A 57,671-nucleotide genomic window follows, 5' to 3' on the forward strand; every position below is an offset into this window, starting at 1 on the left:
CTTTGGTCGTTCCAGCCGGGTCAACAGCGACAAAGTGCGTCCCTTCGCGTTTACACTTGTACTCGAGCATCCGAAGGAGCGTTCCCCGCGCCGCTCCGGCACGGTTCCAGGAGTTTCCGTCAAGTTCGACCAGCCCTTTCGCGTCGAGATCTTCGACTGCGACAAGGTCGTACTCTCGAGCGTAGTAGTTCGAGAGTTTGTGGAAGAAGTCTCGCCGCTTTCGCTTCAGGTCGGCGTGATACTCGGCCACGCGACGGCGCTGTTTCTCGTAGTTGTTTGAGCCGTGCTCTTTGCGCGAGAGTTTTCGTTGCTCACGCTCGAGGCGATCGCATTCGTCCGAGAGGTCGACCGACCCGATTGCGTGGCCGTCGATATCGTGTGACTACTTTAGGATACCCACGTCGATGCCGACGACGTCCTTCGGGTTCCCGGGTTTCTCTGGCGGGTCGTCGGGCGTTTCGACACCGAGAACAGCGACCCACTCGACCGTTGGTTCCTTTTTCACCGTTACCTGTTTGATCGTGGCGTCGTCGGGTAGCTCTCGGGGGAAGTGAACGGGTATTTCTCCGATCTTTGAAAGCCGTAGGACGGTCTGACCACTCGTGTTCTTGAGCTCGAAGTCAGACTGTCGGTACGTGAACGATCGGTACTCGTCCGGCGCTTTCAACTTGAGCAGGCCAACCGCACGACCATTATCCTTTGCGTCTTTGAGTCATGAGAGGTTGTTGTACAACCGTTCGACGACGTTCTGTAGCGTTCGGGAATACAGGTCGGTGAGGTCGCTCCGTATTCCCTCCCTGCTCGCGCCTTCGGCGCTCGCTGAGGAAGGGGTCTTAGCGCCTCAATTCAGGAAAATAAATTACCGTGGCTGAGTTGTATTGGGCCTCGGAGCCAACGTTCACGGGAACACTGCGTATTCGGATGTGAGTGATTCTATACGAGAACCAGAAGGGGTATTCATGCCGCAACGATAGTAGTAAACATGGAGCGACGGGATATGATTCGGTCGGGGATCGGTTTAGCCGGTGGTACTTTGCTTAGTGGCTGTTTACGATCACTCGGTTTCGAGAAGGAGTCCGCGTGGCGGGACCCACCGCTCGTATCAGACCGCCCGAATGCAGTCTATTATCCGGCGGTCATCGAAGAGATGGATATGTACGGAAAATCTACGGCCGACGGTCTTACCGTTACTTTGATGTACTCTTTCCCACATCGATTCTGGACGGTAACTGGACAGGACAAGAACAAGGTCGTCGTGGGTGAGGATGATTCCCTTCATCTGATGGTCTCTGTCTGGGATACAGAGACCAAAACGGTTCTACCGATGAATATCGCACTCGAGATTAGTAACGATGACGGGATGGTGACGCAGCTTTCGCCTTGGCCGATGCACTCACCGTCGATGGGATTCCACTACGGGGATAACGTTAGTCTCCCCGGTGAAGATACGTATACTGCCACCCTTCGTGTTGGCCCTCTGCAGACTCGTCGAACGGGTGCATTTGAGGGACAATTCAGTGATGTTACGACGGCTACGATTGATTTCCAATTCGATACTAGAAACACTTATTATAATATAGAGATACGAAAAGTCGATGGGAAGGCTGGCGAACGGGGGAGTGTCGAACTAGCAATGGAAAATATGCCGGCTGGAAGAGCGCCACCAAAGTCGGAATTACCAGGGCAAATGATTGGTGAAACGATGTCCGGCGATGCGACGTTCATCACGACTCGTCTCGATGACGCATCCCGATTTGGAGAGGGAACCTACCTCGCTATCTCACCACGGACACCGTATAACCGCATCATTTTGCCGTTGATGTCGCTATCAGCTATGGTGACACGAGATGGAACAACCGTGTTCGACAACATCCTTCAGGAAACCCTCGACCCGGAACTTGGGCATCACTATGGTGCGAACATGGAAAATCTAAATCTGAAGCCAGGAGACACGATAAAAATCATGGTCGATGCGCCGCCACAGACCGCGCGTCACGATGGCTATGAAACAGCGTTCTTCGAGATGCCATCGATGGAGGTCAGTATATAATCAGTTGTCCGTCAGCCATCGACTCCGCTCTCAAGACGGAATAGTTGACGCCCTGTATGTTGGAGATACAGCTTTACGGGGATGAACCACGGCCTCGCGATGATAGCAGGTATCCTAACATTCACCACTCAGGTGTCAGCGCCTGTAAAAATAGACTATATCGTATCGGCCGCTCCTCTCATCTAAGCCAGGCAACATCGAACGGTCTTTACATGGTGAATCACGAGTTCGACTATGGACAAGGATGCCGTCAACATCACTGGGGACGGAATTGCGGTCAACGAGGAGACACTCCAGTGGCGATGGGACGCCAGCACCTCACGGACCGTTCGACTCCTGTGGGTATTCGGCGTCGGCACCTTCTTCGCCGCGATTAGCATCGTCGTTTGTTGGCGACTGTATAGGATGGCCAGTGAAGCCGCCGGCGGAGCCGGCCGGGCCATCGTCATCGGCCTCATTATTGCGCTTGCCGCGACTATTCTCGCCCTATTCGCCTCCAGTCATACTGGACGGCACCTCGAGCGGATTACTCGGCGGCTCCCCGTCGACGTACCCGCTGAAACAAGTTTGGACCGGGCGATGGACGCTGCTGTCGGTGTAGTCCTGATGGGGACAATTATTGGTGTGCTGATGGGCATTGGTCGATACGTCTCGCAGAACGAACTACTGGCCGTCGGTGCCGGCCCCTTTACCGGCCTGGCCGCGCTGTTGCTCCCGTTCGCGCTCGTCGCGCTCGTCCTCGCTTCGTTCCTGCAGTCCGTCGGTGCACTTGCCCTCGAAGAACAGTCGATTTACCTATATGAACCGGAACAGGTGATTGATCTCGAGGCAATCGAAGCCGTTTCGATCCGACTGTTCAGGGGCGTCGCTGTAGTGAAACTCAGCTATGCCCAGCCAGACGGTCAGTACATCCAGGGGCCACGGCGGATCGTTGTTCCGCCGGAGGTCGCCCAGGAACTACAGCCACTTATTGAACACCGCACAGTTTGACATCCTCCCGCGCCTGAAGACGCGGGAATCCCACGGTACTGCGCCGCTAGATTGGGATATTAGGGTTTGCAGTCTACTACTTGTGCCTGCGGTTGGACTCCGCTGGACAAGTCGTGAAGGTAGACTGCTGGCTGTGCCAACCAGCCGGTACTCCTATCCTCGGACAATTGCCCGGAAGACTCGGAGTTACTTTCGTCGTTGAGGTCGAGACGGATGTTCTCCGCCCCATTCACGTCAGCATTGAACGCCGCGTCACACTCTTCGCAGACGTACAGGCCGCGTTCAACACGTTGACTGTCGGCTTCTCTACCACAGACGCAACACGTTTTGCTCGTGTCGCGTTCGGACACATCTCCGACTTCGATACCCTCAGCTTTTGCCTTGTACGTGAGAATCGAGGTGAAGCGGTCGAATGCCCACCTATGCAGGTCAAGGTTCCCGTGTTTGCCCCAGTTCTTCGACTCGCCGTTCTCGTCCTCACGGACACCAGCGAGTTTTCCGACGTTGATGCGACCGACTCCCTTCTCGACAGACCGTTCAACGATGTGCTTGGCGAGACTGTGGAAGAAGTGGGTTCGGCGCTCCGACCACTTGTGGTGAAGCCGGGTGGCCTCACCACCACCTGAATCATCGCACTTAGCGATTTCCTTCGGGAAGTAATAGCCGTCCTGCTTCAAGCGGTTTCCGGGGTACAAGTCAGCTTCTTGGGTGCTGTATGCGACAGCGGCGAAGTTGCAGATGCTGAGGTCAATACCTGCCGACTCGTTACCGGGGGCGACGGGTGTCTCGATTTCGCCTTTGCAGACGAGATGCAGTTCCCACCGACCCTTCGCCTTGTCGTAGACAGCACGAACCTGTTGGAGGTTTTCGACGGTGACGCCGGGCCGTGTCTCGTACTCGACAAGGATGTATTCCCACGCTTTCGGGTGTTCCTTGTGATTCGCACCCTTCGAGAGACGGACGCGGTTGTTCTTCGTGTCGTGTCGGATGCCGTTTTGTTTCCACGTCACCGTACTGCGTGGGTGTTCCTCGTGGACACGGTTGCCGTCATCGTCGTAGTAATTGCGTTTACGGTAGCCGGGCGGATTCGCACGACTGTCGGACTTCCTCTTCCCGTACCATGAGTTGAAGGCTTCAGCGAGTTCCTCCAGAACGCGCTGACTGGACTGCGAGTGCAGTCCCTTGTATTTGGGGTGTGTCTTCACCTCGTCTTTGAGGTCTCCGTGGTCGGGAATCTCGCCCGTGTCCTCCCAGACTGCTCGGGAGTGGTAGTTGGCGACGTTCCAAAGCTTGCTGGCCGACCATCCGTGTCGGTCAAGCGAGTCCACTACCTGTGAATGGTTGCGGATTTTCGCTCGGTGGGTGCGATGGACTTCCAGCATTCTGAACGCCTGTATAAGCACTTATACTCGCTTTTCTTGTAAAGGTATAGATTGAGAACGGTGGAATATCCAGCCTTGCAATCGACGGTGGACTGTGGAGGTGTTGTCGGATTCATCCCGCGCCTAAAGGCGCGGGTATTCTCCTTGAATCTCTATAAACAGAAGCTCATTTGAAAGCGTTGAGCCAATAGCTGTCAAGGGACATTGAGTCTTCCCTAAACTATAAGTTTTAATCAATTTCTCTTTGAAGTTTGTAGATCAAGATTATAACTGCGGAGATGACTGATAACTCTACAAGACCAAGTATCCAAGGCAAAATTTGTCTCATATAGAATGCATATATTAAACTCACAAATAGGATGGCGACGATAGTTACCCATTTAGTCGAAATTCTCTCGGAGAGATACCCGATTGACATGAGTGGATCTTCACACGGTCTGGATAAAGGCTCTTGGATAGAGATCCCATAAAGTGTTTTAGAATCAATTCCATCGTCATACTACCTTTTCAACCGTAGATAGATCAAATCATGGCCACCATATTTTGGTGAAAAATAGTTAGCGCTTCGTGACATGTATATAAACCTTTGCGCCTGCATAGAAACGACACGTAAATGGGCCACCAGTATAAACTATCATCCAATGAGTAACCGTTCGGCTCTTGCTCGCCGGACCAGTATTGCCCTAATCCTCACGTTCACGGTCCTCACAACTAGCGTCGGTGTCGTTGCTGCGAGCATGACAGCTTCAGGCCTCTCCGCAGGTGACACTGACGTCACCGTCCCAACGTGGCTATATCTCGCGACTGGCGGCGGTACCGTCGGCGCCTCGGCATTGTTGACAATGCTTGTCACTGACCGTGAGATGATCGGTACATATCATAATCGTGCAATCAGAGCGTCCACAGACCGATTACTGACTGCAGGATCACTCTTACTTGGAGTAATTGGTATTCTTGGACTTGTGCTTATTTTCGTCGCTGGCGTCGCCGGGCCGAACATCGGACTAGTCAGCGCAACTGTCTTAGTGACGTTCGTTGGTGGGCGTACTCTGCTAACGATTATCGCATACACTGTCGGGAACCCATGGCCAGCACTTAACCCATGGCGACAAATTGCTAAAGCACTCCCAACCGGCTACAAATCCTATCCCACGTCGTGCGGCTCTTGGCCTGCTGTGGTGGCATTATTGACGTTTGTCGGTCTTGAGGTTATTGCTCCTTTGACATCATCGCCGACTATATTGTTGCTTGTACTTGGCTTCTACTCGCTATTTACACTCTCAGGTGCGGTCGTGTTTTCGCCGGAAACGTGGTTCCAGCGTGGTGATCCTCTCTCATTATGGTTTCGGTGCTATGGGGCTGTTGCGCCGATCCAACGGACCGAGAATGGGTTCGAACTGCGGTACCCTGGATCGCGGTTGAGCGATGCAGACCTCGTCACCGACACCTCTCTTGTAGCGTTTGTACTCGCGCTAGTGTGGGAACTAACCTACAGCGGATTCATAGTCACTCCACTAGGTGTCCAGACCATTGAATTCCTCGTCGGGCTTGGTGTACCTCCCTTACTTGTCTATCTGGCGTTTCTCGTCGGTGGCTTCGGCCTGTTCTGGAAGGTATACTGGACCGCAATCGACCGGACCCGCGAGCGGGCCGAGACCTATCTCTCCCGTCGATACCTCGGGCTTCGGTTCGCCACGCCATTGCTGGCCATCGCGGCCGGCTATCACCTCGCGCACTACGTCGGGTTCGGAGTTTCGCTATGGCCGTCGCTGCTTGACGCCTTGGCGATGCCATTGGACCCGCCGCCGAACCCGACCCGATATGCGTTGCCAGGCTGGTTCAACTATATCGAGATCGCTGGCATTCTGCTCGGCCACGTCCTCGCAGTGTGGATCGCACACACTATCTCCTTCGAACTGTTTCCTGGAAAGCTCCAGGCGATCAGGAGTCAGTACCCGCTCATCGTCGTCATGATCTTTTTCACGATGGTGAGCCTCTATCTCGTCTCACAAGGAACAATGAATCCGCCGTACATCCCGAACTGACTGGTCCAAGGTTAAAGTGGGATGGCCACTAGACGAATACGATACGTGAGGTTTTCGAAACGGCAAGCATTTCATCACGCCATTACAACAGTCGAACGAATGGCGACCGATCACGTGATCGAACGGGAGTACAAGGTGCCGACGGACGAAGGCGAGACCTGTCCCTACTGTGAGCGGCCGTTCCGGTCCAAGCGCTCTATGACGTTTCACAGAGGCATCGATCATACTGAGGAGTGTTCTGATGTCGAACGTGAGGCATTTGATGAGGAGCGCGACGACGAGGAGTACGAACTCTTCACGTTTCACTTCAAGGCAGCCATCTCCGTGTTCCTCGTCTACTTCCTGTTCACGTTTATTTATGCGCTTGTCTGGTCAGGATAGGAAGTATAACTTTCGCCTCAAACAACCTTCACGTGCCAGAGATCAACCGCCCATGACGAATTCTATTGCGAACTTCTTGAGCAGGAACGTATTAGGTCAGTCTTGATACCGTTGTTGGTAGGTGGCGGATTCGCCATAGGGTGTCCCTTTGAGATCTATATTCTAGTAAGTGGATCCACAGTCGCGAAGGAATGCAAAAAGATACTAGTATCTCCATTCGAAAACAAAGAGCAATGGAACCTCAGCCAGCGCTCCTATTCTTGTGGAGAACTGAACCGTGATGGATCGATCACGTCGCTCGCTCGCTCACGTCCGATCGTTACTCTCGCGGAACCGACTCCGGGTCGCCTTCGCCGTTATTATCCTCCTTTCGGCGACTGTGGTCGCTAGCGCATCGACAGGAGGAATTTCGACGGCATCAAAGGACGATGTCCCGGAGGCACCGCCGACGGAGAATCACACTGTTGTCACTGAATCAGGACGAGCTGGGACGATTACTGCTTACGCGCCTGACGGAGAAGTCCTCTACTACAACAATACGCGGACGAAGTACTTCGATGTTGACCCCGTCGAGGGAGATCCCCTGACCGTTGAGTACACCGCTACAGATACGATCCACACGGAAGGTCCCACCTGTGGCAACCCGCCATGTACCCGGAACGTTATCGAACGAGCTGACCTCGAGACTGGGGAGGTTGAGGTCATCTATGAGCGCTACGACTACAAGGAATACGCCGGTGAGTGGCATGACGCGGATCGTCTCAATGAGACCCACGTCGTCGTCGCCGATATGGTCTCGGACCAGGTGTTCATCGTCAACACCGAGACGGAGGTCGTTGACTGGCTTTGGGATGCACAGAGCGACTTCCCCGTTGAGGAAGGCGGCTCGTACCCTCGCGACTGGGCCCATATTAATGACGTCGAATACATCGAATCAGGAGAAATGGAGGGTCGAATCATGGTCAGTCTCCGAAATCAGGATCAGGTTGTCTTTCTCGATCGAAAAGAGGGCCTGCTTGGGAACTGGACGCTTGGAAGCGAGAACGACTACGATATCCAATATGAACAGCACAACCCCGACTACATCTCTGAGAGTGAGGGCGGGCCGGCCATCGTCGTCGCCGACTCTGAGAACGGCCGCGTTCAAGAGTTCCAGCGCGAGGACGGCGAGTGGAACCGAACCTGGCAGTGGGAGGACGACCGTATTCAGTGGCCTCGCGACGCCGACCGACTTCCGAACGGCAACACGCTGATCTCCGACACCCACGGCAACCGAGTGATAGAAGTCAATCAGTCCGGCGATATTGTCTGGCAGGTCCCGTCCACGCTCCCTTACGAGGCAGAACGTCTCGAGACCGGCGACGAAAGCACGGGTGGGCAGAGTGCGGCCGCGCTCGACCTTGAGTCACGCACCGCGGCCGAGACCGGCGGCGACGGTGACGACGGCAGCGACGGGTTGTTCGGCTTCGAACCGCTCGAGTTCCTCGGTGGACTCATCGAGACGATTCTTCCGCATCGGATCTACAATGCCCTCCTGTTCGTAAGTCCGGTCTGGATAGGCCAATCTGAGTTCGCTGCTATTGGGATTGCACTACTGACAGGCTTGTTCTGGGCTGGCCTCGAGATCAGATGGCAGCTCAGCGACGCCGGGATCAACTTTCGGCTTCCTGTCTCCCGTCAGGGCGACGACTGATGAGGTCATAGAATTATCGCTCATACGGGTTCCGCTTTCATCGCTTTTGCTTAGTATATTTCCAGAAGATCGCAGTTTTGTGTGATGGATATCCGGATAACACGTATGTGGTGCGCTCTATTAGGTAAACATAGTACCTCCAAATGGTCCAAATGCCACTCCTCATCTGGGCTGGTGTTCTCGTTATCGGTGCATTCGTCGCTCACTGGGGGGCTGACAAACTAAGTGCACCACTCAAAAAGGTCCGCCGCCAGTGGGGTCTGACCGCCGTTGCAGGTGGTGCACTCGTCGGGATCGCCGCTGCTGGCTCTGAAATCGGTATTAATACCATCAGTGCTTACCGAGGAGTCTCAGATATCGGTCTCGGAATGATGCTCGGGTCCAACATCGTCTCCGTTCCCCTCATCGTCACGACTGCCTACTTTGTGTCTCGCACAGAAAGTTTGGGGGCGGAAACGGTGAGAATGACGATAGTGGCAGTAATGGATCCACTGGCCAGTCTAACAGGCTAGAAGCAGGCCATGAACAGCACCGGCAGGAGAATTTGCTCCGTATTGGTCGTGATGCAGTCCACGTCCTCACCGTGCCGTACTTAGGAATACTTGCCCTCGTCGCCATCCTCACAGTACCCGAACCAGTTCGAGGGCTTCAACCGTTGGACGGGGTGGTTATGGGTGCGGCGTACCTCGTATCTCTGGGACAGGCATTCATGCGTGGCCGTTCTTCTCCAGAGGATGTTGAATGGAAGAGAAAAGAGATCGGTCTCGCTGTTGCTGGGTTAATCGCACTCGCCGCGGGAGCATATACAACCGTCCGTGCAACAGAGAACATCGTGGCCGGTCTGGGAATCACCCGGCTCATCGGAGGATTGTTTATTACGGCGATTGTCACGGCACTCCCCGAAATCTTTGCCACCAGAAGCGTCGTCAAAAGTGGCCAGGTGACCGCCGGGACGACGAGCGTCATCGGCGATAACGCTGTGACGATGACCGTGGCGTTCCTCCCGCTAGCTGTTGTTACCGTCCCGATCGATAATTTCCAGTTGTACTGGGTGAACCTCACTTTTGTGGCCATTGTGGCAGCGACGTTCGGTTTACTCATTCACTTCGGCTCGGTCGGTGAACATGGTTTTGAGCGCTGGCAGGTTTTGGCCCTTGATGGGGTGTATCTTCTATATCTTATCGTGATAATATTCTGGGTACTGTGATTTGAGTCGGTTATATTGTTTTTGGGAACACCTCCATTCGATTTTCCACCTTGCTTCAGCTCGTCATCATCACCAACTCCGAACACGGAGGCAATCCAAGAAGCACAATCATTCAGTATGAAAAGAGTTCTATGACCCCTCTACGAAACTCAGTTAATATGTTCAACCGCAAACAGTGAGAAAAGGTACCTGCGTAGCGATGAGCCACTACATCAAGTAGAATAGCGGGAAGAGAAAGACCCAGACGATGTCGACGAAGTGCCAGTAAAGCCCGAAGTACTCCACTGGGCGGTTGTCCTCGAGATAGGCATCGACGGTCACGACTCGGTAGATCATGAACGCCGCAATGAACAGGCCGAGAATGACGTGTAATGCATGTAAGCCTGTTGTTACGAAGTACATTGAGTACTGGAGGTCGGTGAACCAGTAGATCCCGTGAGCGAACTCTTGACTCCACTCATAGCCCTTGATCGCAAGGAAAGTCAGACCAAGCAACAGGGTCGTCCCCAATGATGCCAATAGCCCTCTCTTATTCCCGCGTTCGGCCATTACCAAAGCAATGACGACGGTGAAACTTGAGGTGAGCAGGACGTAGGTGTTGATCAGACCGATGATTTCCGAGGGCGGCACGACTCCAATTTCATTCCATCCAATGTACACACGCATAAATATATACGCACCGATGATGGCACCGAAGACAACCACGTCAGAGGCTAAGAAGAACCAGACGCCGGTCTTCGTCGTGCCGACGCCCTCGAACGGCCAGCGCTCGGCAATCTCCATGTCGGGCGCGTTGAACTCCTCGCGCCCGTATTGGAAGAGCGCTCCCAGAAGGATGGCAGCACCGACAAGCGAGAGCGTGGGGTAGAGTATATTTTGCTGTCCCGCCGTCTGGCCAGCGAGATCTGCCCCGCGTGAGGTGGCGAACTCGGCGACATAGGGGGTCAGTCCTGATAGTCCGAAGAACATGACGAACATACCGACGCCGATGCCGAACGGCCAAATGCTCGCGTGGTCCTCGTGGTCCTCCTCGAGCGACTTACCCTCTCCGATTCGTTCGTGTGCCGCTGCACCGCCGTCGGTCGCGGCCGACGAGCTATCGTCGACAAACTCGAGCTTCCCGCTGGCGTAACTCGGCCGGTCCGGCCAGTTCTCGAGCGGCGGGGGCGAGGGGATCGCCCACTCGGCGGTTCGCGAGAACGTCCACGGGTTGTCCGGCGCATCGGGGCCGGACAGCAGACTCTTCCCGAGCGTGATGAACACGAGCAACACTCCCGCACCGAGGACAAACGCCCCGACGGTCGCGATCTGGTGGTAGATCTGTGCGCTCTCGGCGTAGTTGAAGACGCGCCGCGGCGTCTCCCACGCGAGGAACATCGGGAAATACAGTAGGTTGAAGCCGAGGAAGTAGACGGCGAAGCTGAGCTTCCCGAGCCGTTCGTCGTACATCTTCCCGGTGATCTTGGGCCACCAGTAGTAGAGGCCGCCGAACAGTGCGGTGACGCCGGAGACCATCACGTAGTGGAAGTGAGCGACGACCCAGTAGGTCCCGCGGAACTCGTAGTCGAGGACGACCGCACCGAGGAAGACGCCGGTGATCCCGCCGAGGATGAACAACACGAGTGCACCGAGGTTAAACAGGAACGGCGTCGTAAACCGGATGCGACCTTTGACCATTGTATAGATCATCGAGAAGACCATCAGGTCGAACGGCAGCGAGATTCCGATCGTTGTCGCCATAAAGAGCGTCTTGATCGGGAGGTTGATCGTCGATAAGAACATGTGGTGCATCCAGACGAGGAACGACTGCACTGCGACGAGGACCATCGCGATAATGACCCACTTCCGGCCGACTAGTCGTCGCCCGGTGAACGTTTGGAATGTCTCGAACATGATCCCCAGTGCGGGGAAGAAGACGATGTACACCTCTGGATGGCCGAAGAACCAGAATAGGTGCGCCCACAGCAGGCTCGATCCCTGTTGTGTCGCGGAGTAGTACTGGGTCAGCAAGAGGCGGTCGGTCAGCAGAAGAATGAGTGCGGCTAGCAGTGCCGCGAAGGCGAACAGCATCATCCAGACCGTCAGCAGGATACCCCACGTGAACAGCGGCATGTTCCACAGACCGAGCCCCTCAGCACGGTAGCGATGTATCGTCGTCAGGAAGTTTACCGTGCTGAGGGTAGTCGATAGGACGAACAGGGTCAGTGCGAGGATTGTTGTGTTCCCGCCCATCGTCAGCGTGTAGCCAGGATTATAGATGGGAACGTTCAGCGGTGCGTACATGTACCAGCCGTTTGCCCATGTCACACCTTGGAAGAACGAGACGAGGACGAGTAGTCCTGAGAAGAGGTAGAACCAGTAGCTCAGTGCATTCAGACGCGGGAATGCGAGGTCTTTCGCACCGATCTGTAGCGGGACGACGTAGTTCGCGAACCCAAAGCCAAACGGCGAGATGAACCAGAACACCATCAACAGGCCGTGTATCGAAACTGCCTGATTATACTCGGTGTTCGTGAGGAAGCCGGTCCCCCCGGCCTCCCACAGCTGGATGCGGAATAACAGTGCAAGGACGCCGCCGGCGATGAGGAAGAACAGCGCGGTCCCCAGATAGAGGATCCCGACGTCCTTATGGTTGGTTGTCACCAGCCACCGCTTGATGGTTGTCCGTGGCGGAAAGTCACTCATTGAAGCTCTCACCCTTATCTGGATGGTCGCTCTGCGTCGGCGATCGATCGAGTAGCTTTTCAGGGGAGATACGTGACAGCCGCATCGCGTTCCCAGTGACGGCGGTCGTCATACCAGCATCACCGATGAGAACTGCTGCCCAGACAGGAACGAGACCAAACGGAACCCCCAGCGCGAGGAGGGACTTGGCGGCGAGACTCGACCAGATATTCTGGCGGATGACGCTATTAGCGTCGTGCGAGAGTTCATAGAGATACGGGAGTTTTGTGAGATCGTCGGCCATGAGCGCGATGTCTGCCGTTTCGAGCGCCGTATCCGTTCCCGCGGCACCCATCGCGACGCCGACCGTTGCCGTCGCGAGTGCCGGTGCATCGTTGACGCCATCGCCAACCATCGCAACGCCGCCGTACTGGTCATCGAGTTCCTGGATAGCTTCGACTTTCTCGTCTGGGAGGAGTTCAGCTCGATACTCGTCGACGCCAACTTCTGCGGCGATAGCACGAGCAGTACGCTCGTTGTCGCCAGTGAGCATGATAATCTGCTCGATGCCGAGGTCGTGAAGTCGTTCGATAGTACGCTTTGCCGCCGGGCGGACTTCGTCGGCGACGGCGATTATCCCCTCGAGCTCATTTTCGGTGCCGACTAAGACGACCGTTTTCCCCTCGGCTTGGAGGTCAGGAACGACACCCTCGAGCAGATCGAGACACCGATTCTTTTCGCAGATCTGCTCGGTTTTTTGGGTGACGATGCCGCCGTCGGTTGCAGCGTGGACGTGGCCGAGGTCGAATCCCAACTCCTTGAACAACCCTGGTTTGCCAGCGTAGTGGGTCGTCCCATCAAGGTCTGCGCGAACTCCCTTCCCAGTGAGGCTCTCGAAGTCCGAGACGTCGCGGTCACCGACGTTCCGGTCGGCCGCCCTGTCGATGATGGCTTCGCTAATAGGGTGTTCACTCCGCGATTCGAGTCCGCGAGCACACCGTAGGACATCGTCCTCGGTGTTATCATTGAGGGGGATGACATCGGTGACGGTGAGTTCGCCCTTTGTGATAGTACCCGTCTTGTCCATCGCGATGGCGTCGACGTCACCCATCGCCTCGAGATAGTTCCCACCCTTGATGAGGACGCCGTTCTTCGCAGCACTGGTGATACCCGACACCACGGACACCGGCGTCGAAATGACGAATGCACACGGACAGGCAAGCACGAACAGCGTCAGTCCGTAGACGATGTAGGTAACCCACGATCCGCCGAAGAGTAACGGTGGAACGAGCGCGAGAAGGACACCGAACGTGACGACGACCGGCGTGTAGTACGCCGAGAACCGATCGACGAACTGCTCTCGTTCAGTCTTGTTCGCTTGGGCGTCTTCGACCATTTCGACGATCCGCGAGAGGGTGTTATCGCCGGATTCCGAAGTGACCTCAACCTCGAGATACCCTTCTTCGTTGATGCTTCCGGCGAACACCTCGTCGCCGGGCGTCTTGTCGACGGGAATGCTTTCGCCGGTGATCGGCGCCTGGTTGACAGCGCTCTCGCCCTCACGAACATCGCCGTCTAGTGGAATCTTCTCGCCGGGCCGGACGACGACGGTCTCACCGACGGATACCTCGTCGACGGAAACCGTGACTTCGTCACCGTCACGTCTAACCGTGGCCTCGTCTGGCGAGAGGTCCATCAGCTCTTGTAGGGAGTTACGGGCGCGGTCCATCGAATACCGCTCGAGGAGTTCGGAGACGCTGAAGAGGAACGCCAGCGTCGCAGCCTCGAAGTAGAGCGACTTCCCAAACGCGAGCCCCGCGGTGACAGCACCGCCGATGGCGATCGACATCAGCAGGTCGATATCTAGGTTCCGGTTGAGAAGCGAATAGTAGCCGTTGCGGAAGATCACCTGGCCGGCGATCCCGATGCCGACGAGGAAGAGAATGTCTGCGACGAATAACTCACGGCCAACAACCGTCGCCAGCAAGGCGTTCTGGCTGGTAATGAGAAACTCGAACAGGAGACCGAGTGTGACAAATCCACCACTGATCCACGTTTTGATGGCACGCGAACTGGTCCAGACGCTCTCACGCCCGGCTGGACCGTTGTCAGTATGAGGATCTTTCTCTGACGAGGAGTCGGTGATCTCGTAGCCAGCCCCTTTGATCGCATTGGCGATATCGTCTACGGAGAGTGATGACGAGTCGTACGTCACGACGACATTCCCAGTGGTTGGTTGTGTATCGTAGGTTACGACGTCAATTTGGTTGAGTGCGTTCTCGATCTTGCCAGCACAGGACGGACAATCCATCTCAGGAGCGGTGAATGTCACCGTTTCCTCACTAGCATCAGTCTCAACGTTATACCCCGCTTTTTCAACACGCTCTTTAATTGCCTCCGCTGACGTTTGCGAGTCGTCGTAGGCGACGGTCAGCGTTCCAGCCGTCACTTGGGGATCAATGTCTTCGATTCCATCTAGCTTCTGGACGCTGTTCTCGACTTTCCCGGCACAGGAGGGACAGTCCATTTCTGGAACTGAAAGCTGGACAGCCTCATTTTCCCTAAGATCGTGTGTTCTCTTAGGATCGTGGTTGTGGTCATGACCCTGACCGTGATCGTGGTTGTGGTCACTTTCTTCTGATGATCCTGTAGGTCCGTCAGCCATTATAGGACTCTTGCCGCTTTAGCCCTATCAATGTAGCTGTGAAAATAGGGTGATTGTTACTAGAGGGTTACTAGAATTCCGAGCCCAGCTTAACAACCCTAATCTTGCATTTGGATAGTAATTAGAATATTTGTACATCTTGGCGTGAAAAGAGTGACTACTGGCTCGAGAGGGGCCAGACGTGAAGGTCTTCAATATTCACGACGGCATCAAGTTCTGCGATGCTTGCTCGGACTTCGTCAGGATCAATAGGGCTCTGCTGGAAAATATTGTTCCGCTCTCGCGGAGTAATATCACTGCTGACCAGACGATGAGGGCTGCGATCAGACAGCTGTTAACGGGTCCACGATGAGAATGTCCGTGAACATGATGACGAGCATTGAGACGATGACGGGAACTGACGCACCGGCGTCACCGAGGAGATGGTAGAATGCACCGCGTTCGTTGAGGCTCATCTCATCACCTTGTAGGATATGCACGGATGCGAGATTGACGATAAGCCCACCTGTTGCCGGGCACAACGCGACATGTTCGGGTCCCGCTGCTGCGCATTAACCCTATGGCCGCGTGACTTGCTCACTTCGTGGATCAGTGGTGGATTTGAAACATGATGCAAAAACGCCCGGGCGCGGCGGTGGGGGGTTGTCACAGGATCATGCCGCGCCTGCGACCAATCACGGCAGGTGGGTGACTGATTGGATTTGGTGGGTGGTGCCAGTTCGGATGCCGATACGTCGCGTCAGGAGGACACGACAGTGAATATCATCACGCGAATCCTAATCAATGGATGCCTGATTCCAAGTTGCTTAGAATCGTCGTGTGCCTCCATGACCGCCATCTCACATGGCTCGAAGCTGTGTCACTGTTTTGCTCAATCCAAGTTTGAAAACGCCTGCCCACGGTCTAGTGGGGATCGAGGAGTGTGTCGCACAGTATGGGAACCAACATGTGGACGAAAGCCGCAGTCCACTATACTTGACGCCAACAGAGAATGGTCGGCCAGGCATGTGCCTGCTTAAAATCGTTCGTAAGCGTTACTCCCATATTGAGGCCGGTGAGCGGGGCGCGTTGCGGCTAAAGAACCCGCTGACGGGGATGGGGGATGCTTCGTCGAGGATTTGAACCTCGGTCCTCGGCGTGAGATACCGAGCTGATTGGCCGAGCTAGACCAGTGGAGCCTTTTGAACTACCGGAGAATCCCGTTAAGCCTACTCACTTCGCAAAACTGATTCGACTTACATAGACGGCTACGTGGTGTTCGTATCGGAGGGCATCCATTGTTTGATGAGTTCGTTCACGTTGTAGAAGAGGATCCCAACTGAGACAAGAGTTGTGACGAAATAAATAATCAACCCTGGTGGTCCACTGATCGATGTACCAATTGCACCACCTCCAAACCCGATAACCGTGAGTTCGACCCATGTCACTACGATTCGGGACAGCAATCGTGGTTCCGAATTTGACTGTGTTGATGTCACGATATCAGATCACCATATTCATGAATCGGCGCTGGTCTCCCATTTGACTCTATCCCCATAACTCAACGAAATGTTTTGTCTGATTATGTATTTCATCCGTAGTTTTCCTCGGTATCGATAGGACCACTGAACGCTGAATAGAGCATGACAAAGTACACGATAACGATCGGGAGCAGCACGCTCGCCATGATCGACATGAAATTAAGCGGAAGCGTAGAGATGATCGCCTCTCGGATAGTGAGTCCCGTGGTTCGATCGACGAAGGGGAACAGAAGGGTTGCGACGAGCCCTACAAGTCCGAAGACGAGTGCAGCTGTCGCTGTGAACGCGGCGTAGTACCGGTTTCTACGGAGTGTGACGACATAGATTCCTGTTAAGGCTGCAGTGAGGATCACAAGTGCGACGATGAGTGGTGATCGGAATGAGGAGCGCAGCCCTGGTTCGGTCACGTATATCACCCCGAGGGTACTGATTGCTACACCAAGATAGCCTACGGCAGCTCGGACACCGTAGCTTCGCATTTCGGCTCGTAGCGCGCCGCGGGTTTTCAGCCCGAGGAACGCTGCACCGTCGACAATTGTGAGGACAAGGACTGTGACACCGCCGAGGATCCCCACTGTGGTGATAAGACGGGTCGCTCCGACGAGCCAGTTCATGACAAATAGCCCCAGCAGAAACGGCGTCACAGTACTCCCGATGACGAACGAGTAGCCCCAGAGTGTCCGCCAGCGGTCGTCTTCCCGCTCCTCGTACATTTCTGGAGCGAGTCCTCGGAGACCGAGCGCGGCCAGAATCGCGAACATCAATAGATAATACCGGCTGAAGAGGTTCGCGTAAACGGAGGGGAACGCTGCGAATAGTGCCCCACCGAAGACGACGAGCCAGACCTCGTTCCCGTCCCAGAACGGGCCAACAGCCGCCAACAGCTGTTCCTTCTCGTGATCATCGTTGCGGGTCGCAAACAGGACGCCCACGCCGAAGTCGAAGCCGTCGAGGAAGAGGAACATCCCGAAGATGAAAAACAGCAATGTGAACCAGAGTTCGGCGAGCGGCAACCCGAACAGTGGCTTCGTGGCCAGCGACCCGACGTTAGTCACCGGACGTCACCTCTGACTCTGGAACGTGGGCAGAATCACTATGCGTGAGTTCGTCTTTCGATGGCGGCCCGGCTCTGATGACACGACCGATGACGTACGTGTAGAGGCCCAATAACAGAATGTACCCGGTAACGAATCCCAGAAGCGTGAATGTTGCTTCGGTGCCTGTGAGATTCGGAGAGACGCTGGCACTCGTCTTCATTACCCCCTGAATGACCCACGGTTGTCGTCCAACCTCGGTGACGATCCAGCCGACCTCCACGGCGACGAACCCTAGAAGTGACGACGCCATCATTGCCTTATGCAGCAGGTCGTCCTCGAAGAGCTCCCCACGCCACCATCGATAGGCACCCCAGACGGCCAGCAGAATGAACCAGAAGCCAAGTGCGACCATGCTCCGGAACGCCCAGAAGACGATCGCGACAGGTGGGGCTTTCGTCGAGAATGATTCGAGGCCCCGTATCGTAGCCTGGGGGTTTCCACCACTCGCAAGCCAGGATGCACCACCTGGAATGCCAATACCGAAGAGATCTTTCGTGCGTGGGTTCAGCAGATCGTCGACGTCGGTTGGGAACGCAACGAGGTATTCAGGAACGTAGGAGTCGGTTTCCCAGACGGCTTCCATCGCGGCGAATTTCTGCGGTTGGGTTTCGGAGACGTGACGTGCGTATGCATCGCCCTGAATTACCTGTAGTGGGGCCGTGATGAGTAGGACGACGAGCGCGATTTTGAGCGTTTTCTCCCAGACATCAATATGTTCAATCGAGTAGCCCCAGACGTGGTGCCGGAACACGTAGTAGGCGGCAACACCGGCCATGAAGAGCGCGACTGACTCGAGGGCTGCGTTCTGCATGTGCACGAACATATAGGGGAACCGTGGGTTGAGATAGGCTGCAAGTGGGTCGGTGAGCTTCACAATTTTCTGGCCGTTATCCACAACGATTTCGAACCCACGCGGTGTCTGCATCCACGAGTTTGCGATGAGGATCCAGACGGCAGAGAGCCACGTGCCGAGTCCGACAGCAATACTTGACAGGAAGTACAGCCGATCCGACACTCGGTCACGGCCAAAGACGAAGATCCCGAGGAACGTCGCTTCCAGCATGAACGCCATCATCCCTTCGAGGGCGAGTGGGCCACCGAACAGTTCTCCGGCGGTTGTTGAGAACGCGGCGAAGTTCGTTCCGAATTCAAACTCGAGGACAAGCCCAGTCACAGTCCCCACGACGAAGCTCACTACAAAGATGCGTGTCCAGAAACGACGGAGCTGTTCGTACACTGGTTGTCTGGTACGGATCTCTTTCCATGTGAAATAGATAAGAAACGGCGCGAGGCCCATACTCATCACTGGAAAGATGATGTGGACAATCGTGGTGAGCGCGAACTGGAGGCGGCTAGCAAGAACGGGATCAACCATCGGCCACACCTCGATGGATATCTCTATTGGCCTGAACGATGGCCCACAGATCAAGTAAAGATAAAGAATGGGTCCATGCTAGGTGCAACGCCATTACTCCGACTTTGCGACTGCGGTACATCAAATGAGGGCAGTGTCCTACGTATTGGGAATCTGCCTTCCCCTTAAACTGGGGTTTTTGATAAGTGAGTATGGAGCGTCGACGGATACTCAAGACAGCCGGGATTCTCGCTACAGGTGGCGTAACCAGCCTCACAGGATATAGTAGTTCAGGGAATGGAGATGGGGGTGGCTTGGGAGGATTGAACACGGTTATGATGGTTGCTAAAGGCGACTATTATATCGTCCCGATCGGTCTCTACGTCGAATCCAGAGAGACGGTTACGTTCGAAATCCAGAGCAGAGGATCGTCATGAAGTATTCACGGTCGGCCGGTTCGTAGCCTTCGGAATCGACCCGGTATACCCCATACATCCCCATGTCGGTGTGACGGTGGGTCTGGAAGTGACAGTAGTAGAAGTGTGTCCCATGGACGTTGGCCGGGATGGGCCAGACAGCGAACACCCTGACGGGCGTCGCCGTCCGCTTCCGCTCTAAAGCTTCATTAAATTCCGCTGCATAGCACTCACTGAGTCGGTCTGTAAACTGCATAGCCGAATTAACTCTACGACCTGCTCACTTCTCAAATCGCGCTAACTAGTACCGTCCCAAACGTGGACAGTCTAGGTTATCTTCTTTGAGAGCGTCTCTATACACATGACGAAAGAAGCACGTTGTCGATCTCTCTGACGAGGAGCGGAACGAGCTGAGGGAGTTCGTCTCGAAAGGCGAACACAGAGCCGAAGCGATCACCCGAGCAAAATTCTCCTGAAGGTCGACGAGGGGCTCACAGATCCGACGATCTGTGAGCACCTCGATTGCTCGATTGCCACGCCCTATCGCACACGCAAAGCGTACTCTAAGAGAGGACTTGCGGCGATCCACCGCCGCAAGCCCGACCGAGACTATGAACCGAAACTCAACGGTCGAGCTGATGCCCACCTCGTCGCACTCACCTGTTCGGAGCCGCCTGAAGGCCGAACTCGCTGGACGTACGCGCTTCTTGCTGACCGCCTCGTTACCCTCTAGGAGATCGAGTTCGACTCGATCTCCGAGGAAACCGTCCGACAGCGGTTAAAAACGACCTGAAGCCACACCGCTCTGAGTACTGGCTTATTCCGCCCAAAGAGAACGCAGAGTTCGTCTATCGGATGGAAATGATCTTTTCTCTTTACGAAGAGCCGTACGACGAGACCCGTCCAGTCATCTGTTTCGACGAGTCCAGCAAGGAACTTCGCAAGCACGTCCGCGACCCGCTCCCGGTGACACCGGGAGCGGTCGCTCGAACAGATCACCACTACGAACGGAATGGGAAACGAATGCTTCACCTGGCGACTGAGCCGTTAACTGGCCGGTGTCGTCTCCCTGTGACTGAACGACGGCGGACCTGTGAATGGATCGACTGTATGCAGACGATTGCCGACGACTATCCGGATGCAGACCGCATCCGGGTAGTCTTGGACAACCTCAGCACGCATAATCCGGCTGCCTTCTATCGGTTCTTCCCGCCCGAGAAAGCACGCGAGTATCTCGATCGTTTCAAGTTCTACTACACGCCAACGCACAGAAGTTGGCTGAATATGGCCGAACTCGTCTGGAGCACGCTCCAGTCCCAGTATCTCAACCGCCGAATTCCGAACGCAGCGACCCTCCAGTCGGAGGTCGCTGCGTGGGAAGCTGAGCGCAATAAGTTGGATGTCACGATCAACTGGCAATTCACAAACGAGGACGCTCGAACGAAACTACACCGGCTCTATCCGTCCCTTGAGGAGGCTGAGAACTAGTCACTTGACGGTTGGGACGGTACTAGTGTTGCTCCAGCCGTGAACTGATTGGCTGATCTCGGTTACGACATCGTTGTTCTGCGTACCGGTTTAAGCTTGAAGCGACACTATACGGTGCCGGCCATACTATCCGACACCCTATACAGAATTTCGGACATTTACGTTATGTCGACCGACAGTGGATACCTATTGATATAATTATAAGAGACTGTGGGATATTCGATTGCGCCACCAAGGGTTATCTATACAAAATTCGATCTGAATCCGGCATCAACAGCGAGCTGCATCGTCGCGTGGGAGGGGAGCAGGACTGCCAGCGTCTTCGTCCGGTCGCTAGCGGGTTATGGACCAAGAGGACGTCTAACAACGGTGCAGACAGGAGGATTAAAACACCGGCGAGCCGATCGACCTGTGTTCCGATGGTGACACCGACTAGCTCATAGATGAGCACCGTTAGCAGTCTAGCAATCGCCACCTCAAGTATATTCGCAGGGGAGAACACAAGTAGTGCGACCACCAGAGACACTCCGACTGTCGCACCCGCTGCGATAGCTACGAGCATGCCCCGTGCCAGAAGGATAAAGCGGGCGTAAAAGCCGGCGATGACAAGGCGTTCATCAGCATCAGTCACTGACTGGACGACGAAGAGTCCGATGAGTCACTGACCATCGCGGCAACGAGCACGACGCCGAGTCCCGTAAGCACATCCGCCAGTAGCGCCATCGTCTGACCCCCGTTCGGGATAACTACCGGAACAGGTGTGTCAAGTGCAGCGTGCCCATACAGGCTGACCAGGTACGCATTCACACTCGCGGTTCGTCGATTAATGGTGATTGCTACAATCTCTGCTGCGAGAGTATAGCCGACCACTGGGAGGACGTGCCCGCTACTGAGTCCACCGTCCACGACGGCCGTCTGGAGAAGTTGATATGGGTGATAGAGAGGGAACACCTCACCTACTAATTGGTTCGTTAGGAGGAGACTCGTCGCGAGAATGACGACGATCTCAACGAGGAAAACGAGCGCCAGCGATCCCTCGCGCTCACCCGATAGGATCAACCCAATAAGGAGTCCGACGAACACGTACAGAATGCCGTTGACACCGAGGATGGCGAATGTGAGTATGAGGTCCGAAACGTTCTCGGTCCAGACGAGGGCGATGGTCACGACAGCTGCCACGACTATTTCGAGGCCGCCGATCAGATATACGGATTCGACGAAGACAACTAGTTAAACAGAGAAAACCCCCAGCACAGGATTAGAGCGCTAAGTGACACCTGCTGAGACCAAGATCCTCGGGACATAGATAATATCCTCAGGGGACATTTCGAATCTCAGGCTACAACATCGTAGTGGACTACAACAGGAAACTTTCATCTCCATTCTGCATCAGAGGACGACTGGTGACCAAGGGGGAATACTGTCGGAATTTTTACTTTAGACGATAAGAAGCCACAGGATCACGGTTAGAACGAGCGTCAACAGCAAGACAGTCGTCCCAATACCTGTTCGAAGGTGGATTGTCGACGGCCGGCCACCATCGGTCGGCTGGTGATCGTCGACTTCAACCAGCCAGTCAGGGAGACGACCCGCAGCCGCGTCGACGGCAAGGACAGGGTTGTTCCTAATCCAGTAACAGCGTTTAACCGTGCCGACGACGGCGTCATCAACCGCGGCATAGGTTTCGGTCACTGCGAGCATCGTCCACCGGCTACCGTAGTAAGTTGCGGGGAAGACGACCATTGCCGGATCGCCCAGATCGAGTTTCGAAAGCGGCTTCCGGACGATCACGAATACGACGACCGCGATCGCAGTCAGAATGCCTGCGGTTTCGAGGTGACTTTGGCTGTAGGGGTGAAGTTCGCCGTGACCACCAGGGTATTCGAATTCGACGCCGTGGATCATCGGAGTGAGATCAGCCAGGCCCTGCCACCAGACGCCGAAGAGAAGACAAGCACCACCAAGCCCTAGCATCGCGACCGTCTGGCCGGGTTTCGCGTCCGCGACCTCGAGGTCACTATCGCCGTGGAAGAAGACGTAGTAACCGAGCTTAAGGAACGACAAAAGAGTCCCAATCGCACCGAGGTAAAGCAACCAGTACAGCGCCTGGTACTCGGGCTGACCGTAGTAATGGGGGTCGGCCGCGTTGAAGAGCATCCCCTTGCTGATGAAGCCGTTAAACCCTGGAATTGCGGTGATCGAGAACGCGCCGAGGCCGAACCCGATGGCGGTCAAGGGCATCTCACGCCAGAGACCACCGAGTTCATAGAGGTCCTCCTCGCCGGTCCGGTAGATGACGACGCCGACAGCCATGAATAGAAGGCTTTTGAAGAAAACATTGTTGAACAGATGAGCCATCGCACCGGCGACAGCGATCGGAGACCCAATTCCGATGCCAGCAACGATATACCCCAATTGGGCTTGGATGTGGTAGGAGAGTAGCGCCCGCATGTCGTGTTGCAGTAGGGCGAAGGTTGCACCGTAGACGGCCATCAGGCCTCCCATGTACGCAATATAGATTGACAGATCGCTCTGACCTTCCACGGGGAACGCCCGATAAAGCACGAACGCGCTCGTCTTCGTCGTATACACCGAAAGGAACACTGAAGCCGCGAAGTGGGGTCGCGGGTAGGTGTCTGGCAGCCAGACGTGAACACCGATGAAAGCGACATTGATACCCATTCCTAGCACTGCGAGCAATGCTGGAATCCCGTCGGCGATGCCGGCAGCGTCGTAGATGAACGTGCCTGACTTGACATAGTGGACTGCGACCGCCATCATCAGGAGTACCCCAGCGGTGCCGTGGAAGAGCGCGTACCGGAAACCAGCTCGGACCGCTTCACCCCCATACTGCCAGACCACCAGCGTGCTGGTCACCGCCATCAGTTCCCACATAAACAAGAGCACGAGCCAGTCGCCCGCGAACGCCGCCCCGATTGACGAGGAGACGTAGACGAGAGCGAAAGCGGTCAGCGTCTTACTGGCTTCACTCGAGTAAGCGTAGATGACGCTACAGATACCCAGAAAACCGAGCCCGAGGCCGATCATCCGGGAGAACTCATCGACATAGAATGGGACCACCTTGAACCCGAGGAAAGTGCCAGCCAGGTGCTGGCCCTCCGGCGCGACCAGCGAGATCGCTAGCACGGCCGCAAGGCTGAGCGCTCCGATGGCGAAGCCGGTGACGCGCGGCAGGACGAGTACGAGCAGTGCCGCTATAAAGACGAATAGCGGCGGGTAAGCCATAGTCAGAACCTCAACTTCCATCATTCACCAGTGTCATTGCCCCTGTGACTGAATGTCAGCCAATCCTAGTGTGGTATACCGAGTATGTCGACTTAATCGAGGTTGGTCTGCATAGTCGACAACCTGATAGATAGTTGTCATGTTCGATAGTGGGGTGTTCAGGCGTTCAACCGGCACAATGTTCCCCTCCAGATGGCCGTTGTGTGGAACTCATGGTTCTCGATGTTACTCGACTTAGGCGGTAGACGTAAGAAAACAATTTCGTTGTCAGCCTCTGTCTTGCTTTCACAGAAATCCGTGAGCCTACGTTGCTATTATTCAATATATTAAATATATTATAATAATGCGTGAGTTTCATCATTTATCTTTCATGCGCAGATCTTATGACTGCCGTTGTGGTTTCATTTGTGAGGGTACATAACTTTGGAGGACGATTTTGATGTGCCCCTTTTTTCTGCGGCATATTGCATCAAACGGCTCTGGTGAATCGCTGGACTGCGTCGGTTTCGACCGTCAGAACTAGGAGGATGAAGCGGGAAACCGTCGATGCCTATGTCGAAAATTTCCCGCTTCACGAGCAAAGTCGTTCAGTTAGCTAAAAACGCTGTTGGTGGGCGAGGCGAAGTCGCCGCCCCCGAAGGGGGTGGCGGCTTCGCCGAGTATGCGGTAGTGTCGCTGCACTGTCTGCGGGTTTACCTGGAAAAGTCCTACCGAGAAGCACTTGATTTGCTGAGCGAGATGCCACAAATACTCGGCGAGATCGGCCTCGATGCGGCCGATCTCCCCGACCATTCCACGCTAGTCAAGTGGTTTGATAGGATCAAGACAGCACTCTGGCGAGTGCTGCTGCGCCTGTCGGCGCAGGAGCACGAGCCATCCGGTCACGCCGCGATCGACGCGACATTCTTCGACCGAGAAAACGCTAGCAAGCACTACTGCCGCCGAACGAATTACCGGGTTCAAACGCTCAAAGCGACAGCTCTCGTCGACACAGAAAGCCAAGCCATTCTAGACGTTCATTGTACGACCGAGAAACGCCACGACACACAGCTCGGCTGGCAGGTCGCCCGCCGCAACGCGGGCGACCTCGCCAGCCTCGCTGCCGACAAAGGCTATGATTGGATGGAATTGCGCGAAAAGCTCCGCGAAGAGGGCGTAAGACCGCTGATCAAACATCGTGAGCTCCGGCCCATCGATCACGCGCATAACGCGCGGATCGATGGGCCTCGATACCGCCAACGAGCGATGTGTGAGACCGTCTTTTCAACGATCAAGCGCACGCTCGGCGACGCCGTGCGTGCGCGAACTTGGTACGGTGAATTTCGTGAACTCGTTTTGATGTGTGTGGTTCACAACACCAAGCGATCTCTAAAACAGTGAAATCAAGCTACGTCTGGCGATTCACCACGGCCTTGTTCTCGGAATGCTCGTCGTCCGCTCTATAGTTGGACTCGGCACTGTGTTCGGTCTGGTACCTATGACCGTCCATCACCTCGTTGAGCATAGTTTTGATTTCCTGATCGCTGTTGCGATACTTTATGCAGTGTATCAAACCGGACCAACAAACGATACATACTCTTTATAAGACTGACAAGAGATGTTCGCGGATCGCTCGTATGAGAGCATGATACCCCTTTCAAACCCCGGCAGTTTATATAGTAAATTCAACATTAGGTATCGTGAGACATGCGGTTTCAGAGCCTTCGTGGTGGGAGACCTTCGATGGTGTTTCGAGGGTAACTATGATTGTATCTCCTGATTCGGGGCTCTCAAGCGGCTGTCAGCCCTCAAGTACGACGCCACAATCAAGGTCCGGCGATTGACGACGTTGGTGATCGAAGACATTGGTGCCATGTACGCGGCCGCCGAGTCACTCGCCGAACAAGTCCTAGTCCTCGCGCTGTGTGGATTGGACTCCGGCGCGAGGAGGTCGCCAGTCTGCACGTCTCGCAACTCGAACTCGAGAGCAAGAGCGCCACGACACAGCTCGGAAACGCGAACCGCCGGCCGATACCGGCGACACCGTGATGGGCACCGTCAACGAGTTCACCGACCATAACTTCAGCGAGCGACGGGCAATTGCCACGGTAGATGGGTTCGTCGTCTTCGTCGAAGCTGTTCCCGACGACTGTGAGGTGACCGATGTGATCCGCTCGTTCAACCGTGGCCATACACTGGTGATGGCGTGCTTACGCGAGACCGCATAGCTGCGACCGATATCCGGGTTCGAGGTACGGACCAAACTATATATTGCATTCAGTGGCCAACTACCGGCCGTGATCGATCGCTCCGCCAGCACCGTCTTTCTGAGCTTCCTTCTCGTCACCTCCCTCTGCGCTGCGGGGCTGTTCGCCGTCGACGTGGGATCGACATCGCCTGAGCCCGTCGCGTTCAACAACACGGTGTCCGTCGGCCTCACGCTCGAGTCCGAGTACTCGCTCGACGATGCGGTCAAACTCCCCCGTGCGCAGGTATTCTACTCGCAGTATCAGTACGTCGTCGGCTACTACGGCGTCGAGACGTTCGTCGAGAACCAGCGACAGCCGGCGCACGACCAACGGTTCGGCTACCCGCTGACGGTGTACGTCACCAACTACAGCGACACCGAGGTTGAACTGACCGACGAGGGCTATCCGGTTACCGACGGATCCCCCGGCTGGACCGACGCCGAGACGGCGTGGTTCGTCGTCGGCAGCGAGGCTCGGACGCCGGCCGGAGAGACCGTCATTCCGTTCGCCGACCGCGACGATGCACGGGCGTTTACCGACGAGCACGGTGGCTCCGTCCAGCCGTGGGAGGCAGTCCTCGAGCGCTCGTTCGATCGCGACGATGCGGCGGTCGCTCGCGACCGGGTCGACGACCACCGACAGCTGGCGGACGAGCGGGTCGAAAACGCGACCGCACTCACTGAGCGGCCGACATCGCTGGTTGTTGGCGAGAATAGGGACACCGTTCAGGCGGCGATCGATCGGGCACCGGCGAACACGACGGTCGTCCTCCCGGAGGGGACGTACGCAGAGAAGATCGAGATCGATCGGCCGATCACGCTCGCCGGCGAGGGGAACGTGACGCTTCGCGGCGACGGCAACGGCTCGGTGATCACCGTCACCAGCGACCGAGTGGCGGTTCGGGGGATCGACATCACCGGCGTTGGGAACGTGACGCGGGAAGGCGGTGATATTCCCGTCGAGATCGACGAACAGGCGTGGGACGCCACCTTCACGAAGTACTACGCCGGGACCGACGCCGGGATCGCGGCCTACGACGCGAGGGGGCTCCTCGTCCAAAACGTCAGCATCGAGACGCCAGCGAGCGGGATCATCGCCTACCAGAGCGAAGATGCCGTCGCCCAGAACGTCACGGTGTCGGGGCCCGGCCCAGCGGCTGGACTCGCCGGAATCTTGCTGTTCCAGTCACCCAGCGTCGTCGAGAACTCCACGTTCCACGGCGGGAGAAACGGCATCTACCTCTACCGCTCTCCGCGGACCATCGTCAGATCGAACACGATCGAGAACAACTTTCTCGGCGTCCACCTGATGTATACGGGCGATACCCTTCTCGCGGACAACGAACTGCGCGAGCAGCCAAACCACGCCATCATGATCATGACCGGTCCTGAGCGGAACGCGGTCGTTGGGAACACGGTCCGAAACGCCGAAGCCGGCATCAGCACAGGTGGAAGCGGCACCTATGTGGCGTACAACCTCTTAGCGAACAACGATCTCGGGCTCCGCGTCGACTCGACCACGTCGATCTACGAGCACAACGTCATCGTCGGCAATGACGTCGGCGCGGAAGCGAGCGCCCTGTTACCGACGAACCGCGTCGTGGACAACGACTTCGTTGGAAACGACATCCACGCCACCGCGATGTCAGGCCCACTCCGGGTCTGGAGCCGTGACGGCCGCGGCAACTACTGGCAGGGCGCTGCCGGCGTCGCTAACGGCGGCCAGTCCGACCTATCGTACTCGCCGACCGATCCCATCGACAGGCGATTACATCGGACCGACGGGACGCCGACACTCGCCCGGGCACCGGCGCTCAAAGCCCTCGCCGGACTCGAAGGCACTGTCCCCGGAATGCGGACTGGAAGTATCGTCGACCGAGCACCGAGTTGCGCACCGAACAATCCGGACGTGCTCGAGCGGACCGAGTGGAAAGACGACGCCTGGACATGTTACGAAACAACACAGACAAGCAATGACTGAGTCAGCACCCATTCTCGAGGCGACCGACATCAACCACGACTACGGGTCGGTTTCCGTGCTCCAGGACGTCTCGGCGACCATCAAGCGCGGACGTGTGACGGCCCTGATCGGACCAAACGGCTCCGGGAAGACGACGCTCATCCGCGTCCTCGCCGGACTGCACGAACCGACGGCAGGGGACATCGCGTACAACGGCCCCGACACCGCCCGGCGGATCGGCTACCTACCGCAGCATCCGTCGTTCCGGCCCGGGTTCACGGCCCGCGAGACGCTTCGATTCTACGCGTCGCTCGTCGGCAGCGACGAGACCGACGCGATGGCACAACTCGAGCGGGTCGGCCTCGAGGACGCGGCCGATCGGAACGTCGAGGCTCTCTCCGGCGGGATGACCCGGCTGCTCGGCATCGCGCAGGCGACGATCGGTGACCCGCCGATCGTTATCCTCGACGAGCCCGGCAGCGGGCTGGATCCCGGAATGCGACAGCACGTCTTCGATGTCGCGTCGACCCTCGCTGACGACGGGATCGCGGTCCTGCTGAGTTCACATGATCTGGAACTCGTCGGGCAGGTCACCGACGACGTGCTCATCCTCGCCGACGGGCGGACCGCCGAGCAGGGATCGACGGCCGGTCTGGGCGCCGATTCGCTGCGATCGGTCTACGACGATGCCGTCGGCGGCGAGCGAGACACCGTACAAGTGTTAGGTGAGCGCGCATGAGCGAGGACACGAACCGATCCGGCGAGGTCGCCGCCCAGGAGAAGACCCGAGACGACCGCTCGCAACCGACGGCCCCCGGCTCGAGACACCGGCTCGAGACGATCGTCGGGCGGGAGCTCCGCACGGTCGTGCGCACCCGAACGTTCTTCATCCTCGGACTCGCGTTCGCCACCGTCGTCGTGGGCATCGCCTGGGTCGGTGGGAGTGTCCGCGCTGGCTACGTCCCGACGCTGGTCGACCTGCTCACACCGCTTGAACTACTCGTTCCGGTGGTCGCCGTGGCGTTCGGCTATCGCGCCATCATCGGCGATGCACAGCGCGGCGAACTGGACGTGCTAAAGACGTATCCGGTCTCAAACCGCGAGATCGTCTTCGGCGTCTACACTGGCAGGGCGATAGGCCTGGTGACCACCATCGTCGTTCCGCTCGTCCTCGCCGCGCTCATGGTGGCCCTCTTCAAAGACGAGGGGCGGACGCTCTATGCCTCGCACTCGGGCGTCGACTCGCCGCTCTTGTTCGCCCGATTCGTCGTCCTGACGGTCCTATTCGCGCTGACCGTCCTCGCGGTCGCGATCGCGATCTCGGCGGTGGTCAGCGGCACGCGCAGCGCGCTTGCGCTGTCGGTCGTCGCGCTCGTCGTTCTTCTCGTCGGATTGGACCTGGCGCTCGTCTACGGCTTTTCGTCTGGGATGATCGGCGACGAGAGCCTCATCTACGCACTCGCGATCAGTCCGCTCAGCGCGTATCGAGGACTCGTCTTCGAGAGCGCGATCGTCGTCGCGTCCGGGACCGGACCGGCGGCGGCGTCACCGATCGCGAGTTTGTTGAGTTTCACCGGCTGGACGACCACGTCGCTCGGGATCGCGACGTGGGTATTGAACCGATAGTCGACGCTCACGGTTGAGACCCATTTCAGGGCCGCACCCTGATTGATCCCCCACGCCGATCGTCGAAATGCGACAGCTCAGTTCATCAGCGACATGACCAGTTCCCGCGTGACTTCGTCGTGTGTGTAATTATCCCCACCGTATTCGGCCTGGAACTCGTCAGCCTGATCGGCGTCACCGAAAGGAATCATCGAGCTTCCCATCGCCCCCTCGATCTCACTGCCGGCGACCATCGTCAGATCCGATACGTCGGCGAATGCGTCGGCCTCGAGGTGGCGGGAGATAACGGGTCGCTGGCCGCTGTCGTTGACCTCGTACTCAACCGCCGAGTAGTCGGTCCGATACGAAACGGCAGGTTCATTTTCGCTCTGGTGGTCGAAGGTGAACGCGTACGCACAGAGCGTGCTACAGAACTGCGCCGGCCGATCTTCGTCGAGAACCGCCGTCGGGTCCTCGTAGTGGGACTGGCCGGCCGGGCCGGGATGCCTGCCGACCATCATAGTACAGTTGTCACATGCGTGCTCTGGGTCAATACTGACCGGATCAGGGGCATTCGCTGTCCCCTGATTACTGAAACAACCGGCGACCGATCCGAGACCGGCGGCTGCGATACCACCGAGAACGGTCCGACGCATCACAGGCCCGTCAATTCTCGCAACTGAAGTCGGCGGTTCCATACTAGATGATGGCAGGCAACGGATAAACCGTGTCTGGTACGATTACCGAACATCGACACCGACAGTAAGCGATGATCCACGAGTTCGAGCGCGTCCTATAGGTCGTGCTGCCGGAATAGAGCCGGGATGAGTAAGTGGGCCATCCGATAGGGCGGATCGTCCTGACGGGCCTGCTGTGCGCTCTCATGGACTAACGCTCGAGCTCGTGCTGGCGGCGACGGTCGTCTCGGTGCTAATCGGCGTTCCAATAGGCGTAGGAAGCGCTGTCTACCCTGACCACAAACTAGATCGGTGGATACGATGTAGGATCTGCTCGAATATCTTCCCAAAATAACCCATCCTCCGAAACTATGTGGGTAGGACTCAAGGTGAGATCGCTCTTATCGACTTGCAAATGCATAGCACGGTGGTAAATGAAGTGACAATGAGTCTCACTGTAGGACGATGGGAACAAAAACACCAAGCGAGGCCGACATCTTGCGCCCAATCGGAGCAACTTCGAAAACATACTTCGCGCTGGTCGCCATCGCAGGGCTAGCATTTGTTCTCTTCCTTATCGGCTGGGCCTATCAGCTACAAGAGGGGCTGATAGTCACCGGGCTCGGCGACTGGGGAAGTGGCGGCGGTGTTACTTGGGGGGTATATATCGGCGCATTCATTTGGTGGGTCGGTATCGCCCACGGCGGGATCATCCTCTCGGCTGCAGTCAGGCTACTCGGGATGGATCGGTACATGCCAGTTGCACGACTCGCCGAGTTACTGACCATTGCCGGTCTCTCTGCTGCAGGCTTTTACATCATTGTCCATCTCGGCCGGCCAGATCGGATGGTCACGAGCGTCGTCGGCCACTACCACATCACCGTCCACTCTTCACCGCTAGTGTGGGACGTAACCGTCATCACGGCCTACTTTGTACTGACAGCGACCTACCTCTCATTGACCCTGCGTTACGATGTGACTCGGCTACGTGACCAGTTGCCAGATCGCCTCGACCCGATCTACCGACTCATGACGATCGGCTACACCGAGAAGGAAGATGAGATCGTCGAGCGAATGGTCTGGTGGCTCGCTCTCGCGATTATCATCATGGCCCCGCTCTTGCTCCACGGCGGCGTCATTCCGTGGCTGTTCGCCGTGTTGCCGAGTTACCCGACTTGGTTCGGCGGCGTCCAAGGGCCCCAGTTCCTCACCATCGCACTGACCTCAGCGATCAGCGGCGTGATCCTCCTCTCATTGGCGTTCCGCCGCGCCTACGACTGGGATCACATCATCACCGACGATATTTTCCGCGGGCTGCTCCTGTGGCTCGGATTCTTCTGTCTCCTCTTCCTCTGGCTCCAACTCCAACAAAACATCACCGGGCTATTCACAGCACCTGTCGATCTGACAATTGCGGCCACGGCGAGGGCTACTAACCCCATTTATCTTACCTCGATGTCACTGGTCTTCCTGACGCTTTCGTATATCTTCGCCCAAGCGATCCGGCCGGCACTATTCACTAAGCGACGGGCCGCTGTTTCAGGCATCGCTGTCCTCATCGCAACACTCCTCGAGAAGGTTCTGTTTGTCGTTGAAGGCTTTCTGGAACCGACGTTCAATATCTACGCCGCGGTCCCAGGCGTCTACATCCCGAGTCTAATTGAGATTGCGTCGATTACCGGGACAATCGGCATGGTCGGCCTGTTCTTCCTGCTTGTCGCCAAAGTGTTCCCGGTTGTCGAACTCCACGCGATCGAACACCTGCGCGACGACCACGAATAGCGATATACATCGTTATCTGCCAGCCGAATTTTTCGGTAGTACCATATATGTCCATTATGCCGTGTCGTTCATAGTACATTCGATACTGGCGTTCAAATTGGTCAATGTAGTGAGAATGTCGTTGTAGAGCGTCAGATCGAAGCGAATGACATAACTGATATTGACCTCTCGATGGCCGTGTGCACATCTACGCCTGAGAATATCGTGATAGCCATTTGGCTTGTCGATATCTATGGTGGCTATGCACATCATCAGCTCTGATCGGTCACTCATAAGACTCCCGACATTGGCTGGTTCCGTACTAACCCTGGTGTCTTCAAAGAGAGTTCAATGCCCCTCGAGCGGGATGTAGTGGAGGGGATTCAACAACACTGGAGACGCAGAGGTGTGGATTGACGATTTGTGGAGCCACGAGAAGCTGGAGGAGGGGTACGTCATGATATCATGGGACGACGGATAAGAAGGTGGCACTGATCCACGACGAGTTTGGTGCTACTTCTATATTAGGCGTTGTTCGACAATGGACGAGGAATAACCGCGACGGAATCATGACTACTGACCAGCTGTTAGAACGATTTTCAAGGCGGGCATTACATTGTCTACCCCCACAGCAATTTCGACCAGACAGTTCTCGATATTATTCCTGATAACTACTATGCTGGCGGCTTTAATTAGTCTGGAAATGTAAACACTACTTCTGGAATAATGATATAAACTAAACACGACCGGATGTGATTAGCAATGTTCGATCACGTCCGCTCGGAGGTCTCAAAAATGGGAGAGAAGTGACCGTGCAAGATCGGTTCGTGAGTCGGTTCTACTAGCGACTTCCTTGTCGTAGGCGAGATAGCTTTAGTCATCTTCTGGGTGTCAACTGTCCTAATTATAAGCCAATAAGGATTAGCAGGCCAGAATTCAGGACCTATCGTAAGCCTATGGAATTCTTCTGTTTCAATCCGCTGAAACGCTCGAGTTGGGAACCGTATGAGTGGGGAGCCGTGCTGATTCGACGGAATATACCAGAGTCCCGGTGAACAGGAGGATACTCGATATAATAAATATTGAAGTGAAAGGAGAAGCAGCATCAACGAACACCCAGTATACTGGTGCTGCAACCGTTGGCCCAGCAGCTAAAAGTACGATTTGAGACACAAGAGGGCCACAACAACCACAAGTACACGTTCCGAGGATTGCAGCAGATTTAGTGGTGTTCTCCGCTATTCCGGCTTGTTCTTCAGCACGCCAGTAGCGAGCGATAAGTGCAGCGTTCAAGCCGACCAGTACACTCAATAACCCTACGACAGTAATTACTCCGATCGAAATTGCAAAGAACAGCGGGACTTCTGGAAGCAATACTTCGAGCGTAGGCCACATCACGAGCTGGTATCGCACAGACATGACAGCAATCGTTACTTCTCTTGGGCCCCCGTCCTCTAATATAAAGGACATATATCCTGTTGTTGATATAAAGAAAAGTGCCATGATGAATCCAACACCAATTCCAAATCTCCGAGCGACCTGATCCTGTAGAACTGTTTTAAATACAGGCCTTGCGTCTTTCCAGAGAATATACCCTACAAAGAGGGGGGTGCTCAAGACAATCGCATAGCCGAGCGGATGGGAATCACTAGTATACCCTGGCAGCAGATTTGGATACATAATCCAGAGGCCCATCAACATTCCGAGAGACATATAGCGAGGACGTGTCGGCCATCGGAGCCATCCAATAATGAAGCTTGACAATATAATTAGCATGCCAACGGATAATGAAAGCGGTTGGTACCAAGATCGCGGAAACGGTATTGAGCTCGCTGTATACGTCGGCTCCGGTGCTAACCCTTCAAAGAGGATAGCTCCGACAGCAGTCACGACAATTCCGAAGAACACCGTATAAATTGCGACTGTCGGCGAGATATAGTTCGTACGCTTTAGAAGGAGAGCCCCGCCAAGGACTGCCATTCCGCTGAGAATAATGACGGCTCCATGCCATTGTGAGAGTCCCGAGGTTGTAGTCCCACCGTGTGCAGACACAGTTGGCAGTTGTGTGAGGATAATAAACGTACACACGAGAAGAGAGAGGTACCGTCTATATTCTTGGAACTCCGATCTCCCAATGATCCTCTCTCTTGTTAGCCATTGATTCGGTGCCATTAGCGAACCTTACCCAGTGAGCTACTTCTACCTGACGGATACGAACGATAGACTATAATGTTGGATGGATTTTGTCCAGCACAAATCACAGCGGTCAGACTGATGTTACCTTCTTGAGGAGAAAATGCCTGTAACTTTCGATAGAAATCCGGAAGAAGATTGCCTTCTATAATCACTGTCATTTGAAGATGCTTCTATCTCTTCACTAGGGACATCTTCTTCAGAATCATTTCCGCCTTCGGGATCTTGACAATAAATGCACATCCTTATGATTGGTCATACACTCTCACATGTATAGACCTACCGGGCATTGGCTAATATTCTGCCATAAAATGGACAGATTCTACTATCACGTGCAAGTGAGGAACATGTTTGTAGTAGTGTCTAAATTGTCAGAGCAAGTAATGCCAAAGTTGTCACAGTGTATCTGTCACTCGAAGAGTTCCTCAACGGGAGTTTAGACGCGATTTAGAAGGTTTTTGGGAGAACGAACGGACGATGACGCCCATCAGGGTGTTCGCCGTCTGTCTCCACGAAATTAGCTGTTCGCTTCGAGAGACATCAATAATCTTCGTTGAATTAGGCGTCGAACGCCCTCACGTGGTGGTCTATAATTGGGTACTTCGGCTAGCTGACAGCGGACGTGACCCATTGACGGCGGTGCCGTCGACGGGTCGCTGTTGACGAAACCGCTGTTAAGATAAACGGCGGGTGGTCTTGGTTGTATGATGCAATAGACATCGAGTCAAAGTTAATTCTTGATGTCGCGTTGTTTGGTCAGTATGGCACTGATCTGGCAACTGCACTCCTCCAGAAACTCCGCAAGAACCCCGATCTCTCGGAGACTGAATTTCACGTCTGTCATTCGGCTATCTGACTGCCCTCTCACGAATAGGACTGAGCGGTCGAGTTAACTATACTAACCGAAACACATCAGGGAGTGGTTTCACATTCAAAATGTGTATTGGCCGCTTCCATACCCTGTGGGTGGACAGCCGGGCGAGCGTCCGCGAGTAGCTTGAACAGTTCATGCATTACTACAACCATCAAAGACCATATTAGGATCTCGACGGAAACACATCAGCCGAGGTGGTTCAGAACTAGACAATGACCGACAACATATATCATGCAGACTGACGGAAGTCAATTATCTGTTCAGAACCGCGCTTAGCGAATCGAACTTTGTTTATAATGTCCTCCCCAAGATACACGCAACGGAATGAACGATTCACGTATCCAATCGACCTCTACAGCTATCGGTCTCACCTATGGATCGTATATTATTGGAAATATAGTTCTTATCATTGCGGCACTTACCTTGGGGGCCATCGGTCTAAACCTCACGGCACAACCATCACTCCACGTATTACTCAGTACAGTTCTGCTCCAGGGAGTGACCTATGGTGGTATTGCGATCATCTATCTCAAAGTTCGTAATCTCGATTTCGAATTTGTTCCGTTCTCTATACCGAGTAAACGGGACCTTGTTATTACCGTTATTGGAACGGTAGGCATTCTCGGACTTCTTTTTGCAATGTCATCGGCTATTTCGTATCTTGGGCTAGAGTCAGCCCAAAATAAGGTCGTCGAGATCGGCCAGCAGAGTCCGGCGACTTTTCTTCTCCTCATCCTCCTCTCGTTTCTATTGGTTGGGCCTGGTGAAGAGTTGCTGTTTAGAGGGCTTGTCCAAGGTGTACTCCGAGAATCATTTACACCAGTCCGAGCGATCGTTCTCGCCAGTGCCTTGTTCGCCTCACTCCATCTTTTCTCCCTCACGGGAAATGGGAAGCTCGTGTATATTGGTATTACTTTTGTACTCGCCCTCGTACTTGGGGCAACGTATGAATATACGGAGAATATTATCGTACCATCACTTATTCACGGTGCGTACAACGCCATTCAGTTCGCCTTTGCATATTTAGCTGCAACCTGAGACAGATGGTCCAGAAGAGGGATACTCAAAACGTATAAGTCGCATGTCTATTTCGTGCTTGAATTGTACTGCGCATTTAATTTACGGGTAATAGACAGCTCAAATCATGATCGTTCTCATATACGCAATATATTATCTAATCTGTCCAGTGAAATCACTATACGATACAGAACCCTGATTGGCGATTATCTGACTCTCCGGAACATCACCGTCCGGCGGCATACTTCCCTCAGCTGGACCCCCGGGTTCTCCGACGACGATTCGACCGACCATGCCCTGCGACTTATGGGGAATACAGAAGTAATCATACGTACCGGGCTCCTGAAAGGTGTGAGTATAGGTCGCCCCCTGCTTGGTTAGCGTTTTACTAGTGAATGCGCTGGCATCTTCAGGGAAACGTGTCTCTGAAACTAATCTATTCCCCCCTTTATATGCTGTCGCCGAGTGAGCTCCACTTTGAAGCTTGAAGGCGACCGTGTCTCCCGATTCCAGAAATAAGCCAATGGGATCAAAGTAGTGATCGTCACCTTCCGTAACCATTTGGACTGTATTTGAGGCTCTGTCAGACTCCTGGGTGTCCGTCGTAGAGCCAGTATCCCCATTCTCATTACCAGATCTACTGCATCCTGCAAGAATAGTTACACCGCCAGCAACGGCAGTGCCCACTATCTGAAGAAGTGATCGCCGTTCCATAGCCCATCTCCACGCTCTGATTTCATAAAGAATAAACCCGATTCCAAGGAAGTAGGAATTGTCGTTTTTTGTAGCTTTATACCGCTGCCGTTTATAGTATAATAGAACTATACTCTGTGACATGCCTCGCCGTAGCCGAGATCGGCATACTGTGTATCTAATGGCCACACTATTACCTGATCTCGGCCTCTCTCGTGAACACCATCAGCAGAGGGAACCCTAACGCCAGCCTCTGGCGGTGTTTCTAAAAACCGTGGCTTCTCTACAGCGTCGTGGTCAGCAGCGGCGCTGCATTAATAACCTATCTAGCTATGTCAGTTTCCCGTGAGCAGCTACAGGACGACTCCGACCCTGATCCCGTCGCCGACCTTCGCGAGCAGTACGCTGCCGGCGAGATCGACCATGTAGAGTTCGAACGCCAGCTCGTGTTCTACATCGACGACCACAACGAGCGAATCTGGACTATCGTCGAGGACATCAACGGCGTCGGGCCGGCGACAGGCAGGCGATCACCCGCAAGTTCGATTCGCTCGATGAGCTGCGGGCGAGTGGCCGAGATCAGCTTGAGGATGTGCATGGCGTTGGCGAACAGATGGCCGGTACCATTCTCGGGCGGCGATCAGCCAGCGGTTGAGTGAGGCCGTCGTCGGTGGCCAAGACTTGACGAGTACGGTCGTCAACGTGTTCGAGGAACTGCAGACGGCCCTCAGATAGGTAGTTCTCATCACAAAACTCAAGGAAGTTTCCCGAAAGGAAGTGAGCATCGAAGAGTGTGTCAAAACCCTGTGAGAATCCTCACATTCGAGCATTGCACAGGTCAGGCTCATCACGGACGACAGTGGCCAGACGCGCGTGACAATCTGGAAGTCATCAGACGCGCCGTGATCGAAGAAGGCGAGCAAGTGTGCATTTACAAGGCTACTCAGAACTGGCATGAATGACGTGTCTCACTGGCCGTGACCGGGTGGACGACGGTCCACTTCCCCAAGCGCGGCCATTGGTAGGAATAGCCAGGCTGGAGCCCTTTTTTACTGGTGTGAACGCAGTCACCGCCACCTCCTATCTCCTCCACGGTCCGGGCTGTTCACGACCGATGGCCGTTTCGCTGCCGGACTTTCGCCATAGCATAAGTTCGTGCTGCCGCTAACTGAACGGCCTTCAGTAACGATTCATCGGTCTATATCCTGCAGTTGCACCGAAAATTACTGACAGGAGTTCATATGGAAGGGCTAGTGCGTCCGGGACGTTCAGGGAGGAATGATATTATATTTAACAATAAATTATAGACAGAACGGAGTCAAGTCGACTACGGAACACTTATTCGCCTCACGACACCTATTTTTGATATGGGAGTTCTCGAGCAAATGCTGGGCAAGACTGAACCCGGCGAACAGGGTATCAAAGAGCAATCGTACACGCTCCCGAAAGAGACACATGGCTTCGTCTATCCCGTCGCAGTCCGGCGCGACGAAGTCGAGACGTTCGCCGAACTTGTCGAGGCCGAAGCGGACGCATCGCCGCTTGCGGACACCAGCGACGACCTCCAGTCGGTCTTCGATGGGATGGTCGGCGAGGGGGAGATTGACACCGAGGAGCTGGCCGAGCAACTATCCAGTCCCCGGCAGGCAGTCGAGCCCATAATCGATACCTGGCAGGACGCAGTCGACCAAGACATCGGCGTCGTCTACGCTCGCGTGGGTGCCTACGAGAACCTGCTGGCGTTCGTCAAGTTCTGCAAGCAACGTGATGAAGATGTCGACGACCCGTTCAAACTTCCAGAGACCTTCTCGAAGGCGGCGGCGCTGCTCAAACGGCTCGAGGAGGGAACCGATACCCGGTATCGCGCGCTGGTCCACACTGACCTCTTGCCTGATCAATAATGGAACCCCGCGAACAGCTTTCGCTCCGATCTCGTAGGGACTGATAGAGGAATTTGCCAATAGAATACAAGGGTCGGTAATGGATTGGCTCAACGACATCACACTTGAGAAAGTCCACAAAATACGCGAGCAATAGACAAAGGAAACTGCGAGAACAAGTACAGTAAAGGTCACGCGTACTGGTTATTGAATGATGCCATGCTGCTTGAGAGGTGTAAATACATGAAAGCTCGTCTGGCAGATATCCATTTTAGATACTAAAAGACGTTTCTGTGTCCCACGAGTATATGAGGGAGCCGGAGTTGTTCATCGCCCCTCGTGAACACCATGACTCTCAGAGATGTTTTATGAGACGACGTTTGACGAAGACGTTCAGAGTCGTGGAAGCGACTACTCGTATCGGAACCGCTCCTGATCAAGCGCCAGTGTCTCGAAGCGACGAAGGTTGTCGGCTACTGAACCTGACAAGAGGAGTTCAACCGGCACGTCGAGGAGGATGAACAGGCCATCTGGATCTGAGCCCCGATCGTCACGAAGCAGTGCCTATAGTAGCCACTGAAACGAATTACACACTGATCACAACGCCGTCGCGCGATCAGGTATGTATTGACTTTCAGTGACTACTATAGAATGCGAGAATTTACCGAGCTACCACGAAGGGAGTAACTGCGACTATGATGAGACACCACTGGAGGAATGGTCAAAAGGCCTTGTCAGATTTAAGGCCGTACCTGTATTCGATATCCCACAGACTGGCGGTGAGCCGCTTCCACAACTCGACACGGAAGCGACTGGTGACGCCGACGATCTCGTAGCCCAGCTGACTGGCGCCGCAGATGACCTCGGGGTGACGGTTCGCATCGTCCCGAAGCAGAGTGGTCACACGGCGACGCGAAAAAGTATCTGTGAGCAAATCAGCCTCATCGACATCCAGCCCTCGTCGAGATTCGAGGACGAGTAAATGAAGCCGATCTTGCGCGAACACTCATCCACGAGTACGCCCATGCCCTGCTCCACTTCGTCGACGACACAGAGCGGTCAAAGCGTGAGGTGGAGGCAGAAGCCGTCGCGTACATCGTCGGCCAGCACTTCGGGCTTGCTACGAGCGGCTTGGCGTTCTACCTCGCGGCGTGGGAGTCAAACGATCCAGAGGTCGTTCACAATCGGCTCGACAGGATCAGTCACACGGCAGAATAGATCATAGACGTGCTCGAAGAAGAGTCAGGTTCACGCATATTAACTAACGGCCGGACCCAGGAGCGTCATTCGTTAGTTAAGTCTATCAGCGCCCGCCGAGGGGCGGAGGCACATTTTGGTCTCCATCGAATTATGACTGACCGATATCTCACGGCGATTCTCGAGAAGATACGACAAGTCGTGAGCACCACGACCAAGTCGCCCGGTTGCCGGACAAACAAGCCCACGAGTATCTTCGTATGCTGTCCTCCGGATACTCAAAGGAGAGACAGACGAACTACTTGCAGCTGCCTCACAAATCGACGGTGTGACCGTCGGATACGGTAGCGACGAGGCGATGTTCGACAGTTGGAGCCGTGACGCCGAGTGGTGGGACACTGTCCCGCTGCAAGACGAGTGTATCCGCTTCCGGATCTTCTACCCCGACGAGTACGAGGTCGCCCCGCAGATCATCGCCGACGTGATGGCAGCCCTCGATGCATGGCGTGTCTAGTCGGGCAACGCTGCCGTCTGCGGCTCCTACGATCATCGTAACCGTCGCGAACTTCACTACCTCTGGCCGGGGGGTCATTCTGTCGAGGACCTCCTGCTGGAATGGCTTCAGGATCGTGACAGCGTCGCACTCGATGGGGGACAGACAGGTGATGTCCGCGACCGCATGGTCGTCTCGGAGTACTCAATCCAGCGTGACGATCTCGAACCGCGAACGAGACGCGCCGTCACTGGGGAGATGTCGGTCTCCCTGCTCGAGAAGGGCGGTCGATATGAGGTACAGTCGGAGTCTATAGTAGCCACTGAAACGAATTACACGCTGATCACAACCCGTCGCGCGATCAGGTGTGTATTGACCTTCAGTGACTACTATAGGAACCGATACGAAATCGACGTGATCGATGAATCTGATGGTCAGTGACGCAGAGGATAATAGTGTGCTGGATACCTTATCCACCGAGCGATTGACGGGGAATAGTAGCGATTTGGTGCAGAAATTAGACAAGTACCGGCTCTCAACGCCCGTGTTGATCTTACCGCCGTAGAATACAAACAGTCGATGAGAAGCGGTCAATAGAGGCTCCTATCACTGGGCAAAAATTCTGCATTAGTTTACATGGCCGCAAGGATCGGGCTATGGGTTGTTAGGTTCTGCTCGCTTCCGTCTGGGTTACAGACGGTCAGGACCAGTGGTTATAGCAGGGAAATACGTAGATTTTTACTACTGGAGCACGGTCAACCGGTTATTCACTGGTCCCGTTACCGCCAGTTTCGTTGCCACCGCTGCCGCCACCTTGGATTTGCAAGTCACCCTCCATATTCGGATGGGGCTCACAGCGGTATCTGGCCATCTCGCTACTGGCCGTAAAATCAAAGAACAGTCCGTCACCGGGGTCTGAGACCGGTTCGCCCGTCGTGAGGTCATCGATGACTTCGTCGTTACTATTCCGAATCTGCATGTTGTGGGCGGCACCATCGCCTTCCGACCAGCCGATCGTATAATCCTCACCCTCCTGAAGGATAAGCGTCGGATTCTGCTCGCCCTCGATTGAGGATGGGGCAAGACCTTCCCAGTAACTCGTTTGACCGCTAAAATCAAGTTGCGTTCCGGGTTCAATTTCGTAACCGTCGCTGCTACCACCGCCATTACCACCACCGTTACCACCACTGCAACCGGCGACAATCGCCGTCGATGTCGCAACACCAGCCAACTTGAGCATCCTCCGTCGTGATAGCCGCTCGTTTCGTGTCATCAAGTCACTCTTGTGCTCGTTCTCAAATGGGGATTTTGGTTCGAGTGTCGAAACGCAGTGTAAATTAGTATACATCCTTTTGGCTCTGTCAAATTCTGTTTCCCATATGAGCCTGTCCAAGAAACACTGACAGGGTAATTGGATTCTGCGAGTTCTGAGTTCACATGGCGTAGATTTTATCTAGCGGAAACTCCTGGATAGTGTAAGAATCCACCCGTGACGTCCAACATCATCCGATACGACCAAGATCAGCAACACCTCTTGCCGAAGAACGTCGCGGAGTGGGTTGAAGAAGATAGCCTCGAACGCTATGTTTCCGACGTCATCAATTATCTCGACAACGAGGGCCGGCTCGACTCCTTCTATCCGGAAGATCGGGAGGACGGCTGTGGGCGACCGTCCTTCCATCCCGTGATGATGCTGAAGATCCTCATCTTTGGGTACTGTATCGGGATCCGCAGCTCCCGAAAATCGACCGTCTCCTTGAACGTGACGTCGCTTTTCGCTACCTTGCCGCGAATCAACACCCTGACTTCCGTACAATCAGCCTCTTCCGCAAGAACCACCGCGAGGAGTTTGAGCACCTTTTCGTCGAAATCCTTCATCTCTGTCGCTGGCATGGTCAAAATGGGCGAAGTCGTCCTGGATAGCCGTCGCGGCCAGGGCGACGCTGCCCTCGACCAAAACCGGACTCATGAGTAGATCACCGAGGAAATCCACGACATCCTTGAGGAGCCTGCTGAGGTCAACGAAGCCGAAGATGACGAATACGGTCCCGAACAGCGTGGGAACGAGCTCCCGGAGGAACTCCGGGAGCGAGAGGACCGACTGAACCGATTACAGGAAGCCAGGGACCGACTCAACGCAAAGGAACAGCAACTCAAGGAGGAGCAAGCCGAGAAAATCTGCCAAAGAAAACAGGAGAAGGAAGAAATGGGCCAGAAGAAGCGTAGCCGGAAGCCCACACCTCCGGAGGAGGTGGAGCTTCCGGAGGACACGAAGGCAAACACGACAGACCCAGCGAGTCAAACGCTCAAAACCAGCAACGGGAGGAAACAGGGGTATAACGGCCAAACAATGGTAGACTGCGACACGCAGGTCACGTCGCTCAGGAGATCACTACTGACGCAAACGACGTACAGCAACTCAAGCCGATGCTGGAGAACTGGGAAGAAGTGAACGGCAAGCGCCCGGAGAAGGCGCTTGCCGACGCTGGGTATTGGAGCAAAGAGAATGCGCAGTTAGCAGATGGAACTGTTTATCGCCACGACCAAAGACTGGAAGCGACGGAAAGAACTTCGGGAGGCAGATCCGCCATGAGGACGGATCCCCAAGTAGTACGGGCTGAAAGAACGCATGGAGCGGAAACTCCGGACGAAACGAGGCAGAAGCATCTACCGCAAGCGTAGTCAAAGCGTAGAAGCAGTGTTCGGTCAGCACGTTACCCGCGGCTGCGACCGATTCCTGTTACGCGGGGAGACGGGGGCACAAGCGGAGTGGTCGTTGTTTTCGGCGACGCACAACCTGCTGAAACTGTGGCGGTCCGGCCGAGGGCCGGACGGCCACGAAGTGGCGGACGCGATCGCCGGATAACTGGGCCCGATTCTCATTTTGTCGACACTAACGGCCGGTCTGGCGAATCGTGTAGCGGTGTCTTCGATCGATATCGGATGACTGGTAGTGCGAATTCTTAGACAGGCTCCTCAGGACGACCGATTCTCAAGCGTCATCCAGAAATCAAACAGCGGTACTTCTGGGGAAGCGGTTTGTGGAAGGATGGGTACTACGCGGGACAACGGGTGCAGTTTCCGAAGATGTAGTTTGGCGGTACATTGAGGAGATGAAACAGTAGGTGAGCGTACGCGATTCACCCACGGGTCAGGTGACCCGTGGACCTCTCGCTGTTCCCTTTAGAGACGGGCCTCGAGTCGGATCCCGGTCGGCGTTTCCATCTCTCCTCCTTTACGGTGCGCTGTCGATCGCGTACATCTCGAAGTCGTCGTTCGAGATGACCTTGTTCGCGCCCGGCTCGGTTTCGAGCCCCTCAAGCGCTCTCCTATCATAATTGAGTTCGCGGTAGACGTCGAGCTCCCTCGACTTGTCCCAGTCGGTGACGACGAAGTAGTACTCGTCGGTGGGGTAGGCCCCGCTGTAGTTCCCCTCCGAAAACACGGTGGCGTTGACGGAGCCGGTTGCGGCCGACGCACCACCGACCGTGTCGCCGCCGCCTGCAACCCCGTTGATGCCCTGCTCGTATCGATAGGGATCGTACCCCATCCCCGCGTAGGGGACGTCATCAGCCCCGTGATCGAAGCCATCTTCGTAGCCGCTCATCATTTCGTCGGTCACGTGCTGCCCCGGGTTGTAGATCAACGGCGACGTGAACACCGTCATCAGCCCGAGGACAAGACACGCCCCGAGTACCAGCGCTGTGACCGCGTTCGCGCCTGGTTTCGTGATCACGCCCGAGAGGCCGCCGACGAGCCGTGCGAGGGCGATACCGGCCAGGATCGTCAGGAGCACGTAGATGAACCCCATCTGCCGGAACGCCATCGTCGGCGTCCCGAGGAAGTAGACGAGAAACATCGCGGAGAGCGGGAACAGTGCGAACGCGAAGTAGTTAACGAGGGATCTGGTCTCCCCGTCGAGGCTCGTCCGGCCGAGCCAGACGACCAGGATGAAACAGCCGACGATGAGGCCGATGATCGCCGCGTCGAGGAACATCTTCACGAACAACTCGGTGAGGCTGCCACCGATCTCGGTCAACGACGTCCCCCGTTGATTAACCTCGGTACTGCCGCCGATATCCTGTGCGAGCAGGCCGGTGACGAGGCCGCCGACGGCCTGCCTGAACCGCTCGTTGCCGAGCGCCCAGAGTCCGAAGAGGGCCCCGAGGGAGAGCGTGTGGACGTGGGTCGTCGGATGCTCGAGCATCGGGTGGTCGTCGTAGCGCCGGCGGGCGAGGAACTGGACGCCGCTGATCGCGCCGATGAGAACGACGACGTTGAACATCTGCTGGGGATGGACCAGCAAGAGTGCGAGGCCGGTGAGAAAGACGAGAACGCTGAACGGCGACACGCCGAGCGGGAGCCGCTCGAGCGTCGAGCGCCGGCGGAGATAGGCGACGATCGCGAAGAGCACGGGCGGAACGAGGAACAGCGCGTTCGAGTTGGTGTGGACGCCCATGTGCGTCGCGATGTTGTTGATCGGCAGCACCATCCAGGAGACGATCGCGGCGAGGCCGACCGCCAGCTCGTCGCCGGTCATATCGCGGACGACGAGCGGGACGAAGACGACGAAGGGGACGAAGAGGACGACCATCCCGATCAGGAGCCCGCGTTCGATCGAGACGCCGCCCGCGAAGTGCAGGACCGTCGCGATAGAGTGGAGTCCCGGATAGAAGAGTTCGTGCGGCGCGGTTCCGCCGGTAACGATGTCGCGCGTCCACCCGAGGTGCGTGAGTGCGTCGCCCATTCCGGCGAACCGATAGTTCCTGAGTATCGGGAGGCTCACGATGGCCGTGACCGTCAGTCCCCCGAGACCGATTCCGAGTCCTTGCTGACGGCCGCGACAGGACAGGGTTGCTCCGACCGCGATCGCGAGCGCGAGTGCGAACCCGAACCAGGTGATCGTCGGCGCACCCGCGTAGACCGACGGCTCGTAGTCGGTAGCAGGATTCGCCCTCGCCACGAGGATCCCCATCGTGACTGCGAGAAAGCCAATCGCGACCGTCACGTTGAGCGTCGATCGTCTCATGTCCACTCACCGAGTTCGGCCGGACCAGTCTCGATACGCATGTGTTGGGCCAGTGGTCGGCACTGCCGGGGTTTGTTATAGGCTTCCTACCCTCGAAAACAGCCGTTGTGAGGTCTCCATCCGAAGTATGCTATCCCTATCGAATCCGAACGGTCAGCTACGGATTGATCTCTCGAGACGCGATCGATCAACGATTATGCTGGTTTTTGTAGGCGGTCGTGATCGGTTGAGACGACACCTGAACTCGCCCTCACTATGTCATCCATCATCATCGACGAGATCTCGACTCACGAGGCGACCCTCGAGTGCTCGGTCCGCAGCTCGGCCGACCTCGAGCGGTTCTTCACCGACGAATCGTTTCGGACTAGCTACGACGTTCCGATCGGGGACGTTCCGGAGGGCGTGCTCGCGATTCCCGTCCTCGCGCAGGTCTGTCCGGTCGCGTGGGCCAACGGAGCCGACGTCTACGTCGACGAGGTCGACGCGACGTTCGCCCGCGCGCTCGAGGACGTGAAGGAATCGCTGTGTGAGATGCACGACTTCCTCAAGGGCGGGACGCTCTACGCGCGCCGAACCATCGAAGCGGAGCCGGACGCGACCGGCGAGAGCGGCCTGCTGTTCACCGGCGGCGTCGACTCGACGTGCTCGTACGTCCGCCACCGCGAGGAGTCGCCGACGCTGATCAGCGTTCGCGGCTGGACGATCACCCCGGACGCCGCCGACGACGGGAAGTGGGACGCCCTCCGCGAGCGCGTCTCGGGCTTCGCCGCCGACCGCGACTGCGAGACGGCGTTCGTCGAGTCGAACATGCTCTCGTTCCTCGACCATCCGATGCTGTTGGCCCACTACAAGCGCTACGTCGACGGCGGCTGGTACAGCTCCGTGGGTCACGGGCTGGGACTGCTCGGCCTCTGCGCGCCGATGGCCTACGCGCGCGGAATGGAGGATCTCTACGTGGCTGCGACTCACTGGGACGGGATCGACCTCGAGTGGGGCTCGCGCCCCGACGTCGACGAGCGCGTCCGGTGGGCCGGGACGCGGTGTCACCACGACGCCTACGAACTCACCCGGCAGGAACGCCTCGACGTCATCGCCGACTACGTCCGCGACGCGGATCCCGAACTGCAACTCCAGACCTGTAACGACCGCATGGACGGTAACTGTGGTGAATGCGAGAAGTGTTATCGGACGGCGGTCGGCCTTCGCCTGGCAGGCCTCGAGCCGTCGAACCACGGCTATCCGTTCTCGGACGCGGACTACCGCGACCTCCGTCGCTCCCTCGAGCGCGGCGACTGGGTGCTCGGCCAGGACGAGCGCCACATGTGGGTCGACATCCGCGAGCGCGCGAGCGAGACCGAACCCGCGACGCCGGCCGAGCGACGCTTCTTCGAGTGGCTCGAAACCGCGGATCTGGCCGATCTGATATCGTCGTCCGGCTCGCCGCTGGTCCACCGCCTCCTCTGGGCCGGCGCGCGAAACGCGCCGAACAGCGTCTATAATACCGCGTACCCGGCCTGGACGACGGCGAAAGCGGGCCTTCGACTCGTCCGGTCCGGTCGATAGAGCGAGGCGCCCGGTCGGCGTCCCGCCCACCACGCTTTTCATCATCCTACGTGAACGAATGGCACAATAGTGAGATGACCGTCGAAATCGGCGATCTGGCCTCGATCTTGCTCGAGTACGAGTCGGACCAGCTCGTCGGCGAGGGCTCCCAGGAGTACATCCATCCGGACAATCGGCAAACCGTCGCGGACCAGTTCCAGCAGATCAGTGCGACGGGGGAATTGTCCGCGTTGGTCCGATATCGTCACGCGACCCGAAGTGGCGAGTGGGTTTGGCTCGAGGGCCGCTTTACGGATCTACCCGACGACACGCTCGAGGGGTACGTCATCAGCTCGCGGGATATCTCCCGACAGGTCGCTGCGGAACGCGATCGCCGAATAACTGAGCCCGATTCGCATTTTGCCGACACTGACGGCCGGTCTGGCGAATCGTGTAGCGGTGTCTTCGATCGATATCGGATGACTGATAGTGCGAATTCTTAGACAGGATCATATATACCAGTATTAAAACGCAACCGCTTAAGACTGCGAACGAAACGATAGTGGTTATAGATTTAGTTAGTTGTCAGAGTTCGGCACTACTTTGAGGGGACGCATCATGTCGTGATCTTCGTGCTCGATCATGTGACAATGCCACATATATTTGCCCGTTTGGTCATTAAATAATCCTTCGTACTCCCCAAAGTGTGCGATCACGTGAACAACCTCACCGGGATCAACAGTGACTACATCGTTCCAACCCAGCTCATAGGTCTGGGGAGACTCGATCGTAGCCGGTTTAATGGTGTCCTTGTCCGGATCATAATCGTTGATCGACTCTCGTCCCAGCACCTGAAAGTGTACAAGATGGAGATGTATCGGATGGGACATTGCAGTATTGTTAACGAGACTCCAGATCTCGGTGTCGCCGAGCGTGGGATCCTCAGTAACGGGATCGTCCAGTCTGTACCCTACTTTTTGGTCTTCTGTCCCGAGGAGGGATAGCATCCGTCCGTAATCGTCGGTTTGCGTAGAGAGCCAGAGCTGTCTGGTACGATCTACCGCATTGGCAGAAATCTTCGGGATCTCCGTCAGTTTGTCCGGCACCTGATTGGTGCCTTGTATGCTCCCCGCGTCATCCACGTCGATGAGCATAATTTCCGGAAGTGGCTTTGTCTCCTCGCTTCTCTCCAGCGTGCCACGGAACAGTGACGGCGCATTATTGTGAAGGAGCAGCGTCTGGCCAGCGTAGTCGGAAAAGTTAACAATGACGTCGGCACGTTGGCTCGGTCCCAACTCGAGACGGTCGGCAATCTCGACCGGTTCCGAGAGGAGGCCGCCATCGTTCCCAATCTGGACGAAAGGCGGGCCGTCGTCACCAGTTTCGCCGGAAGTCTCATCGTACTCGAGCAGTTTGAGATTGTAATAACGACTGTTGGCACCGTTGAGGAGCCGAAACCGATACTTTCTGGGTTTGACGGGCAGCCGAGGCCACGCTTTCCCGTTGACGAGAGACGTATCTCCGTAGAACTGCGGAACAATGCTCGGATCTGGCTGTGACTTCTCTCCACTTTCTTGCTCGTCCGAGATGGCCGTCGGATAGAACAATGACCCGTCCTCATTGAAGCTTCGATCCTGAAGCACGAGTGGGATCTCGTACTCACCATCGGGTAGGCCGAGATCCTGCTCGTGTTTGTTCCGAAGTAGATAGAAGCCTGCGAGACCTGCATATACGTTTAACCGCGTGATGCCGAGCGAATGGTCGTGGTACCACAGGGTCGTTGGGGGCTGGTCGTTCACGTAGTAGTAGTCCTTTTTCTCGAACTCAGGTCCCGTGTCTTGAAAATCACGGGTGAACCACGCCTGGGCGTGGCCATCGCTCTCGGCTTCGATGTTCCCTCCATGAAGGTGCGTCACGACTCGTACGCCTGTTGTATCGTACGGGACTAGATCGCTATGAACCGTCGTGTCCACGGGTAAGAGGTGGTCGTCCGGCAACCTGTTCTGCCACCGCACATAGATCGGTTCGCCTTGTTGGGCTTCGATGGTCGGACCAGGGTATTGACCATCGTACCCCCAGACGGTCGTCGGCGGAAGATCGCTGTGGAGATTCTGTTCGACTTCGCTCATTTCGATCTCGTAATAGGGTTGCCCGTCCTTCATCCCAGTTGGCTCTATGACGCCTGGGCGAGGCACATCGTCAACCCATTTTTTGAGGTCTGGCGACGAATGGTCCGTTATGGTCGCCGGCGCCGTTGTCTCCGTTCCGTTCTCAGTGGATCTATTATCTGTTGAACAGCCCGCAAAGGCCGAGATACTCGTAGCACCAGTTGTCAGGAGAAGCTTGCGGCGCGAGACATCTATCTCGGACGGCTCAATACGCTCTTTCATAGGCTATTTGAGTATATAAATTCCCGCTGAATAGCGGGTGAGGCCAGTTCCTATTAGGTGAGAAACGTGTGAATATGTTCGCCACCCATATATACGATCTTTCGAGCTTTCGTTGAGCAGTCGCCTTTCACCGTTACAAGGACAGAGAGTCTGTCACTATCTCCGACTTTGTCATCGTGGGGTAGAAAGTATTCGATATTGGTTGATGATCAAGCTGAAGTCCTGCCGACGAAAACGGCTACGTTTGGGTCTCACGAGATAGACTCAGGATGAACTGGCCGCACAAGACGCAAAAGTACAAGATAAATAAAGTGGGTGTGAATTTACAACGTCAAGTATAGCCCCTGAATCTGACGATTAAAGTATCTGGTCAAGATTGTAAGTGAGGTAAGTAAGCGCGAGTTCTCGAAATTGCTTCCACCAGTGCCGAAGTAGACAAACACACCACACTTCCGCTTGAGACGCGAATCTACTGTCTCGTTCTGGCTGCACTGTCCATAGAGCGCCGTTTCGAGAACTTTGAGGATATCGCGCGACAGCCCGCCGAGCGAAATTGAATGTTTGCTCAACAAACCAGAGTAACTGCGATTTGTGGAGGCTCCATCCGGTCACACTACTGTCTGAATTTGTACCTCTCCAAGCGTTTCAGCAGACCATCCCTTCCTATATGGTTGAGAATAGCAAGCCAATACTTCTAAAACCTGAGCTAAGATTGAGTATCATGACATTCTCTGACAGAACGCGATAGTTGACTGACTTCAGATGTAATCTTTGTCGTCACTCATCGTTACCTCCGGAACGTCCTCCGTCGGTGTGGGAGCCGGCTGGTCCGTCGTCGCCCCGTGTTTCCGTCAGTTCGCCGTCGCTGTGAGTCCGCATCGCGATGAGCGTCAGAATCGATATCGCGGCCAACGCGATTACGACGAGTTCACCCAGCGTGTCGAAGCCGCGGAAGTCGACAAGGGCCACGTTGACCACGTTGTATCCGCCAGCTTCTGGAACCGCCTTCTTGGTGAAGTAGCGGGCGATGGCCGTACTGCCGTCGGGGCGCGCGCTGGTCGTGACGATGACGGTAACGAATGCGGTCACGCCGACCACCAACGAGAGGACGGCGTCGCGAACGCCCCGGCCAAGCCCGATCGCGTATGACTTGGGGATCTCCTCGATCACGAGCAGGAAGATCACGAGCACGAGCGTCTCGACGACCAGCTGGGTCAAGGCGAGATCAGGCGCGCTCGCGAGAATGTAGAAGATCGCGACCATGAACCCAAGAATTGAGAGCGTGAGCACGCCCGCGATGTGGGTCTCTGAACGGACAACGGCGACTCCGCCGAGTACCGCAACGAGCAACACGAGCGCGATCGGAACCGTGACGTCGAGCCCGAACTCGGTCGGCGCGACGGCATCCGCCGCGACGAAGCCGACGAGCGCGAGTGTACAGGTCGCTGTCAGCGTCCACGTTGCGTACGTTCGCAGGAGGCCGTTGTGGACTGTCTCGGCGAACCACCGGCCTTCATCGGTGAGGCCGTCGACGACGACGTTGTACCACCAGTTGGCACGGACTGGCGGCGTCTGCTGCACGACCCCGCGAATGGCATCGTGAAGACGGCCGTAGAACGGAAACGCGACGAGTCCACCGCCGATCGTGACCATGCTCATTCCCACCGCCGGCGAGTACGACGTCGGAATGCCGACGTACATCTCCTGAGGGTCGCTCGCCGTCGCCTCGAGGCCGGACTGGACGATGGTGTCGACAGCAAGCTGCGGATCAACGCTAACAACCGCGGCGAGCAGCGCCAGCACGGTCGGCGGGACGAGCAGGGTGGCGGGAGGGCTAGTGATGCGGCCGAGTCCGTCCGGCCGGTCACCGAAGAACAGCGAGAGGAACCGAAGCGAGTACAGCACCGTGAAGATACTCGCAAAGACAGCAACGGCGGGATAGAGCCAGCCCAGCATCCCGACATCGTGGCTCACCTCGACGGTGGCCTCGAAAAGCAGTTCCTTCGAGTAGAAGCCGTTGAACGGCGGGATGCCGGCCATGCTGAGCGCGGCGACCGTGGTGATCACCGCTGTGACCGGCAGATCACGCCCGAGACCGCCGAGCATGTCGATCTTACGAGTACCTGCCTCATGGGCGACGATGCCGGCGACGAGGAACAGCGCGGCCTTGAACAGCGCGTGATTGAACAGGTGGAAGACGCCGGCCTCTGCGCCGTAGACGGATGTGAAGCCGAAGGCAGCAACCATCAGGCCGAGGTGGCTCGCCGTCGAGTATGCGAGCAGTTCCTTGATGTCCGTCGCCGCGACCGCTAGCACCGCACAGACGGTCATTGTCGTCAGTCCGAGCGTCGTGAACAAAAAGAACCACTCAGGACCGATGAGCATAGGGCGGACACGCCCGACGAAGTAGACGCCGACCTTAACCATTGTCGCGGAGTGGAGGAAGGCCGAGACTGGAGTCGGTGCTGCCATCGCATTGGGCAGCCAGAAGTGCAGCGGCACCTGTGCGGACTTGGTCGCCGCACCGATGGCGAGCAGTCCGAGCACCGGCAGGAACAGGCCCCGCTCGCGCAGGGCGGTCTGCATCGCCTTGGGGTTCTCGAGCATCACGGCGAGATTGAACGCGGACTCAGGACCAAGGAGATTGGCTGCGACGACCGAGAGCAGGAGGAGGCCGACGAGCAGGAAGAGACCGCCACCGACAGTGATGAGCATGGCCATCCGAGCGGCGTACTTCGAAGAGTCGTCGGCAGTGTAGTAGCCGATCAGGACGAACGAACAGAGACTGGTGAGCTCCCAGAAGAGGAAGATCGCGACCAGGTCGGCGGCCAACGCGACGCCGACGATTGAGCCCATGAAGGCGAGCAGTGCTGCGTAGTATTTGCTGAGTCCGGCTTGACCGTGCATATACGCGGGCGAGTAGGTAAAGACAAGCGCGCCAATACCGCACGCAAGCAAGGCAAATAAGAGCGCCCAGCCGTCAACGTGAAAGCGGAGTGCGATATCGAGCGAGGGTACCCACTTAAGTGAGACGGTCCCCTCCTGTCCATATTGGGTCGCGAGCAGGCCGAACGAGGCGAGCGCGACGAAGGTTCCCGCGAACCCGGTTCCTTCGCCGAGGACGCGAAAGAACAACGGCGTAATGGCTGCGGCGGCGAACGGCAACGCGACTGCGGCGATGACTATCGCCAGGTCAGGAGACATTCGGTACGCGGTGCATAGGGCGAGACTGCCCTTAAGCGACTACCTTTCAGAAAGGCCGGTGTATCCAGAATCGATGACCCTGGCGGGAGTCGCCCGCCGCCAGCAATTGCTCCGGCGGTGTCTTGATTCGAGAATCTAACACACTTATTCGCAAACGGCGACGAATTACCACAATGAGTACCGAGACGCCCGAAACGACCGAAACTGAAGCGTTCGAGCGGGTCTACGAGACGCTTGTCGACCGAATCCTCGCCGGCGAGATCGAGCACAACGAGGTCGAGAAAGCCAAGCTCAAGGCTTGGTCGGGATGCTCCACGTCCAAAGTGCCGAAGAAATCCGAGCTGCTGGACTACACGCCCGAAGAGCACCGCGAGACCCTCGGGACGGCGCTTCGACGCAAATCGGCTCGGACAGCCTCTGGCGTCTCGCCGGTCACGATCATGACCTCGCCAGAACGGTGTCCTCATAGGAAGTGTCTCTACTGTCCCTCAGTCCCGACTCCGAGTTCTCGTCGTCCCAGAGCTACACGGGCAAGGTGCCTGCCACCCCTGGCGGCCAGAACGATTACAATCCATACGAGCAGGTCACGCTCTGGCTCGAGTAGCTGCGCCAGATCGGCCACCCCGTCGACAAGGCCATCCTGATGGGCGGGACGATACCGCCCGCAACCATGACTACCAAGGGTCGTTTGTCAAGCGCGCTCGAGGCGATGAATGATTTCGACATCGATAAGGAGCCCGAACCGGCCGAAGGTGTCAATTTCGCGCAGGACCCGAGGAGTACGAGTGGAAGTAACTTGGGGACGTCATCGCGGAGAACGAGACCTCGGACGTCCACAACATCGGGACGACCTTCGAGACCAAACCCGACTGGTACGGCCCCAAGTAACTCAACCGGATGCCTAAGGTCGGCGTCCAAACCGCCTACGAGCGTGTTAATCGGGAGATACACCGCGTCCACGGCGTCCCGATCGACGCCAACCAGCGACTGCGTGACTCGGCGTTCAAGGTCAGATTCCACATGATACCGGGTCAGCCCGGGTTAAGCAAAGAGATGTGTCTCGAGGACTTCCAGCGGCTCTTCGAGACCGAGCAGTGGAGGCCAAACTACCTGAATGTCAACCCGACGCTCGTGGTGCAGGAGGCGTGACCTACGGCTGGTTGCATAGAGACAGTACGATCCCTGTCGAACTACAAGGTCACCGAGCTAATCGCCGAGATCAGGTCGATGATCTCCCGGTACATACGACTCCAGCGCGTCCAGCGAGACATCCCGGCAGGCCTCATCGACGCCGGGTCGGAAGTCAAATTTCTGCAAACTCGCCGATCAGCGGTTGGATGAACACGGCTGGGCTGCAAGTACATCTGCTGTTGCGAGGCCGGGATAAACGATGAGGAGCCCGAAAACGTCGACCTCAACGTACTGACCTACAAGACCTGAGGCGACACCGAACACTTCATCTTGTTCGAGGACTCCGAGAAGGGCCTGCTCATCGGCATCTGCCGATTCCGACTCCCGAACGGCCAGTTCAACCGGAACTCGAGGACACGGCGCTGGTCTGAGAACTACACGTCTACGGCTCGAAAGTCGCCGTCGGCGGTAAAGGGGAGACCGACCAGCGCTGGAACTATGGCTGCCACCTGATGGAACGCGCCGAGGAACTCACCGATGACGTCGGTTACGACATGGTGAGCATGATCTCCAGTAGTGATGCTCGAGAGTACTATTGGGAGAAGTTCGGCGACCATCAGACGGCCGTACGTAAGCAAGTGTTTGTGATTGCGTTCCTTGGCGATAGCCTCGAAGAGTCGACTTTGGACGTGGGCTTTCGCATTCACACCGTGGTCGGCCTTCCGTTTACTTCTCGGCAAATATCAAAGGTTCCACGCCAAATAAAAATTGTAATTCCATCAATATATTTAAAATTAACGGTAATCGACGCGATCGTGTTGGATACTTACAATTATCGGAATCGTTGTCAGCCCGCCCGACAGCGGCACACCGCACTGCCTCTCGCTCGAGCGCGCCGGCACACACTGTCGGTCGTCCCTCTAGAGCGCCGTGGCGACGCGCTTGTCATCCTTATCCCTATTGCCAAGTCGTCCAATTCAGATACGTTCTATACCATCCTGTGCTCGTTGTGCGCTCATCGCTCGACGTAACCGTTGTTTGAGTTCGGGCCGGTATCAGTGGGGACGAACTAGGAGTTTTCCTTTAGATAAAGGCTATTTTTCTAAGGGTTATTTTACTGAGCTCCACCCGACAACTCTTGAGCGATTATGATAATGGCAGGTCCGGCGGACTAGGGACAGCAGTTTCCGCCGGACGAGATCAAGGTCAGTGGGGTTACTGTGTTCCGATAATGGGATCACAGTTTCGCGGTCTGTCGCGTGCGGTAGGTCACGCGACAATGAATATGTTCATTATGACCTATTATCAATGTCTCCCCGATTCCAACGGGCTTGGAATCGTCGCGTTTGTCATTATAACGACTATAGAACACCGCCCAAAATCCGTATCTGGCCGTCGCGGCTGCCAGCCACGTAAACCTAATAGAGTCGCTTCTGATAGGGCCATCACACGGAGATATCTGCTCGCCAAACAAATATCAGAGATATAGTTATTATGGCGGGCCTGCGATAACCGATGATCCTTGCAGTGTTCACTCAATCTCCATATTTTATCGTTCATAATAGTGGTGGAATCAGTAGACAATGTGCTTAATATCCCAATTGATGCAGATGCATAGCGGACCTAGTCGTGATCGTCAATCTCCCAAGATTCGATTGACTTATACTGTTTGACAAAGATCCTTGAGATATGAATAAGGCACTTGGTGACGCCATGGTTGTGGCAATGTTAACCCTTGGATTTCTGATGGTAACATTATATATCATAATCCCAGATCCTGCCGGATCACCAATGTTCAATTTGATCGTTAAGGGAACTACAGGGGTCACCCTCCTCTTCACGATCACCCTCATTGGAATGGTGGTAAAAGACACATCTCCTAGCAATTACTAATCCCTTGACTTTCCGTGTTGATTTCGGTCAGCAGTGTAGGGAAGATCATTATACATATAAGCCAATTAAGGCCGGTCAAATATCAATGAGTATTTCGCGTGTTTAGTCTCCGTCAGCTCTGAAGGAGGAAAGGTAAGTTGGTGACTTATTTCGGAACACTACGTAGAGTAGAACGGTAGCAATCAGAAAATCAAAACTGTGTTCGACAAGGTGATGGACGGTCATTGGTACCAAATCAAAAACAGTACCAAGCCCGACTATAGAACGAGCTACAAGCATTCCAAGTACAACCGTAATCAAGAAATAGCGGATTGTTCGTCGCCTCAAATACGCGATAAGGCCAACACCAAATAGAAGGAGTGTACCAATGACTGCAAAGACAATTATAGCAACGAGAATGGGTGCTATCTGTGGATCAAGCCATTCTCTACTGACTGAACTAAAACCAGGCATTATAGATATTACCAGCTCTGTTGAGAATACTATCTAATTTCTGTTCTCGATGGATCACTAATAGGGACCTGATCTGACGGAATCGAATTGACGGTTTGCATATGCTTATTCATGCTGGCAGGCGCTATATAACTATTCCGTGGTCACCGCATCACTATCCTATGTGGCCATGGGAACACTTGATCGTTAGCTATATTTTGTATTCGCTGATCAGTCACACCGTCTTTCGTGAGTCGCCCAGCGGACTCGATGCGCTCGCCGTTGTTCTCGCGTCAGTTCTCCCAGACCTGATCGATAAACCGCTCGCGTGGGAGTATGGCATTTTCGATGTCGGCTACGCGATCGGTCATTCAATCTTTTTTGCGGTGCCACTGGCGATCCTCGTTGGAATGATCGCAAACGTGACCGCACGGCCGCGAACCAGCCTCGCGTTTGGACTGAGCTATCTGTTACATCCCCCCGCCGACATCATAGATGCCGTGTTCCGTCAGGGTGTTCTTCTAATCGACCTCGCTTTCTGGCCGGTTACATTGGTCGAGGGCCACCCCCCTGGTCCCAGTTTTTTCGAAGCAGTTTTTCTGCTGTTCGGTCACTACACGAGCGACTTGCTTGCGGGGAATCTCTCGGCCTACCTGCGGATTCAGGTCGGTCTCGCCGGGTTCACGATACTCGTCTGGCTTCTCGACGGCGCGCCAGTCCTTCGGGAATGTCTGCAAGTGAGTACTCGAGCAGTCGGAGTCGTCATGGAGAGACACACAAATTCGTCGAGCCAGAACCAGCCGAACAGATGGTAGATCACATGAGCATTGCGTCGTTGTCTGCCTGCTGAGTTACTCCTTTAGAAAAACTCGTCGGCGATCAACAGCGACGGCCGGCGAGCCAACCTGATCGCGAGCATCGCCTGCTGGCGCATCCCGCCACCGAACTAGTGGGGATATACATCGATCTGCTCATCAGGCTGTGGAATTCTGACATCGGCCATTGGATCTAACACCTTCTTACTGATCGTTCTCGATCCAGGAACTCACGCTGGCGAGCAATTCCCACCGGTCAAACGTTATCTGATTAGAACGACACTTAATATCTAGAAGGGCAATCGATTCGCCGAGAAGGTTCGACGTATCTGATACCGCGACGTAGCATTGGGGCCAAAATCGACGAGGGATCAAAGGATAGAATTGACTATTTGGGATCGCTAATTCTTGGTAAATTGAATCATTCCTAAGCAGTGGGAATCCCCCCTGTACTCATATC

Annotated in this window: 38 protein-coding genes and 10 pseudogenes (1 of these 48 running past the window's edge); 27 read left to right on the forward strand and 21 right to left on the reverse strand. The window is 55.8% G+C overall.

Going from position 1 to position 57,671, the window contains the following annotated elements; genetic code table 11:
• Positions 1 to 856, reverse strand: a pseudogene (locus NDO75_RS25880) (transposase); it reaches 264 nt to the left of the window's first position.
• A 126-nt stretch (positions 857 to 982) separates the two neighbouring features.
• On the opposite strand from NDO75_RS25880, the gene NDO75_RS25885 reads away from it, so the two are divergent.
• Together NDO75_RS25885 and NDO75_RS25890 are read left to right on the forward strand one after the other, a co-directional pair.
• Positions 983 to 2,050: an iron transporter gene (locus NDO75_RS25885; protein ID WP_310909436.1), complete on the forward strand. Its 1,068-nt coding sequence runs from the start codon at positions 983 to 985 to the stop codon at positions 2,048 to 2,050.
• Between the two features lie 234 nt (positions 2,051 to 2,284).
• A complete protein-coding gene (locus NDO75_RS25890; RefSeq protein WP_310909437.1) occupies positions 2,285 to 3,040 on the forward strand; it encodes a hypothetical protein in 756 nt (251 codons plus the stop codon).
• A 59-nt stretch (positions 3,041 to 3,099) separates the two neighbouring features.
• Here NDO75_RS25890 and NDO75_RS25895 read toward each other — a convergent pair whose 3' ends face one another.
• A complete protein-coding gene (locus NDO75_RS25895) occupies positions 3,100 to 4,422 on the reverse strand; it encodes a transposase (protein ID WP_310909438.1) in 1,323 nt (440 codons plus the stop codon).
• A 641-nt stretch (positions 4,423 to 5,063) separates the two neighbouring features.
• On the opposite strand from NDO75_RS25895, the gene NDO75_RS25900 reads away from it, so the two are divergent.
• From NDO75_RS25900 to NDO75_RS25920, 5 genes are all read left to right on the forward strand, one after another.
• Positions 5,064 to 6,467 (forward strand): hypothetical protein, encoded by a 1,404-nt coding sequence (locus tag NDO75_RS25900; protein ID WP_310909439.1) that lies wholly within the window; start codon positions 5,064 to 5,066, stop codon positions 6,465 to 6,467.
• 99 nt (positions 6,468 to 6,566) lie between these two features.
• Positions 6,567 to 6,848 carry a hypothetical protein gene (locus NDO75_RS25905; protein ID WP_310909440.1) on the forward strand — a complete coding sequence of 94 codons (282 nt, stop codon included), beginning with the start codon at positions 6,567 to 6,569 and terminating at the stop codon, positions 6,846 to 6,848.
• Between the two features lie 277 nt (positions 6,849 to 7,125).
• A complete protein-coding gene (locus NDO75_RS25910) occupies positions 7,126 to 8,541 on the forward strand; it encodes an aryl-sulfate sulfotransferase (RefSeq protein WP_310909441.1) in 1,416 nt (471 codons plus the stop codon).
• A gap of 152 nt (positions 8,542 to 8,693) precedes the next feature.
• Positions 8,694 to 9,053: a hypothetical protein gene (locus tag NDO75_RS25915; RefSeq protein WP_310909442.1), complete on the forward strand. Its 360-nt coding sequence runs from the start codon at positions 8,694 to 8,696 to the stop codon at positions 9,051 to 9,053.
• A 32-nt stretch (positions 9,054 to 9,085) separates the two neighbouring features.
• The gene (locus NDO75_RS25920; protein ID WP_310909443.1) at positions 9,086 to 9,748 is read left to right on the forward strand and encodes a sodium/calcium exchanger protein; all 663 of its coding nucleotides are present in this window, start codon (positions 9,086 to 9,088) and stop codon (positions 9,746 to 9,748) included.
• A 207-nt stretch (positions 9,749 to 9,955) separates the two neighbouring features.
• Here the strand turns inward: NDO75_RS25920 and NDO75_RS25925 are convergent, their stop codons facing one another.
• From NDO75_RS25925 to NDO75_RS25955, 7 genes and pseudogenes are all read right to left on the reverse strand, one after another.
• The gene (locus NDO75_RS25925) at positions 9,956 to 12,433 is read right to left on the reverse strand and encodes a cbb3-type cytochrome c oxidase subunit I (RefSeq protein ID WP_310909444.1); all 2,478 of its coding nucleotides are present in this window, start codon (positions 12,431 to 12,433) and stop codon (positions 9,956 to 9,958) included.
• Entirely contained in the window at positions 12,426 to 15,077 is a 2,652-nt protein-coding gene (locus tag NDO75_RS25930; protein WP_345784930.1) for a heavy metal translocating P-type ATPase, read from the reverse strand. The genes NDO75_RS25925 and NDO75_RS25930 overlap by 8 nt, the downstream gene beginning before the upstream one ends.
• Positions 15,078 to 15,400: 323 nt before the next feature.
• The gene (locus NDO75_RS25935; RefSeq protein ID WP_310909445.1) at positions 15,401 to 15,556 is read right to left on the reverse strand and encodes a hypothetical protein; all 156 of its coding nucleotides are present in this window, start codon (positions 15,554 to 15,556) and stop codon (positions 15,401 to 15,403) included.
• A 1,091-nt stretch (positions 15,557 to 16,647) separates the two neighbouring features.
• Positions 16,648 to 17,652, reverse strand: coding sequence for a cytochrome d ubiquinol oxidase subunit II (gene cydB, locus NDO75_RS25940; protein WP_310909446.1), 1,005 nt, complete (start codon positions 17,650 to 17,652; stop codon positions 16,648 to 16,650).
• A complete protein-coding gene (locus NDO75_RS25945) occupies positions 17,645 to 19,069 on the reverse strand; it encodes a cytochrome ubiquinol oxidase subunit I (protein ID WP_310909447.1) in 1,425 nt (474 codons plus the stop codon). The genes cydB and NDO75_RS25945 overlap by 8 nt, the downstream gene beginning before the upstream one ends.
• 405 nt (positions 19,070 to 19,474) lie before the next feature.
• A pseudogene (locus NDO75_RS25950) lies at positions 19,475 to 19,621 on the reverse strand (multicopper oxidase family protein); the annotation flags it as partial.
• Positions 19,622 to 19,720, reverse strand: a pseudogene (locus NDO75_RS25955) (IS6 family transposase); the annotation flags it as partial. It lies immediately after the preceding pseudogene.
• Positions 19,721 to 20,283: 563 nt separating this feature from the next.
• Here NDO75_RS25955 and NDO75_RS25960 point away from each other — a divergent pair.
• Positions 20,284 to 20,952: an IS630 family transposase gene (locus NDO75_RS25960; RefSeq protein WP_345784931.1), complete on the forward strand. Its 669-nt coding sequence runs from the start codon at positions 20,284 to 20,286 to the stop codon at positions 20,950 to 20,952.
• Between the two features lie 627 nt (positions 20,953 to 21,579).
• Here the strand turns inward: NDO75_RS25960 and NDO75_RS25965 are convergent.
• Together NDO75_RS25965 and NDO75_RS25970 are read right to left on the reverse strand one after the other, a co-directional pair.
• Positions 21,580 to 22,131, reverse strand: coding sequence for a hypothetical protein (locus NDO75_RS25965; protein ID WP_310909448.1), 552 nt, complete (start codon positions 22,129 to 22,131; stop codon positions 21,580 to 21,582).
• 258 nt (positions 22,132 to 22,389) lie between these two features.
• On the reverse strand, positions 22,390 to 24,219 hold the full coding sequence (locus NDO75_RS25970) for a Na(+)/H(+) antiporter subunit D (protein ID WP_310909497.1): 1,830 nt from the start codon (positions 24,217 to 24,219) through the stop codon (positions 22,390 to 22,392).
• 531 nt (positions 24,220 to 24,750) lie between these two features.
• Between NDO75_RS25970 and NDO75_RS25975 the strand changes: the two genes are divergently transcribed.
• The 5 genes from NDO75_RS25975 to NDO75_RS25995 all read left to right on the forward strand — a co-directional run bounded on the left by NDO75_RS25975 (position 24,751) and on the right by NDO75_RS25995 (position 30,011).
• The gene (locus tag NDO75_RS25975; protein ID WP_310909449.1) at positions 24,751 to 25,578 is read left to right on the forward strand and encodes an IS5 family transposase; all 828 of its coding nucleotides are present in this window, start codon (positions 24,751 to 24,753) and stop codon (positions 25,576 to 25,578) included.
• Between the two features lie 647 nt (positions 25,579 to 26,225).
• Positions 26,226 to 26,405: a hypothetical protein gene (locus NDO75_RS25980; protein ID WP_310909450.1), complete on the forward strand. Its 180-nt coding sequence runs from the start codon at positions 26,226 to 26,228 to the stop codon at positions 26,403 to 26,405.
• Between the two features lie 69 nt (positions 26,406 to 26,474).
• Positions 26,475 to 28,406 (forward strand): NosD domain-containing protein, encoded by a 1,932-nt coding sequence (locus NDO75_RS25985; protein ID WP_310909451.1) that lies wholly within the window; start codon positions 26,475 to 26,477, stop codon positions 28,404 to 28,406.
• On the forward strand, positions 28,399 to 29,124 hold the full coding sequence (locus NDO75_RS25990) for an ABC transporter ATP-binding protein (RefSeq protein ID WP_310909452.1): 726 nt from the start codon (positions 28,399 to 28,401) through the stop codon (positions 29,122 to 29,124). The genes NDO75_RS25985 and NDO75_RS25990 overlap by 8 nt, the downstream gene beginning before the upstream one ends.
• A complete protein-coding gene (locus tag NDO75_RS25995) occupies positions 29,121 to 30,011 on the forward strand; it encodes an ABC transporter permease subunit (RefSeq protein ID WP_310909453.1) in 891 nt (296 codons plus the stop codon). Before NDO75_RS25990 ends, NDO75_RS25995 begins: the two co-directional genes overlap by 4 nt.
• 77 nt (positions 30,012 to 30,088) lie before the next feature.
• On the opposite strand, the gene NDO75_RS26000 is transcribed toward NDO75_RS25995, so the two are convergent.
• Complete coding sequence (locus NDO75_RS26000) at positions 30,089 to 30,688, reverse strand: nitrous oxide reductase accessory protein NosL (RefSeq protein ID WP_310909454.1); 600 nt, start codon at positions 30,686 to 30,688, stop codon at positions 30,089 to 30,091.
• Positions 30,689 to 31,132: 444 nt separating this feature from the next.
• Between NDO75_RS26000 and nrfD the strand changes: the two genes are divergently transcribed.
• Entirely contained in the window at positions 31,133 to 32,449 is a 1,317-nt protein-coding gene (gene nrfD, locus NDO75_RS26005; RefSeq protein ID WP_310909455.1) for an NrfD/PsrC family molybdoenzyme membrane anchor subunit, read from the forward strand.
• Positions 32,450 to 33,400: 951 nt separating this feature from the next.
• On the opposite strand, the gene NDO75_RS26010 is transcribed toward nrfD, so the two are convergent.
• A complete protein-coding gene (locus NDO75_RS26010; RefSeq protein ID WP_310909456.1) occupies positions 33,401 to 34,141 on the reverse strand; it encodes a hypothetical protein in 741 nt (246 codons plus the stop codon).
• Positions 34,142 to 35,098: 957 nt separating this feature from the next.
• Here NDO75_RS26010 and NDO75_RS26015 point away from each other — a divergent pair.
• Together NDO75_RS26015 and NDO75_RS26020 are read left to right on the forward strand one after the other, a co-directional pair.
• Positions 35,099 to 35,662 (forward strand): annotated as a pseudogene (locus NDO75_RS26015) (DDE-type integrase/transposase/recombinase).
• 157 nt (positions 35,663 to 35,819) lie between these two features.
• Positions 35,820 to 36,533, forward strand: a complete 714-nt coding sequence (locus NDO75_RS26020; RefSeq protein ID WP_310909457.1) for a type II CAAX endopeptidase family protein — start codon at positions 35,820 to 35,822, stop codon at positions 36,531 to 36,533.
• Between the two features lie 132 nt (positions 36,534 to 36,665).
• Here the strand turns inward: NDO75_RS26020 and NDO75_RS26025 are convergent, their stop codons facing one another.
• Positions 36,666 to 37,349, reverse strand: a complete 684-nt coding sequence (locus NDO75_RS26025; protein WP_310909458.1) for a plastocyanin/azurin family copper-binding protein — start codon at positions 37,347 to 37,349, stop codon at positions 36,666 to 36,668.
• A gap of 149 nt (positions 37,350 to 37,498) precedes the next feature.
• Here NDO75_RS26025 and NDO75_RS26030 point away from each other — a divergent pair, with 149 nt between their 5' ends.
• From NDO75_RS26030 to NDO75_RS26050, 5 genes and pseudogenes are all read left to right on the forward strand, one after another.
• Positions 37,499 to 37,864, forward strand: coding sequence for an SHOCT domain-containing protein (locus NDO75_RS26030; protein WP_310909459.1), 366 nt, complete (start codon positions 37,499 to 37,501; stop codon positions 37,862 to 37,864).
• Positions 37,833 to 38,230 (forward strand): annotated as a pseudogene (locus NDO75_RS26035) (DNA-binding protein); the annotation flags it as partial. The gene NDO75_RS26030 and the pseudogene NDO75_RS26035, both read left to right, overlap by 32 nt.
• A gap of 342 nt (positions 38,231 to 38,572) precedes the next feature.
• Positions 38,573 to 39,106 carry a hypothetical protein gene (locus NDO75_RS26040; RefSeq protein WP_098727538.1) on the forward strand — a complete coding sequence of 178 codons (534 nt, stop codon included), beginning with the start codon at positions 38,573 to 38,575 and terminating at the stop codon, positions 39,104 to 39,106.
• A gap of 367 nt (positions 39,107 to 39,473) precedes the next feature.
• Positions 39,474 to 40,303 (forward strand): annotated as a pseudogene (locus NDO75_RS26045) (DUF955 domain-containing protein); the annotation flags it as partial.
• Between the two features lie 132 nt (positions 40,304 to 40,435).
• Positions 40,436 to 41,216, forward strand: a pseudogene (locus tag NDO75_RS26050) (hypothetical protein).
• 322 nt (positions 41,217 to 41,538) lie between these two features.
• Here the strand turns inward: NDO75_RS26050 and NDO75_RS26055 are convergent.
• Both NDO75_RS26055 and NDO75_RS26060 read right to left on the reverse strand, forming a co-directional pair.
• A complete protein-coding gene (locus tag NDO75_RS26055; protein ID WP_310909498.1) occupies positions 41,539 to 42,015 on the reverse strand; it encodes a hypothetical protein in 477 nt (158 codons plus the stop codon).
• 395 nt (positions 42,016 to 42,410) lie between these two features.
• The gene (locus tag NDO75_RS26060; RefSeq protein ID WP_310909460.1) at positions 42,411 to 42,668 is read right to left on the reverse strand and encodes a hypothetical protein; all 258 of its coding nucleotides are present in this window, start codon (positions 42,666 to 42,668) and stop codon (positions 42,411 to 42,413) included.
• Between the two features lie 1,083 nt (positions 42,669 to 43,751).
• Between NDO75_RS26060 and NDO75_RS26065 the strand changes: the two are divergent.
• Positions 43,752 to 43,900, forward strand: a pseudogene (locus tag NDO75_RS26065) (transposase); the annotation flags it as partial.
• A gap of 110 nt (positions 43,901 to 44,010) precedes the next feature.
• Here NDO75_RS26065 and NDO75_RS26070 read toward each other — a convergent pair.
• On the reverse strand, positions 44,011 to 45,804 hold the full coding sequence (locus tag NDO75_RS26070) for a hypothetical protein (RefSeq protein ID WP_310909461.1): 1,794 nt from the start codon (positions 45,802 to 45,804) through the stop codon (positions 44,011 to 44,013).
• Positions 45,805 to 46,059: 255 nt separating this feature from the next.
• On the opposite strand from NDO75_RS26070, the gene NDO75_RS26075 reads away from it, so the two are divergent.
• Together NDO75_RS26075 and NDO75_RS26080 are read left to right on the forward strand one after the other, a co-directional pair.
• On the forward strand, positions 46,060 to 47,367 hold the full coding sequence (locus NDO75_RS26075) for a hypothetical protein (RefSeq protein ID WP_310909462.1): 1,308 nt from the start codon (positions 46,060 to 46,062) through the stop codon (positions 47,365 to 47,367).
• A 74-nt stretch (positions 47,368 to 47,441) separates the two neighbouring features.
• Entirely contained in the window at positions 47,442 to 47,849 is a 408-nt protein-coding gene (locus tag NDO75_RS26080) for a PAS domain-containing protein (protein ID WP_310909463.1), read from the forward strand.
• Positions 47,850 to 47,924: 75 nt separating this feature from the next.
• Here NDO75_RS26080 and NDO75_RS26085 read toward each other — a convergent pair whose 3' ends face one another.
• The 3 genes and pseudogenes from NDO75_RS26085 to mbhE form a co-directional block, all read right to left on the reverse strand.
• Positions 47,925 to 49,736, reverse strand: a complete 1,812-nt coding sequence (locus tag NDO75_RS26085) for a multicopper oxidase (RefSeq protein WP_310909464.1) — start codon at positions 49,734 to 49,736, stop codon at positions 47,925 to 47,927.
• A gap of 357 nt (positions 49,737 to 50,093) precedes the next feature.
• Positions 50,094 to 50,251 (reverse strand): annotated as a pseudogene (locus NDO75_RS27860) (IS5/IS1182 family transposase); the annotation flags it as partial.
• Positions 50,252 to 50,513: 262 nt separating this feature from the next.
• Entirely contained in the window at positions 50,514 to 52,940 is a 2,427-nt protein-coding gene (gene mbhE / locus NDO75_RS26090; protein ID WP_310909465.1) for a hydrogen gas-evolving membrane-bound hydrogenase subunit E, read from the reverse strand.
• Between the two features lie 173 nt (positions 52,941 to 53,113).
• Between mbhE and NDO75_RS26095 the strand changes: the two are divergent.
• A pseudogene (locus NDO75_RS26095) lies at positions 53,114 to 54,691 on the forward strand (tRNA uridine(34) 5-carboxymethylaminomethyl modification radical SAM/GNAT enzyme Elp3); the annotation flags it as partial.
• A 1,069-nt stretch (positions 54,692 to 55,760) separates the two neighbouring features.
• A complete protein-coding gene (locus NDO75_RS26100) occupies positions 55,761 to 55,964 on the forward strand; it encodes a hypothetical protein (protein ID WP_310909466.1) in 204 nt (67 codons plus the stop codon).
• Positions 55,965 to 56,066: 102 nt separating this feature from the next.
• Here NDO75_RS26100 and NDO75_RS26105 read toward each other — a convergent pair whose 3' ends face one another.
• Positions 56,067 to 56,417: a hypothetical protein gene (locus NDO75_RS26105; protein WP_310909467.1), complete on the reverse strand. Its 351-nt coding sequence runs from the start codon at positions 56,415 to 56,417 to the stop codon at positions 56,067 to 56,069.
• A gap of 161 nt (positions 56,418 to 56,578) precedes the next feature.
• Here NDO75_RS26105 and NDO75_RS26110 point away from each other — a divergent pair, with 161 nt between their 5' ends.
• Positions 56,579 to 57,211, forward strand: coding sequence for a metal-dependent hydrolase (locus NDO75_RS26110; RefSeq protein ID WP_310909468.1), 633 nt, complete (start codon positions 56,579 to 56,581; stop codon positions 57,209 to 57,211).
• Positions 57,212 to 57,671: the final 460 nt, after the last annotated feature.

The organism is Natrinema sp. 1APR25-10V2, assembly GCF_031626495.1.
Classification (GTDB): domain Archaea; phylum Halobacteriota; class Halobacteria; order Halobacteriales; family Natrialbaceae; genus Natrinema.

Bases quoted from the DNA above. Each gene is read 5' to 3' on its own strand.
- NDO75_RS26110 (WP_310909468.1), top strand. From the start codon at position 56,579: ATGTGGCCATGGGAACACTTGATCGTTAGCTATATTTTGTATTCGCTG.
- NDO75_RS25915 (WP_310909442.1), top strand. From the start codon at position 8,694: ATGCCACTCCTCATCTGGGCTGGTGTTCTCGTTATCGGTGCATTCGTC.
- NDO75_RS26020 (WP_310909457.1), top strand. From the start codon at position 35,820: ATGAACGATTCACGTATCCAATCGACCTCTACAGCTATCGGTCTCACC.
- NDO75_RS26000 (WP_310909454.1), bottom strand. From the start codon at position 30,688: ATGGAACCGCCGACTTCAGTTGCGAGAATTGACGGGCCTGTGATGCGT.
- NDO75_RS25925 (WP_310909444.1), bottom strand. From the start codon at position 12,433: ATGAGTGACTTTCCGCCACGGACAACCATCAAGCGGTGGCTGGTGACA.
- NDO75_RS26060 (WP_310909460.1), bottom strand. From the start codon at position 42,668: ATGCCAGCGACAGAGATGAAGGATTTCGACGAAAAGGTGCTCAAACTC.
- NDO75_RS25930 (WP_345784930.1), bottom strand. From the start codon at position 15,077: ATGGCTGACGGACCTACAGGATCATCAGAAGAAAGTGACCACAACCAC.
- NDO75_RS26070 (WP_310909461.1), bottom strand. From the start codon at position 45,804: ATGAGACGATCGACGCTCAACGTGACGGTCGCGATTGGCTTTCTCGCA.
- NDO75_RS26105 (WP_310909467.1), bottom strand. From the start codon at position 56,417: ATGCCTGGTTTTAGTTCAGTCAGTAGAGAATGGCTTGATCCACAGATA.
- mbhE (WP_310909465.1), bottom strand. From the start codon at position 52,940: ATGTCTCCTGACCTGGCGATAGTCATCGCCGCAGTCGCGTTGCCGTTC.
- NDO75_RS26010 (WP_310909456.1), bottom strand. From the start codon at position 34,141: ATGTCTCTCGGAATGTTGATGGGCCTCTGGATTATGTATCCAAATCTG.
- NDO75_RS25885 (WP_310909436.1), top strand. From the start codon at position 983: ATGGAGCGACGGGATATGATTCGGTCGGGGATCGGTTTAGCCGGTGGT.
- NDO75_RS26040 (WP_098727538.1), top strand. From the start codon at position 38,573: ATGGGAGTTCTCGAGCAAATGCTGGGCAAGACTGAACCCGGCGAACAG.
- NDO75_RS25970 (WP_310909497.1), bottom strand. From the start codon at position 24,219: ATGGAAGTTGAGGTTCTGACTATGGCTTACCCGCCGCTATTCGTCTTT.
- NDO75_RS25980 (WP_310909450.1), top strand. From the start codon at position 26,226: ATGGGCACCGTCAACGAGTTCACCGACCATAACTTCAGCGAGCGACGG.
- NDO75_RS25895 (WP_310909438.1), bottom strand. From the start codon at position 4,422: ATGCTGGAAGTCCATCGCACCCACCGAGCGAAAATCCGCAACCATTCA.
- NDO75_RS26085 (WP_310909464.1), bottom strand. From the start codon at position 49,736: ATGAAAGAGCGTATTGAGCCGTCCGAGATAGATGTCTCGCGCCGCAAG.
- NDO75_RS25905 (WP_310909440.1), top strand. From the start codon at position 6,567: ATGGCGACCGATCACGTGATCGAACGGGAGTACAAGGTGCCGACGGAC.
- NDO75_RS25890 (WP_310909437.1), top strand. From the start codon at position 2,285: ATGGACAAGGATGCCGTCAACATCACTGGGGACGGAATTGCGGTCAAC.
- NDO75_RS25995 (WP_310909453.1), top strand. From the start codon at position 29,121: ATGAGCGAGGACACGAACCGATCCGGCGAGGTCGCCGCCCAGGAGAAG.
- NDO75_RS26080 (WP_310909463.1), top strand. From the start codon at position 47,442: ATGACCGTCGAAATCGGCGATCTGGCCTCGATCTTGCTCGAGTACGAG.
- NDO75_RS25945 (WP_310909447.1), bottom strand. From the start codon at position 19,069: ATGGTTGATCCCGTTCTTGCTAGCCGCCTCCAGTTCGCGCTCACCACG.
- NDO75_RS25975 (WP_310909449.1), top strand. From the start codon at position 24,751: ATGTCGAAAATTTCCCGCTTCACGAGCAAAGTCGTTCAGTTAGCTAAA.
- NDO75_RS26055 (WP_310909498.1), bottom strand. From the start codon at position 42,015: ATGCTCAAGTTGGCTGGTGTTGCGACATCGACGGCGATTGTCGCCGGT.
- NDO75_RS26075 (WP_310909462.1), top strand. From the start codon at position 46,060: ATGTCATCCATCATCATCGACGAGATCTCGACTCACGAGGCGACCCTC.
- NDO75_RS25990 (WP_310909452.1), top strand. From the start codon at position 28,399: ATGACTGAGTCAGCACCCATTCTCGAGGCGACCGACATCAACCACGAC.
- nrfD (WP_310909455.1), top strand. From the start codon at position 31,133: ATGGGAACAAAAACACCAAGCGAGGCCGACATCTTGCGCCCAATCGGA.
- NDO75_RS26025 (WP_310909458.1), bottom strand. From the start codon at position 37,349: ATGTCACAGAGTATAGTTCTATTATACTATAAACGGCAGCGGTATAAA.
- NDO75_RS26100 (WP_310909466.1), top strand. From the start codon at position 55,761: ATGAATAAGGCACTTGGTGACGCCATGGTTGTGGCAATGTTAACCCTT.
- NDO75_RS25900 (WP_310909439.1), top strand. From the start codon at position 5,064: ATGAGTAACCGTTCGGCTCTTGCTCGCCGGACCAGTATTGCCCTAATC.